The following is a 57,671-nucleotide window of genomic DNA, read 5'->3' as shown; positions in this document are numbered from 1 at the left end:
CGGGATTCGAACCCGTGTTACCGCCGTGAAAGGGCGGTGTCTTAACCGCTTGACCAACGGGCCGGCTGGCGGAGAAGGAGGGATTTGAACCCTCGCGCCGCGTAAACGACCTACACCCTTAGCAGGGGCGCCTCTTCAGCCACTTGAGTACTTCTCCGAGTCTTATAAAAACTCCACAGGCAGGACTCGAACCTGCGACCGATCGGTTAACAGCCGATTGCTCTACCAACTGAGCTACTGTGGAATAAAAGTGGGCCTAAATGGACTCGAACCATCGACCTCACGCTTATCAGGCGTGCGCTCTAACCAGCTGAGCTATAGGCCCTTAGTATGCAAAAAAGCGGGTGATGGGAATCGAACCCACGACAACAGCTTGGAAGGCTGTAGTTTTACCACTAAACTACACCCGCATGAAATAAAAATGAGAACCAATCCTGCCCTACAAACAGGCACATTAATCGCTTCATCATGTCGTCTCATAGAGCAAAGAAAAGTGGCTTGGGACAGAATCGAACTGCCGACACCTTGAGCTTCAATCAAGTGCTCTACCAACTGAGCTACCAAGCCTTAAAGACGGTTCCGACGGGATTTGAACCCGCGATCTCCTGCGTGACAGGCAGGCATGTTAACCCCTACACCACGGAACCAAATTGCGGGGACAGGATTTGAACCTGCGACCTTCGGGTTATGAGCCCGACGAGCTACCAGACTGCTCCACCCCGCGATAATAAATAATATAGGTTTCCACTGCTTTAATCACTAATACAAAACGGAGGAAGAGGGATTCGAACCCCCGCGCGGTTTTACCCGCCTGTCGGTTTTCAAGACCGATCCCTTCAGCCAGACTTGGGTATTCCTCCACGATATTATTAAATAAGTGACAAGAAGAAGTGGACCTTGCAGGACTCGAACCTGCGACCGGACGGTTATGAGCCGTCTGCTCTAACCAACTGAGCTAAAGGTCCAAGAATAGATAGCGGCGGAGGGAATCGAACCCACGACCTCTCGGGTATGAACCGAACGCTCTAGCCAGCTGAGCTACGCCGCCAAATCAACAAACTTTTATAATACAAAATCCACATTATAAGTGGAGCCTAGCGGGATCGAACCGCTGACCTCCTGCGTGCAAAGCAGGCGCTCTCCCAGCTGAGCTAAGGCCCCATAAAGAAAAATGAAAGGTAGTTCAATGGTCGGGAAGACAGGATTCGAACCTGCGACCCCTTGGTCCCAAACCAAGTGCTCTACCAAGCTGAGCTACTTCCCGTAACTATACCACAAACGCGCCCGAGAGGAGTCGAACCTCTAACCGCTTGATTCGTAGTCAAGTACTCTATCCAATTGAGCTACGGGCGCATATTTAATTTGCAATGCCGAGGACCGGAATCGAACCGGTACGGATATCACTATCCGCAGGATTTTAAGTCCTGTGCGTCTGCCAGTTCCGCCACCCCGGCTTAACTTAACATATTTGGAGCGGAAGACGGGGTTCGAACCCGCGACCCCCACCTTGGCAAGGTGATGTTCTACCACTGAACTACTTCCGCAAAAACAAGTGCGGGTGAAGGGACTTGAACCCCCACGCCTCGCGGCGCCAGATCCTAAATCTGGTGCGTCTGCCAATTCCGCCACACCCGCAAAAAGTGAGCCGTGCAGGGTTCGAACCTGCGACCCTCTGATTAAAAGTCAGATGCTCTACCAACTGAGCTAACGGCTCGTTACATTATGTAACAACAAAATAAAATTAATAAAAAATGGTGCCGGCTGCAAGAGTCGAACTCGCGACCTACTGATTACAAATCAGTTGCTCTACCAACTGAGCTAAGCCGGCATAAAATGGAGGTTAACGGGATCGAACCGCTGACCCTCTGCTTGTAAGGCAGATGCTCTCCCAGCTGAGCTAAACCTCCATAACAGCCCGGCAGCGACCTACTCTCACAGGGGGAAGCCCCCCACTACCATCGGCGCAGAGAAGCTTAACTACCGTGTTCGGGATGGGAACGGGTGTGACCTTCTCGCCATTGCTACCAGACTTATTCATTGAAAGATGATTCTTTCAAAACTAGATAAAAAGGGTGATTAAACCTGACTCCAAGAGTCTTTTTTAAGGATAAGTCCTCGATCGATTAGTATTTGTCCGCTCCATATGTCGCCATACTTCCACTCCAAACCTATCTACCTGATCTTCTTTCAGGGATCTTACTTTCTTTCGAAATGGGAAATCTCATCTCGAGGGGGGCTTCACGCTTAGATGCTTTCAGCGTTTATCCCGTCCGCACATAGCTACCCAGCGATGCTCCTGGCGGAACAACTGGTACACCAGCGGTGCGTCCATCCCGGTCCTCTCGTACTAAGGACAGCTCCTCTCAAATTTCCTGCGCCCGCGACGGATAGGGACCGAACTGTCTCACGACGTTCTGAACCCAGCTCGCGTGCCGCTTTAATGGGCGAACAGCCCAACCCTTGGGACCGACTACAGCCCCAGGATGCGACGAGCCGACATCGAGGTGCCAAACCTCCCCGTCGATGTGGACTCTTGGGGGAGATAAGCCTGTTATCCCCGGGGTAGCTTTTATCCGTTGAGCGATGGCCCTTCCATGCGGTACCACCGGATCACTAAGCCCGACTTTCGTCCCTGCTCGACTTGTCAGTCTCGCAGTCAAGCTCCCTTGTGCCTTTACACTCTGCGAATGATTTCCATCCATTCTGAGGGAACCTTTGGGCGCCTCCGTTACTCTTTAGGAGGCGACCGCCCCAGTCAAACTGCCCACCTGACACTGTCTCCCCACACGCTAAGTGTGGCGGGTTAGAATGGTCATACAGCAGGGGTAGTATCCCACCATTGCCTCCTCGCACGCTGGCGCGCGCGGCTCTTTGGCTCCTACCTATCCTGTACAAGCTGTACAAACATTCCATATCAGGTTGCAGTAAAGCTCCACGGGGTCTTTCCGTCCTGTCGCGGGTAACCTGCATCTTCACAGGTACTATAATTTCACCGAGTCTCTCGTTGAGACAGTGCCCAGATCGTTGCGCCTTTCGTGCGGGTCGGAACTTACCCGACAAGGAATTTCGCTACCTTAGGACCGTTATAGTTACGGCCGCCGTTTACTGGGGCTTCAATTCGCACCTTCGCTTACGCTAAGCGCTCCTCTTAACCTTCCAGCACCGGGCAGGCGTCAGCCCCTATACGTCACCTTACGGTTTTGCAGAGACCTGTGTTTTTGCTAAACAGTCGCCTGGGCCTATTCACTGCGGCTCTCTCGGGCTTTCACCCTATCAGAGCACCCCTTCTCCCGAAGTTACGGGGTCATTTTGCCGAGTTCCTTAACGAGAGTTCTCTCGCTCACCTTAGGATTCTCTCCTCATCTACCTGTGTCGGTTTGCGGTACGGGCCGCTCTACTCTTCCTAGAGGCTTTTCTTGACAGCGTGAAATCAGGAACTTCCGTACTTTAATTTCCTTCCCCATCACAGCTCATGCTTCGTAAGAAGCGGATTTGCCTACTTCTTACACTCACTGCTTGGACGCACCTTTCCATCTGTGCGCTTCCTTATCCTTCTGTGTCACCCCTTCGGTCAAACAAATAGCGCGGGTACAGGAATCTCCACCTGTTGTCCATCGCCTACGCCTATCGGCCTCGGCTTAGGTCCCGACTAACCCTGAGCGGACGAGCCTTCCTCAGGAAACCTTAGATATTCGGTGGAAGGGATTCTCACCCTTCTTTCGCTACTCATACCGGCATTCTCACTTCTAAGCGCTCCACCAGTCCTTTCGGTCTGGCTTCTCTGCCCTTAGAACGCTCTCCTACCACGAACATCTTACGATGTTCATCCACAGTTTCGGTAATACGTTTAGCCCCGGTACATTTTCGGCGCGGGGTCACTCGACCAGTGAGCTATTACGCACTCTTTCAATGGTGGCTGCTTCTAAGCCAACATCCTGGTTGTCTAAGCAACCCCACATCCTTTTCCACTTAACGTATATTTGGGGACCTTAACTGGTGGTCTGGGCTGTTTCCCTTTCGACTACGGATCTTATCACTCGCAGTCTGACTCCCGAAGATAAGTCAATGGCATTCGGAGTTTATCTGAATTCGGTAACCCGAGAGGGGCCCCTAGTCCAAACAGTGCTCTACCTCCATGACTCTCTACTTCGAGGCTAGCCCTAAAGCTATTTCGGAGAGAACCAGCTATCTCCAAGTTCGATTGGAATTTCTCCGCTACCCACACCTCATCCCCGCACTTTTCAACGTGCGTGGGTTCGGACCTCCAGTAAGTATTACCTTACCTTCATCCTGGACATGGGTAGATCACCTGGTTTCGGGTCTACGACCTGTTACTCTTTCGCCCTATTCAGACTCGCTTTCGCTACGGCTCCGCTTTTTCCACTTAACCTTGCAACAAATCGTAACTCGCCGGTTCATTCTACAAAAGGCACGCTATCACCCATTAACGGGCTCTAACTACTTGTAGGCACACGGTTTCAGGTACTCTTTCACTCCCCTTCCGGGGTGCTTTTCACCTTTCCCTCACGGTACTGGTTCACTATCGGTCACTAGGGAGTATTTAGCCTTGGGAGATGGTCCTCCCAGATTCCGACGGAATTTCACGTGTTCCGCCGTACTCAGGATCCACTCTAGAGAGAAGCACATTTCAACTACCGGGCTGTTACCGTCTCTGGCGGGCCTTTCCAGACCGCTTCGTCTATCTCCTTCTTTTCTTACTCCGTATTTGAGTGTCCTACAACCCCAAGAAGCAAGCTTCTTGGTTTGGGCTCTTTCCGTTTCGCTCGCCGCTACTCAGGAAATCGATTTTTCTTTCTCTTCCTCCAGGTACTTAGATGTTTCAGTTCCCTGGGTCTGCCTTTCTTTTGCTATGTATTCACAAAAGAATCCTATCTGACAAAAGATAGGGGGTTCCCCCATTCGGAAATCTCTGGATCAATGCTTACGTACAGCTCCCCAAAGCATATCGGCGTTAGTCCCGTCCTTCTTCGGCTCCTAGTGCCAAGGCATCCACCGTGCGCCCTTTCTAACTTAACCTTATTTCTTTCCTTATAAATAAGGAAAGGCATGTTCTTTGATCTGCGATGATCAAAGAAGGTTCATGCTTTATTTTGACTCGGTGTCTTGGTTTACACAAACCATTGGTTTGTGTGGTTTTCACTTTACTTTTTATCTAGTTTTCAAAGAACAATCTTTTTGAGAAGTTGCCCTCTCAAAACTGAACAAAAGAAGAAGAAAGCATCCTAGGCTTCCTATTCCTTAGAAAGGAGGTGATCCAGCCGCACCTTCCGATACGGCTACCTTGTTACGACTTCACCCCAATTATCTGTCCCACCTTCGGCGGCGGGCTCCAAAAAGGTTACCCTACCGACTTCGGGTGTTACAAACTCTCGTGGTGTGACGGGCGGTGTGTACAAGGCCCGGGAACGTATTCACCGCGGCATGCTGATCCGCGATTACTAGCGATTCCGGCTTCATGCAGGCGAGTTGCAGCCTGCAATCCGAACTGAGAATGGTTTTATGGGATTGGCTTCACCTCGCGGCTTCGCTGCCCTTTGTACCATCCATTGTAGCACGTGTGTAGCCCAGGTCATAAGGGGCATGATGATTTGACGTCATCCCCACCTTCCTCCGGCTTGCACCGGCAGTCACTTTAGAGTGCCCAACTAAATGCTGGCAACTAAAATCAAGGGTTGCGCTCGTTGCGGGACTTAACCCAACATCTCACGACACGAGCTGACGACAACCATGCACCACCTGTCACTTTGTCCCCGAAGGGTAAGCTCTGTCTCCAGAGTGGTCAAAGGATGTCAAGACCTGGTAAGGTTCTTCGCGTTGCTTCGAATTAAACCACATGCTCCACCGCTTGTGCGGGCCCCCGTCAATTCCTTTGAGTTTCAACCTTGCGGTCGTACTCCCCAGGCGGAGTGCTTAATGCGTTTGCTGCAGCACTAAGGGGCGGAAACCCCCTAACACTTAGCACTCATCGTTTACGGCGTGGACTACCAGGGTATCTAATCCTGTTTGCTCCCCACGCTTTCGCGCCTCAGCGTCAGTTACAGACCAGAGAGCCGCCTTCGCCACTGGTGTTCCTCCATATATCTACGCATTTCACCGCTACACATGGAATTCCACTCTCCTCTTCTGCACTCCAGTCTCCCAGTTTTGAGTGACCCTCCTCGGTTGAGCCGAGGGCTTTCACACCCAACTTAAGAAACCGCCTGCGCGCGCTTTACGCCCAATAATTCCGGACAACGCTTGCCACCTACGTATTACCGCGGCTGCTGGCACGTAGTTAGCCGTGGCTTTCTGGTTAGATACCGTCAAGGGATAAGCAGTAACTCTTATCCTGTTTCTTCTCTAACAACAGTGCTTTACGATCCGAAAACCTTCTTCACACACGCGGCGTTGCTCCGTCAGACTTTCGTCCATTGCGGAAGATTCCCTACTGCTGCCTCCCGTAGGAGTCTGGGCCGTGTCTCAGTCCCAGTGTGGCCGATCACCCTCTCAGGTCGGCTATACATCGTCGCCTTGGTAGGCCTTGACCCCACCAACTAGCTAATGTACCGCGGGCCCATCTATCAGTGACACCGAAGCGTCTTTCTTCATCGGTTCATGCGAACCGAAGATCTATGCGGTATTAGCACCTGTTTCCAAGTGTTATCCCCCGCTGATAGGCAGGTTGCCCACGTGTTACTCACCCGTCCGCCACTCACGAACACATATGAGCAAGCTCATGCGTGTTGTTCGTTCGACTTGCATGTATTAGGCACGCCGCCAGCGTTCGTCCTGAGCCAGGATCAAACTCTCATTAAAATGATGTTGAATACTTATTCATAAGTATGAATAAGCTTCCTTACTCGTTAAACGGTGTTAGCAAATTTTTACTAACGTTTTTGATGGAAACGACTTTTCGTTTCCTATCCTAGGAATTTTGGGTGAAACATTTCGTTTCATCGCTTTTTCTTCTTTTTTGTTCAGTTTTCAAAGGGCAATATTATCGCTTTTTCCAGTGTTGGATAACCTACTAATAGGTTGTTTTTGCGACTTTTAAATCATATCATTTAAGCACTTCACTGTCAACAATTTTATTGTTTCATTTTAAAAAAATAATTGAACTAACAGCGCCAGAAATTAATATACCAAGTTTTTGAAAAGAAGTCAACAAAATTATGCATAAAAAAAGGAAAAAGAATTTAGCGATAATTCCAGCATTTCATCTTATTTTTTCTCTTCTAAAATGAATACACTATGCATAAAAAAACCGCTTGACATTTAACAAGCGGTTTTAACGTTAAACTATTTATTTTTCACTTCACAGTCTGGACATATACCATATACTTCCAAGCGATGTTTATTAATTTTAAAGCCAGTTACATGTGCTGCAAAATGTTCTACTTCATCTAATCCTGGATAATGAAAATCTACTATCTTACCACAATCAGAGCAAATCGCATGATAATGATTAGAAGTTGAAAAATCAAAACGACTAGAGGCATCACCATAAGTTAATTCTCTTATTAATCCTACATCACGAAATACACGTAAATTATTATAAACTGTTGCCACGCTCATGTTAGGAAAGTCGCTTTCAAGTGCGCGATAGATCTCATCAGCAGTGGGATGCGTGTCCGAATTAATGAGGAATTCAAGTATCGCATGACGCTGAGGAGTTATTCTAACCCCAGTTTTTTTAAGGACATCTATTGACTCTTTTAATTGAGCACTAGACACCGTCATGCACTCCTTTCTTAAAATAAAATCTTACTTCTACTATATTACCGGAAAATCTCATATTATGTCAACTATCTTAATAACCTTTATTTAAATCAATGCTATTTAAAAGAGCTTTTCCTTCTTTTTGATTATTCAAGTTCGTAAACCAAATCGTAAAGCAACGCACAAGATATTGGCTAGAATGCGCAGAAATATGTGGTGTAATTGTAACATTATTTAAATTCCACAACATTTCATCAGCTGGGAGCGGCTCTTTTTCTAGCACATCCAAATAAAAATGCGCAATCTCTTGGTTCACAGCTGCTTCTTTTATTACGTCCAAACTAACGGCTTTTCCCCGGCCAATATTGATAAAAACAGCGTGTTGGCTCATTTCTTGGAAAAATGCTTTATCGTAAACATAAGCTGTTGTTGTTGTATTTGGTAAAATTGAAACAAAGAAATCGGCTTGTTTTACTTGTTTTCTTACGTCTTTTAAAGCATACGTTTCATCAAAATTGTTAGCCTCGTGACCACTAGTATTAAAGCCTATTGTTTTCATTTCGAATGCCTTTCCTAATGCTGCAATTTTTTCTCCGATGGCACCTGTCCCTGCAATGAAAAGCTTACTTCCTTTTAATTCAAAAATCGGTACATCATCTGCCCATTCTCTCGCTTCTGCTTTATTTTTTAACTGTGTCAAATTTTTTACTTCATTTAGCAAGTAGGCAAAAACAAATTCAGCCATAGGGACAGCATGAATTCCACGCGCATTTGTTACTGTGATGCCTTTTTCCTTAATTTTTTCAGTTGGGAGCAATTCAACACCTGCGGAAAATACCATGATCCACTTCAATCGTTTTGCTTGTTCAATGATTTTTTCTGTCAAGTCAATTCCAAAAGTAACAATCACATCTACTTCAGCTAAGTTAGGAAATTGCGCGATCTTTGATGTATAATAATTCTTTATTTCTGGAAACTGCTTTTTTTGTTTTTCTTTTAATTCAGTTGGTATTTCCATAGTAAATAAAACATTCATCGTAAATTCCTCCTGTAACCCTCTATTTTAGTTTAAACTCTTTTAAAAAAATCAGCAAATATCTTGTTTATTACTTACTTCTTCGTTGCTAGAAATAGCTTTTTCGCATAAAATGAAAATAGGTTGATTTAACGAAGGAGATGTAAGTTAAATATGGATCATTCAAAATCTGAGCAATTCTATGAAGAAGCTTTTTTACATATTGTCGGAGGAGTTAATAGCCCTAGTCGTTCTTATAAAGGTGTTGGTGGTGGTACGCCAATTACAATGGAACGCGCTAGTGGAGCTTACTTCTATGATGTCGATGGTAATAAGTATATTGATTATCTTGCAGCATTTGGACCGATTATTACAGGGCACGCTCATCCTCACATTACAAAAGCTATTACACGTGCAGCTGAAAATGGTCTGCTTTACGGGACGCCAACGACACATGAGATTACTTTTGCTAAAATGTTAAAAGGAGCTATTCCTTCGCTTGAAAAAGTCCGTTTTACAAATTCAGGTACAGAAGCTGTCATGACAACTGTCCGCGTAGCACGTGCATATACTGGACGCGACAAAATTATTAAATTTGGCGGTTCTTATCATGGGCATTTTGACCTTGTATTGGTTGAAGCTGGTTCAGGTCCATCAACCCTTGGTACACCCGATTCCGCCGGGGTCACTAAAAGTACTGCAGAAGAAGTCATTACCGTACCTTTTAATGATTTGGCTGCATTTCAAGAGGCGCTTACTGTCTGGGGCGACCAGGTTGCAGCAGTTTTAGTAGAGCCTATCGTAGGCAATTTTGGCATTGTCGCACCTTTACCTAATTTTCTTGAAAAAGTGAATAAGTTAACCCACCAGGCAGGAGCCCTTGTTATTTATGATGAAGTGATTACAGCCTTTCGTTTCATGTACGGCGGGGCACAGAACTACCTTGGTGTAACCCCTGATTTAACTGCACTTGGAAAAATTATTGGTGGTGGTTTACCCATTGGTGCTTACGGAGGACGTGTTGATATTATGGAGAAAGTCGCACCTCTTGGCCCAGCATATCAAGCTGGTACACATGCGGGTAATCCTGCTTCTGTTCAGGCCGGTATCGCTTGCCTAGAAATCCTGCAAGAAAAAGGACTTTATGAGCGTTTCGAAAACTACGGCAAACAACTTAAAGAAGGGATCTTAGCTGCTGCTAAAAAATACGGTATCTCCATCACAATTAACCAAATTGTAGGCGCTCTTACCATTTTCTTCACAGATAAAGAAGTAAAAAATTATCAAGACGCGGATCAAACAGACGGGAAACAATTTGCTACTTTCTTTAAATTAATGCGTGAAGAAGGAATTAACTTAGCAGCATCTAAATTTGAAGCCTGGTTTATTACAACGGCTCACACGCAAAGCGATATTGATGAAACTATCGCTGCTACAAATCGTGTTTTCAAAAAAATGACAGAATAATCATGTTAAAAACCTAAAATAAAGGTTATAATGAAAATGTGAACGAATCGATCGTTAATTATAGAAAGGAACTACCCTATTATGAAATTCGGAGCAAGAATTTTAAAAACAGGGATTGCAATCAGTCTCGCGCTTTTTATTGCTCAACTTTGTCATTCTCCTTCCCCGTCTCTTGCGGGTATTTCTGCCGTCTTTGCAATACAGCCATCTATTTATCGTTCTTATTTAACCATTTTAGAACGAGCACAAGGAAATGTTATTGGAGCAATTATTGCGATTATATTTGGACTTTATATTGGTCATGGATTCGTTTTGGTTGGTGTTGCAGCCATTATTTGCGTGGCACTTTTAATTCATCTTAAATTAGAAAATACAATAGCGCTAGCAGTTGTTACTTTAGTTATTATTATGGAATCCCCTGGTACTAACTTTTTAGAAATTGCACTCATTCGTTTTGGCACAATTATTCTTGGACTTTTAGCTGCTTTCATTGTTAATTTAATTTTTATTCCGCCAAAATATGAAGTCACTTTATTCCAATTAATTTATAGTACAAATACAGAAATTATGAAATGGATCAAATTAAATTTGCGTCACGCAGCAGATTTTCCTTTACTTAAAAAGGATATGGAGTGGATGCAAAGAGAGATCAATCAGACGAGAAACTTATATCAGCTTTACCAAGAGGAACGTACCTTCTTAAAGCGCAATGCTGTTTCAAAAGGTAGAAAAATTGCAGTTTATAGGCAAATGATTCTTTGCTCGCAAAAAGCTTATGAACTATTAAAAATCTTACATCGCTATGAAAATGATTATCTACAACTCCCTCTTGAAAAGCAAGAAATTATTAGACAACAAGTGGATTACTTAACCGATAAACACGAGCAACTTCTGCTTGCTTATATTGATAAAGTGGCCATTAATGTTGATTATGTGGAAGATCATATTGCTCAAGATCCAAAAGAACTGATGGACTTGTTTTTACACGAAATGAAACAACTTGATGATGAAGGAATTGATGAATATCATTTAATGCGTATCATTGCTTCTACATTCGCTTATCAAGAAACTGTTGATTATCTTGAAAAATTGATTCATAGTTTTAAAATTCGCCATAAAGATGAAAACCAAATTGATATTAGCGTCACCGATGTAAATTAAAACCAATAGCCACTGCGGCTATTGGTTTTAATTTTAACGGTATTCTTTATACTTCTCGTACCAAATATCAATATAATCTTTGGAAAAGGGGCCTTTTTTATCCAAGATCCAATGACTTAATATATCGACTTGACGACGTAAGATTCGATCAATTGCATCTGGATACTTCATTTGACGTCTATGTTGTTCGTATTCTCCTTCATCAAGTAAGTGAAAGCGCCCATCTGGGAAAACTTTAACATCAAGGTCATAATCGATGTATTTTAAAGCTTCTTCATCTACTGCAAAAGGCGTCCCAAGATTACAATAATGATACAAACCATCGTCGCGAATCATAGATATGACATTAAACCAATACTCACTATGAAAATAACAGATTGCAGGCTCCCGCGTCACCCACTTTCTTCCATCCGATTCAATAACGAGTGTATGATCATTTCCGCCAATAACGATATTTTCTGTTGCTTTTAATATGACTGTTTTTTTCCAAGTACGATGAAGTTTACCGTTATGCTTATAACTCTTGATTTGTATTGATTCCTTTTCTTTAGGCAGGTACATCCTTTACCCTACTTTCTTCATGTACTAAAAAAAATTATACTTTTATATTATAGCACAAGAAAAGAATGAGGGAAAAATAATAAACCTAATTCCTAAACCAAAAGCGTACGACCTCCATCTACAACAATTGTTTGACCGCAAATCATCTTAGCAGAATCGCTCACTAAAAATAAAACTGCATCAGCTAAATCACTACTTTTTACCATTTGTCCTGCTGGTGTTTTACTTAAAGCGTCTTGTAAAAGTTCCTCTTTATTTGGGAAATGATTTAACGCATCTGTTTCAATTAATCCTCCTGAAACTGCATTGACATTAATTCCCATTGGTGCAAGTTCTACAGCTAAATAACGTGTTAAGTTTTCAACAGCTGCTTTTGAAACACCCACTGTTGTATAGTTATCCAAATAACGAATCGCACCAATCGAGCTTAATGCCACAATTTTACCGCCGCCAGATTTTTCCATTCGCTTAGCAGCTTCTTGTGAGGCAAATAAATAAGCTTTAGCATTTACATCCATCGTCCAATCCCAGTGTGCTTCTTGAAGCTCCATAAGTGGCTTTAAAACACCACTTGCAGCATTATTTACAAAAACATCTAGCCGTTCAAATTTAGTATCAAAAGCGCTGAATAGTTCATGCAATTTTTGATAGTCTCCTACGTTTGCTTTAAAAATCTCGCAGTTTCTACCGATTCCTTTTATTTCTGCTTGGACTTCTTCTGCTTTTTTTCGGTTCCGTACAAAACTAAGCGCAATATCATAGCCTTCTTTTGCCAAACGAATAGCGATTTCCTTTCCCAATCCTCTACTACCACCTGTAATCATTGCTACTTTCGCCATTCTTTATTCCTCCTTTTTGTTCAAATAAGCTTGCCACATTTTTTGATAAGGAACGGGAAAAGCATGACTGGCCATCTCCGCTTGACTCATCCATCTTGCTGGTTCAAGCGGCTCACCAGCTACTAACTCTGCTTGAAAAACTTCAACTTCCCAAACTAAATGTGAAAAAATATGTTTAACAGAAGTAATTGGATCGCTTAGCGTAAGTTCCAAGCCATATCCTTGCAAAAATCGTAATTTCAAAACTTCTCGGTTTTCATCACTTTGCCACGATACAGTTGGAAATTGCCATAAATTAGCGAGTAAACCACCGCTCGCTCTTTTTTCAACGACAACTTGTTCAGCTTGATTAAGGATAACAGCAGCAAGATGAAGCCTTTTGCTCTTCACTTTTTTTATTTTTACAGGATAATTTATTTCTTTCCCTTCCCGATGAGCAGCACAAAATGCTTGTACTGGGCAAAGCAAACACATCGGTTTTTTGGGAGTGCAAACCAGTGCGCCAATTTCCATCAGGCCTTGATTAAACGCCCCAGGATTTTCTGAATCAATGAGCTGGTAAATCATTGTTTCAAACTTTTTGCGTGTTTTTACCTTCATAATGTCATCATCAATTTCAAAAACACGTGAAATAACACGCATCACATTCCCATCAACGGCTGGTTCAGGAAGTTCATAACAAATACTTAATAGTGCACCAGCAGTATATGGACCGACACCCTTTAATTTTAAAACTTCTTGGAGCGTATTTGGAAGCGTACCATGATATTCTTCAATCACTTGTCGCATCGCTATCTGTAAATTACGCACACGGGAATAGTAACCTAAACCTTCCCAAGCTTTCAAAATCGCAGCTTCATCTGCATAAGCAAAGTCTTTCATTGTCGGAAAAGAAGCCATAAAACGCTCATAATAAGGGATAACTGTATCAACGCGCGTTTGCTGAAGCATCACTTCTGAAACCCAAACACGATATGCTTCTGTATTTTCGCGCCATGGTAAGAGCCGTTTATTCGCTTCATACCAAAAAACAAGCGCCATCTGGAAATCACTAATTTTTGAATGATCCCAGTTCATTACTTGATTTTCTTCCATTGCATCACCATAATTCTCATAATTTTTTAATGTGTAACTGTTTATAATGTGTAGTATAATAAAATAGAGGGAAATAAAGATAGATAAGCATTACTCTTTTTCTATTGTACTGAAAATTGATCGACTTGAGCAATTTTTTGCTTAAAATGATCTTGAAAGAGGAGGAAGACCTTTTGGATACTGGCACACACGTCGTCATGGGAATTGCACTCGGAGCCCTTGCTACTATTGACCCTATCACTGCTCATAGCTCCCATGCCGCAATGGGAATCATGACGGCAACGATTATCGGTTCACAAATTCCAGATATTGATACTGTCTTAAAGCTTAAAAATAACGCTGACTATATTCGTAATCATCGTGGATTGACTCATTCTCTTCCTATGCTCGTGATTTGGCCATTACTCATTTCACTTGTTTTATATCCATTGTTCATGCAAGCTACATTTTTACACTTACTGCTCTGGAGCTTTATTGCTGTTGGACTCCATATTTTTGTTGACATCTTTAATGCTTACGGGACCCAAGCTATCCGGCCTTTCCGAGATACGTGGGTCGCCTTTGGTTTTATTAATACATTTGATTGGTTTATTTTTGGTACGCATGTTGTTGCCATTCTCATCTGGCTTCTGGGTGCGCCTGCTGGACCAACGTTCTTTACGCTATATGGAATACTAATATTCTATTATTTACTGCGTTTCATTACCCAGCGAGTTATTCACCATGCTGTGCAAAACTTAATTCCTGATGCTGAAGAAATTATCATTGCCTCAACGATCCGCTTCTTTCAGTGGCGCGTCGCAGTTACAACAAAAGATCATTATTACGTGGGACGCGCTTTTAAACGCACGATTTCGATTTATGAGCGTTTTGACCGTATCCCTGTCCCTAACAATGAAATTATTCGCGCTGCAAAATGCGATAAAAACCTTGCTGCTTTCGTATCATTTTCCAAAGTATATAATTGGCGCATTGAAGAAAAATATGACGCCACTTACGTCACGTTCACCGATCTGCGTTATCGTAGTAACGGGCATTATCCTTTCGTCGCAGTGGTTAGACTAGATGACGATCTTCATGTTTTATCCTCTTATACTGGTTGGATTTTCTCAAATGAAAAGTTACAGAAAAAGTTAGTTTCAGCAAACATGTAAAAATAAAGAACTGGGGTATAAAACCGTGTATTTCATTTATGCTCCCAGTGCTTTATTTTTTTACAAGCCTGAACTTCCAACCCCGCCAAGCCTTCCTTCACTTTGAACATCATCTTGATCAGCAACAAGATATTTTGTAAAAATCCCTTGTGCAATGCGTTCGCCTTTTTTGATCATAACGGGTTGTTCTGTTGTATTTTTCAAAGCAATGCCAATATTTCCGTCATTACTAGGGTTCTCGTAATAAGAAGAATCAATGATCCCTGTACTGTTTGAAAGCATCAAGCCACGCTTAATTCCAATTGATGAACGTACAAAAATACTAAGCATTTCATCTTCCTGCATATAACTTTTCACATCTGTCCAAAAAACATGCTGTCCAAGTGGTGCGATAACCTCTTCCTCATTCGCAAAAAAATCATAGCCAGCTGACCCTTTATCACTGCGAACCGGCAAAATTACTTCATGATTTTGAAACTTTCGTGCTGATTCTTTCACGATTTCAAATCCTCTTACCTTCATATGTAAAACCTCACTTTATTTATTATTTTAAGATGAAAGGTCTCATCTTCTAGCTACCTATTTATTCTTGCTTGAATGTTATTTCATTTTTGCTTAAATAAGACTCGATTGTATCATAAGAAAAGCCTTTTTGCATAAGCGATGTGATTATTTTCTGTTTTTGTTTTTTGGGTTCATAGCGCTGATTTTTACGGAGCAATTTTTCGATTTGTTGGGCTAAAATTTCTTCTTCATCGTCATGGCTTACATTCTCATTTAATTTTTCAACAACCGCCTTAGCTAAGTCCGTTGGAAAACCTTTTTGTATTAAATCAGTTGTTACTTTCATTTGCAGCATTTTTTTAGCTTTATTTTTGTTACGTCTCATCACTTTTAATGCCTGTTTCTCAGCATTTTCATATTGCTTATCGACTGAATAAAGCGCTAACCCTTGATTGATGAGTTCGCGGGTAATCCCTTTCTCGATTAATTCACGTTCCACCATTCTTGGCCCTTTTAATGTCGTGCGCATTTGTGTTCTAACATAGGCTATCGTAAATTCTTTGTCGTCGATATAAGCCATTTCTGTTAATTTGACTAGAACTGATTGAATCATATCATCTGTAAAAGATTGTTTCCGCAAATATTGACGAATTTCCTTTTCAGATCGAATCCGATTCGATAAGAAATAGATGGCTTTGTTTAAGGCTTTTCTTGTTTTATCTGCGGCGCTAATTTGCTCAATCTCCGCTTCAGTAAGTTCCTTATCTTTAAGAAGTACAAATCGAGCCAAAACTTCTTCATCAACGCTAAACGAATAACAACCATCAATGAAAATGTTGTAGCGCTCCTTGTTTTTTTGCCCACGTGTAATTGCTGTAATTTTCAACTTCATTCCCTCCCTATTTATATCATATCGCAAAAAACGTTTTTAATGCTAGTTAAAAGGGAATAAGCTAAAAGAATTGAGGTGAATAATCAATGAATATTCTTTTAGCGGGTGGAACTGGTTTTATTGGCAGTGAGATGGTTCATGAATTTGAAAAATGGGCAGACGAAATTTATATTTTAACAAGAAGCCCTAAAAAAGATTACGCAAATGTTCATTATCTTGAATGGTTAACAGAAGACGTCCCTCTCGCTGATTTACGTCATTTAGCGATTGATGTTGTAATCAACTTAGCTGGTGCTGGGTTGATGGAGGGAAGATGGGGACGGGCGCGTAAACAACTTATCGTCAGTAGCCGCATCGAAGCTACTTCGGCACTTATTTCTATGATTCGCCGTTTAGATAAAAAACCTGAATTATTTATAAACGCAAGCGCTATCGGTATTTATCCTGCTTCAAAAAGCGCTGTTTACTTAGATACAGAAATGAGTAATAAAGATTATCACTTCCTTGGACGCACAGCGATTGAATGGGAAAAAACGGCGCAAGAACTCGAAAAATATGATATACGTGTTGTTTATGCAAGATTTGGTTTAATTCTTGGAACAACTGGAGGTGCCTTTCCGTTATTTGAAAAAACTTTTCAAAGCTTCCTTGGTGGACGATTTGGTAGTGGAAATCAATGGTATTCTTGGATCCACATTGCAGATATCGTCCGAGCCACTGAATTTGTCATTCATCATAAAGAACTTTCAGGAGGAATTAACTTTACGGCTCCGCATCCAGTTCAACAAAAGAAATTTGCTGAACAGCTTGGGAAAAAATTACATCGTCCTTATAAAGTGATTATTCCAAAGCAATTGATTAAAATAGCCCTTGGTGAAAAAGCGGTTTTAATTACAAAAGGGCAACGCGTTTATCCTGCTAAATTGATTAGTAACCACTTTGACTTCCAATTTGATACATTGGATAAAGCACTTGAAGACTTAAAATGAGGGACATAAATGGAATAAATCGGCGAAGAGCGCTCGTTTTATTCCATTTATGTCCCAATTTAGTTTAATTACTCTACCTTTTCTTTTTCAGAAAGCGGTATTTCAAATAGCAATTGTTGTTTAGGTAAAGGGCGTTTCTTACCAACTAAAAGCATCAATTGGATCATTGTAAAAGCAATCGAACTCCGTTTACGATAAGCAACAAATTTTTGTACCCATTTAGTGGTATATTTATCTTTGTATTTTCTTAAGCCTTGAAAACCATAAAATCCTTGGCTATAGCGGTATACAAGTCCAGCAAGACGTTCGCCTAAGAAAGCATACTTAGATTCGCCAACATTTGCTAGTGGGGCCATCCCGATATTAAATTCTTGATAGCCTTGTTCTTTAGCTTGCTCAAATAATTTAATGAATAAGAAGTCCATGATCCCAGAAGGAGCGTCTTGACCATATCTCATCAAATCAATCGATGTTTCTTTCTCATTATATGCTGGCATAATCGAAGCAAAAGCAACAATTTTTCCATTGCTGTCTTTAACAATAGCCATTTCTGCTTGTTCTAAATAGTAACGATCGAAAAAACCTAGTGAAAAACCCTTCTCTGTTCTTCCGTCAAGCCACTCATCTGAGATTTGGTGAAGTCGTTTCCACTCTTCTACGCTAAAAGGCGGTTTAACAATTTCAAAAGAATATTCTTCTCGTTCTAAGCGATTCATTAAGGCTCGTTCGCCCTTTTTCTTTTTGCCTGAGAGTGTAAAGTTTGTTATATCCACATAACCTTCTTCTCCAAGCTTGATAAAGTCAAAACCAAGTTCATGTAAATAAGGCAACATCCCACCTTTAACCTCATAAAAAACAGGACGATAACCAAACTTATCAGCCGTTTCTAAAACTTCATAGATAGCTTCTTCTTGTCTTGATAAATCTCCTATCGGCTCACCCATAATCACCATTTTATCGGCAATTAGACGAAAGGCAAATAAAACATTGCCATCTTGCCCCCAAAATAATAATTTATCGCGTAAAAAGATGGTATGGCTCACTTCATTGCCACCCCATTTGGCAAGATGCTCCCTGACACGAACTTCATCGAATGGTGAGCCAAGTTTTTTATTCGATGAGGAAAGGTAAAGATAAATAGCCACTAAACAAATAACAGCAATAATAATCCCAATAAAACCAGTAATCCAAATATGCTCAGACACAATCGCTAAATATTCAGGAATTCTTTTTTTATGCGGGATACTAGGCGAATTATAAATTCCAATAATAACGTAACCTACTGTACAAACTAGAAAAATAAGTGCATCAATAATAATTTTACTCCATGTATAAACCAATTTTTCACGATAAAATTCTTTTCGTGCTAAAACAACACATAATAACACAATCCCTAAAAAGATAGCTTGCTTGATTGAAAACACACGAGTTAATGTATTAAAAATGGCACATCCTAAAACAATAACTGTCGTAACATAAGCTTTTTTCGTCTTGCTCTCAATTCCCCGCCCAAGACCAAGCAATAAGAAACCAAACGCAACATTTGTCACTTGCGAAATAAATAAAAAGGTAAAAGGCATTAATTTATATAAAAATGGAACATGATAAATAACAAACGGAAGCACAGAGGTTAAAATCAACATCAAGCCACTAAAATAAACAAATAACACCAAAAATTGATGGGCTAGTTTTTGTAAAAATAAAAGCGGCAATCCTTCTAAATAATCATTGAATCGCTTTCCTGCTTTTTGAACAAAGAAAAGAAGACCTGCTAAGAAAGGAAGAATATAGTAAAAAATGCGATAAAACAATAGCCACGCAATGGCTAATTCACTAGATACCCCTAAATAACTAAGCCCATTAATCATAAATAAATCAAAAGCACCGACGCCCCCTGGGACAAGTGTTGCAATCCCGGCAATCGAAGCAGCTACAAAGAGTGGAAATATTTTTAATGGATCAACTGGCTCATTTAATAGCATCCCAATAATCACAAAACAGCCAAAAGCAAAACCCCATTCAAGAAGTGAAGTCCCAACCAATGTCGCTTCACGTTTTAAAGGGAGATCTTCAAATAGCGCCTTACTTTTCCATTTTGTAACAAAAAATAAAATTGGAAAATAAAGCCCTCCACCAAGTAGCCACGGCCAGTAAACTTTAAAATGACCAGCAAAACCAGGAATCGGCAAAGTCGCTAATGCGATTAAGCAATAAATCGATAACCCAGAAATTAAAAATAAAGCAATTTTCGAGATTGCAAGCAAAATTTCCTTGTTTGAAGCCCCTTTTCCATAAAAACTAGCGCGAAATGAGGCCCCAAGAACACCGCCAAAACCACCAATATTCGTAAATGTATTTGTAATCCATCCAGATGAAACCACGTGCAGTTTTGAAAACTTTCCTGGTAAAAGCCTTACAATTACAAAATCATAGATCAACATAGGCGTTACAGCAATAAACCCAACTACGATCATAAGTAGGATCGATTCCGGGCTTTGATTTGTCATATTTTCTTGTAATTTTTTATAATCAATATCCGTTGCAATTTTAATAAATTGATATACAACAAAAATCGCAACAAGGGAAACAAAACTAATTTTTACGAGTTTGCCATTTTTTTGGAACCAACTATAAGCTTGTAGTAACTTTTCTTTCATCTCTTCTGCTCCTTTGTACACAAATATAGCTTTCCCCAAAGCCTATCTATTGATCACTTCTTGATTCGTTTTCTAAACGATGGAAATAAATAAAAAAATATAACCCCTAAACCACCACTAAGTGTATTTAAAATAACATCATCAATATCTGTCGAACGCTCTTGTGGCAGGGCCATTCCACTAAAGCCAGTAATTAATGTTGTTTGACCAAACTGAATAAGTTCAATGACACAAGAAACAAAAAACACAACAATAAAGGCACGCCAAGCGCTTTTTATTATTTTAAAATACAATAAGAAAAACGCTAATGGCGCAAGCATCACTGCATTTCCAATAATTTGAACAATGGTTGGCATGGTTGGTAATGTTTGGTGAAATGTACGTTCAATTGTTGTAAATGGCGTTAAGTTAATCAGCGCTTTTTGCAGATGAAAAGCTCCTGTATACGTGCTATTTACAAAATTTCCAACAGCGAGATACGTCACTAAATGATGTAAAATGAAAATATACAAAATAAAGACAGAGAACCAAATAAAATCTAACCCGTTTTTTAATTTGGCAAATTTAATCAATAAAAATGTAATCACAAATAAAAAAAGTCCATTTGAAAATGAATTTATCAGCTCAGATTTACTGCTAAATTGCAGAGCAAGCATTAATCCATAACCGAGGTATAAAACCGGAAGACAAATGGCTAAATATTTTAGCTTTTTCAGTTTCAAAATGCTGTTCCCTCGCCTTCCAATATACGTTTCTATAGTTATTTCTAGTTTAGCAGATCAGTAAGCGAAATGAAAGTACATATATGGGGTTTTAACTTACATTTTTGAAAGGATTCTTAAATCTAAACTCTGATTTTGTTCAGTAAAAGAGCCACCCATTTGTTACATAACGCCATCCAGCTTTAAAAACGATTTGACCAAGATAACAAACAAATCGACAACTTGCTGCTTTTATTGTAAGATAAAAGCAGTTTTTCTTTGAAACGGGGGATTTTTTATGTGGAAATTACTGCTTATTCTACCCTTTTTATTTATTCTTCTTGGGATTCCATTTGCTAATCGTATTCATCCATTTCTTCTTGGGATTCCATTTGGGCTGTTTTGGGTAAGTTTTGGCATTCTGTTTTCTTTTTTAGTGATCTGGATCCTCTATCATCTTGATCCCAAAAACAAGGAGGAGGATGATTTATGATCGCACTTATTATTCTTACATTCTTTTTTATTCTAACCGTAATAACTGGTATTCGCGCTCGTAAAAAACAGCAAATGACGTTAGAAAACTGGGCAGTTGGTGGTCGTAATTTTAATACTGTCTTTGTTTTTTTATTAACTGCTGGTGAAGTTTACACAACATTTTCTTTCTTAGGTGGTAGTGGTTGGACTTATTCAAATGGGGTTTCAGCCGTTTACGTGATGGTGTATATTGCTTTAAGTTATGTAACTTCATATTTTTTATTACCACTTATTTGGCAATATGCAAATGAACATAAACTTGTCTCCCAATCTGATTTTTTCGAAGCTAAATATCAAAGTAAAGCTCTTGGTGTTTTAGTTGCGCTTACTGGTGTGATTGCCATCATTCCTATCATTGTGATCCAATTAAAAGGGCTTGCTATCATTGTTTCGCTTACTTCTTACGGGAAAATCCCTGATCAAGCTTCTGTCATCATCGGTGTGCTCGCCATTATTATTTATTCGATTGTTTCCGGAATCCGCGGGGTTGCTTGGGTTTCTGTTTTGAAAGATTTTATGATTTTAATAGTGATTGTTTTTATGGGCGTTTATTTACCCATTCATTATTTTGGAAGTTATAATGAGCTTTTTAAGCAAGTTGAATACTTAAAACCAGAATTGCTTACTTTTCCTAAAACAGGTTACACGGTGACTTGGTTTATTTCGACCGTTTTGTTTTATGTTCTTGGCTTTTATATGTGGCCGCAAGTTTTTGCTTCTACATTCACAGCAAAAAGCGCACGTACTTTCCGTAAAAATGCCATTATTAGCCCGATTTATACATTGATGCTGTTATTTGTCATTTTTATTGGATTTACGGCTGTGATCAAAGTTCCTAATTTAGCTGAAGGAAAAAGCGATTTAGCACTCTTACAACTTGCAATCCAGTCTTTTGATCCTTGGTTTGTTGGGATCATCGGTGCCGCTGGAATGCTAACGGCACTCGTCCCGGGATCGATGCTTTTAATGACAGCAAGTACTCTCCTTTCAAAAAATATCATTTATGGGATAAAAAGCAATACATCTGACCAGAATGTAACACGTCTATCTAAATTATTCATTCCGGTTATTGGAATCATTTCTTGTTTGCTCGTTTTTCATGGATCAAGTGCACTTGCTGCGATTTTGCAAGTTGGATACAGCTTAATTGTTCAGCTTTGTCCAGCGCTTTTCTTTAGTTTGAGTAAGAAAAACTTTCTCACTAAGGAAGGGGCAATAGCCGGGATGCTGTCAGGAATTTTTGTTGCACTGATGATTAGTAATTATAATTTGACGACAAGCGTGATTTTTCCCTATTTGCCACATTATTTAAGCGATATTAATGTTGGGTTTATCCCTTTAATTATAAATTTAGTCGTGGGTATTTTGATTAGTTTGTTTGTAAGGAAAAAAGTAGCTTGAAATAGAATTTCTATTTTAAAAAAGAATAAAATGCCAAAGTTTTTCAATTATGATCGAAAAACTTTAGCATTTTTGCTATCGTAGGTTCTCATATATCGTTTTAACCCCTGTCGTTCTTGCTGTTGATTGATTACTTGATTTTGATGAATCGATTTTAAAAAAGCATCTCAATTGGCGTTAGCCCTTTAGGAAGATGCCTTTTGCCAATCAAAATGCATTTAATAATTCCGTCTCTGCATTCTCACGACACATTCTACATGACTGGTCATTGGAAACATATCAACTGGCTGAATGTAACGGATTCGAAAGCGTTTAGCAAGCACAGCTAAGTCTTTTGCCAAAGTAGCCGGGTTACACGATACATAAACCAGTTGTTTTGGACGCACACGAAGAAGCGTTCGCAAAAGTTCATCATCAAGGCCCGTTCGAGGAGGATCTACAACAACTGCATCCGGTTCGTATCCCTCTTTTATCCACTTTGGAAAAAGTTCTTCGGCTTGTCCCACTTCATAATGAACATGATCAACGCCATTTTTACGCGCATTTTCTTTTGCATCAGAAATAGCTTCTGGAATAACATCCATTCCGCGAACCTCCGCTACTTCATTCGAAAGCGCAAGGCCAATCGTCCCAACTCCACAATAAGCATCGACTAATTTTTCGTTCCCAGAAAAAGAGAAAGCATGACGAACTTCTTGATAAAGCTTTTCAGTTTGTACAGGATTAAGCTGAAAGAAAGCACGCGCAGACAAGTCAAAAACAAGCTGATTTAGCTTTTCTGTTAAATGTGATTTTCCGTATAGTAGTCTTGTTTCTTCACCAAAAATGAGTGAAGTTTTGCTAGTATTAATATTTTGCACAATCGAAACTAGTTCTGGATGGAAAGAACAAACTTCTTTAATCAATTCACTGATGTTTGGAAAATCTCTTCCATTTGTTACCAAGACAAGCTGCATTTCGTTCGTTTTAACACCAACTCTTGTAACGATTGTTCGAACAATACCTGTTCCTTTTCGCTCATTATAAATAGAAACCTTAAACTTTTTAAGCAAGTCACGCACGGTATTATTTAGCTTCATTGTCCGCTCGTCTTGAACTAGGCAATCTTCAATTGGCACTAAATCATGACTTTCAGCGCCGAAAAGTCCGGTATTTATTTGATTAAAATGATCTTTTCGTACTTGAAATTGACTTTTATTGCGATAACGAAATGGTTCGTCCATTCCAATCGTATCTCTTATTTTCATTTTACTTAAATCAAATGAAGTATATCTTTCAAGCGCTTGCTTCACAAGATCTTTCTTAAACACTAACTGTGCTTCATAAGTTAAATGCTGCAACTGACAACCCCCACACGCCTCATAAACCGGGCAAGGAGGTACCATTCTATCTACTGCTTTACGCTTGATTTTTTTTAACTTAGCAACAATATAATTGGAGGCTACCTTGATGACTTCAACGACTACCTCTTCGCCTGTCAATGCCCCTTTTACAAATACAATCGTCTTTTTAAAATAGCCAATCCCCTCACCATTAATTCCAATTCGCTTAATCGTTACTGGCAATTCTTGACCAAGCTTTACTTTTGCTTCATTCAAAATTCTTTCTCCTCCATTTCAATTCCTTCTTATACTAACAAATAGACAGGCAGTTATCAATTTTTTAAAAAAGGGTATAGGGTAGCTAATATATAAGAAAGGTGCCGATTTCATTGATAAGAGGAGTTGATAATAACGTGATTGTCCTTGCAGGAATGATTGGTTCTGGTAAAAGCAGCTATACAGAAATGATTGCCAAAAATTTAAATTCTACTGCTTTTTATGAAAAAATCCAAGAAAATCAAATTTTAGAGTTGTTTTATCAGGCACCAAAAAGATGGGCTTTTGCTTTGCAGATTTATTTTTTAAACACACGGTTTAATAGTATTAAACAAGCATTAGCTCATTCCAATAATGTGCTAGATCGCAGTATTTATGAAGATGCATTATTTACGCAGATTAACTATGAAGAAGGTAATATTTCCAAGCCAGAAATGGATATTTACCTCGACTTATTGGAAAATATGATGGAAGAGCTTGATTTTATGCCTAAAAAAGCACCTGATTTATTAATTTATTTACGAGGTGATTTAGAAACGGTTTTACATCGTATTAAACTTCGCGGTCGGTCTTATGAGCAAATTGAGCTTAACCCTGGGCTATACCGTTATTATAAACGTCTGCATTCGCACTATGATGATTGGTTTAATTCCTATAACAAAAGTGAAACGCTTGTCATTGATATTGATAAAATTGATATTAACAAAAAAAGCGATCGTGAATTTGTTCTGCAATTAGTACATGAAAAACTTAGAACTATTCATAAAAAATAGAGACTGGGCCACATGTTCGAAACACACATCTGTCCCTGTCTCTTCCCTAATTGATATCCCCCGCTTGCTTTTTCACTTTCAAAAGTGCCAACGTGGCATTTAATTCGCCACCAATCATCAAGATAATCCCTGTTAAATAAAACCACAACATTAAAATGATAATGACGCCAATACTACCATAAGTTGCTGAATAGTTACTAAAATGATTAACATAAAAAGAAAAGCCTAACGAAACAAGTGACCAGCCAATCGTTGAAAAAATGGCTCCAGGAAAAATGCTGATTAAATGGCTCTTTCTTGCCGGTGCTACCCAATATAAAAATGTAAAAACAACAAAGATAACAACTAATGTAATGATCCAACGCACATTATTCCAAAAATCTAACAGCTCTTTTGAACCGTGCAAATGGTTGAACACAAAGGAACCAATCTGCTGTCCAAAAACAAGTAGCAGTAATGTCGCACCGATCGTTGCAATCATTGCAACAGTAAACGCAATGGAAAGCAAACGTTTTAAAAAATAATTTCTCCGATCCGTCACACCATAAGCGCTATTTAAAGCTCTCATCACAGCATTCATCCCATTTGAAGCGGACCAAAGTGTAGCAATAATTCCGATAGAAAGCAATCCCCCATTTCGTTTTGATAGCAACGAATCCAAATTGTTTTCTAAAAAAGAAAGAATCTGTTTGGGTGCAAATTCTTGAATCAGATTAAAAACAGAGTCACGATCAATACTAACGTACGCAAGCAATGTCGCAGCAATTAATAACATTGGAAAAATAGAAAATAGCATATAATACGCTAGCTGAGCTGCATTGCCAGATACGTCATTTTTACCAATTTGATTAATTAAAACGGAAATAAAACGATAAAATCGATTATTGGTTAATTTTTTCAACATACTGGTTTTTCTCCCTTCTTTTTTATTCAGTTTTTAAAATGAAATGCTATTTTTGCGGTAGCAGAAGTAGGTAATTTGTGATAAAATTCGTGTTATCAGCTTAAAAAGGAGAAAAGCAAATGAACATTGAACAACCTACTCAGGAAAATGCTAATTTTTTACTTAAAGAAATTACGACAAAGCTTAAGATGGTAAATAGTGGTGTGTTCGAACACTTACAAATCACTGAAATCGACTATCAAGCCTTACTTGAAATTTACCAACTCATTTCTCGAAAATCAACTTTTAGCCCTCGTGAAATGCAAATGTATGCAGAGGAATTACGAAATATCCGTAAATGATGGCTGATTCAAATAATGCGTGCCAAAATCAACTAAATCCTTTAATGGATAAATTTTGGCTCCGGCACCTGCCAAATTTGTTGTGCAGTTGCCTTTTTGTTGTTCATAGGCTTTTCCAATGGCAATAAAGCGTTCGCTATCGTAATGCGCTTCTTCAAATTGTTTTAATACGCGCTTACCGTTTTCAATAAAATAAGCTTGATTTTTTCGATTAGGGATCGTGCTTGCTCGTTCTTCTGCTAAGTGTAAAGATGTATTGGCATCATTATCAACACCAAAAAGAACCACCTTGCTATCTTTCATTTGATACAATTTACCAATAGGCGATTTTTCACCGAGGCCATGGTCAAGTGGATGGTTTTCTGTGATGTATTCCGCATCTTTTCCCCAAGCAGTAACGGATAAATAAGGATGATTACTACGCATAACATCAGGTAAAGAGCGAAATGTTTCTGCAATAACCCCCATATGATGGCAAGGGGTTCGTTCTTTATCAAAAACTGGCATTTCTAAGCGAATTTCTTCCCACCAGCTTTTTGGCACCGGTGGATTTTCCCAAGAACTTGGATCGCTTAATCCCCCTGTTTGTGCAGCCATAACAATATTTCCACAGGGTGTGATCACTTCTTCCAAAGCAGCAATAACAGCAATCGCACCCCCGCAAATCCACTTTGCTTGGCCCATTGCTGAATGAAAAATAATGGTATCTCCCTTTTTTAATCCAGCCTTGATGAATTCTGCTTTTAACCTTGTTATAGTAAAAGGCTTGCTTGTTCGCAAAACGGCTAATTTTTCCCCCATAGCTATCAACTCCTAAAAAAAGAGCAGGTCACTTAGTGGCAAATCCGCCAAATGCCCGCCATTTTTATTATTCATTTTCACCTTGATAAGTTAAAATTTCTGGACCATTTTTAGTAATCGCAATCGTATGTTCATATTGAGCTGAGATTGAGCCATCGACAGTCCGAGCAGTCCATCCATTATCATCCATTTTTGCATGCCAGTCACCAATATTTACCATTGGCTCAATGGTAATGACCATGCCCTCTTTCAACCTTGGCCCCTTACCACTTTGCCCATAATGAGGGACTTCTGGCTTTTCATGTAGTGTTGGACCGATTCCATGACCAATAAAATCGCGTACAACAGATAGCTTTTCACCTTCAACATAGCTTTGAATGGCATGACCAATATCGCCAATTCGCTTGCCAACTTGAGCTTGTTCAATTCCTAAATAAAGTGATTTTCGTGTCACTTCCATTAAATGTTTGATCTCGCTTGTCACTTCTCCAACAGCATATGTCCAAGCAGAGTCAGCGAGCGCACCATGATAGTTTACAACCATATCCACAGTAATTAAATCACCTTCATTTAAAACTTGCTTCCGCGGAAAGCCATGGCAAATCTCGTCATTGATGCTTGCACAAATAGCATATTTATAGCCTTCAAAACCCTTTTGCTCAGGCGTTGCACCATTTTTTCGTAAAAATTCATCCGTAAACACTTCAAGGTCCCAGCTTGTAATACCAGGTTTAATCAACTTGCTAATTTCTTTATGTGTTGCTACTAAAATATCGCCAGCTTTTTTCATCTCATCAATTTCGCGGCGTGATTTAAGAGTAATCATTATTTTTGTTCATCCTTTCCAAAAATCCACTGATTATCATTATACCTTTCAAATTGCTATTTTTCTAGTAAAAAAGCCAGTTTAATGTTTTTTCAAGTGAAAAAAGGTTGCAGAATTTAGGAAGATATTTATAATAAAGATATTGATAAAACTTCAGAGCGTCTAGCTCAAAGTAAAAATTTTTCAGAAAATGGTGATAAAAAAATGGCAAAAGTGATGATCGTTTATGCTAGTATGACTGGCAATACAGAAGAAATTGCAAATTTTTTAGGCGACGAGCTCGAAAAATTTGATATCGAAGTAGAAATTGAAGAATGCACAAATGTTAGCCCTGAAGACTTGTTAGCGTATGATGGTGCTTTAATTGGTGGCTATACATATGATGATGGAGCACTTCCTGATGAGTTCGTTGACTTTTACGAAGATATGGCTGACGTTGATTTTAATGGCAAAGTTTGTGCTGCTTTTGGTTCCGGAGACACATTTTACGACGAATTCTGTGCCACCGTCGACTTTATCGAAAATCGTTTGAAAGAAAAAGGCACTACCGTTCCAGTCGCTGGGCTTAAAATTGATCTTGATTTAGATGACGATGATATTCCAAATGCAGAAGCCTTCGCTAAAACATTTGCTGAAGCACTGCTTAGTTAAGCAATCGCACTTGTAGCTAATCCAACGCTACAAGTGCTTTTTTATGTTACAATAATTTGTAAGAATCAATTTCTAAGGGGGAATTTTAAATGAAAAAAACGAGTAGTGAACAAAAACCAAAAGTACCAATAAAAATGATCATTAGTGCTGTTTTAGTGGTACTTATTGTTATTTTTGCAGCCATTAATTCTAGCATGGTTACCGTGAACTTCCTATTTGCTAAAGTGAGCTCACCTCTAGTACTCATTATTTTAGGCTCTACCTTAATTGGAGCACTAATCATGTTTGGTTTTAGTTATTTTAATAGAAGAAAGTAAAAATTGCTTTCCATTAGGTTTTAAGATACAATTTTCATATTGACGAGAGATGGGTGTGGTAAAATGACAACGTTTGATAAAAAATTAGAAAAATATGCTGAATTAATTGTAAAAGTAGGCGTAAATGTTCAAAAGGAGCAAAAAGTTTTTGTGCTATCTAGCTTAGATGCGGCTCCATTAACACGACTTATTACAAAATATGCTTTTAAAGCCGGTGCAAAGGACGTTATCATTGATTGGCGTGATGAAACAGTTTCTTTGGAACGCTATAAACACGCACCATTGAGTGTATTTGAGGAAGCCCCAAAACATCAAGTCGCTGAAAAAACCGAACTTGCTAAAGAAGGCGCTTGCTTTATTTCGATCGTTTCTGATGATCCTGATTTGTTTAAAGATGTCGATAATAAAAAAATTGCAGCTAGCCAAAAAGCTATGGGAGAAGCACTAACTGAATATCGCGAGTTAGCCATGTCAAATACAATGAGCTGGACGGTTGTCGCCGCTTCTTCTCCTGGTTGGGCTGATAAAGTATTCCCTAATTTGAAACCTGAAGAGCGTGTCCGAGCTTTATGGGAAGCTATTTTTGAAACAACACGAATTAACACAAACGACCCTATCACAGCTTGGAAAGAACACGATAAAACACTTAATGCTAAGGCGAAAAGCTTAAATGAAAAACAATTTAAAACGCTTCATTATAAAGCCCCCGGTACAGACCTTTATATCGGTTTACCTGAAGACCATATTTGGGTAGGAGCAGGCAGTTATAATAAAAAAGGACATGAATTTATGGCGAATATGCCAACAGAAGAAGTTTTTTGTTGTGCTGAACGCAATAATGTCAATGGTTATGTATCCAGTACTAAGCCCCTTAGCTATGCTGGAAACATCATTGATCAATTCAAGTTAACATTTGAAAACGGGCGTATTATCAAAGTGGAAGCTGATGTCGGACAAGCTATTTTAGAAGAACTAATCGCAACAGATGAAGGTTCTCATTACCTTGGTGAAGTTGCTTTAGTGCCTGATCCTTCTCCTATTTCACAAAGTCATATTTTATTTTTCAGCACATTATTTGATGAGAATGCCTCCAATCACCTAGCAATCGGTAGCGCCTATGCTTTTAATGTAAAAGGCGGCGAAAACATGACTCGTTCTGAACTAGATGAAAAAGGGGTAAACACCAGTTTAACTCATGTTGACTTTATGATCGGTTCTGACCAAATGGATATTGATGGGGTCACCCATTCAGGAGAAAAAATTCCTGTGTTCCGTAATGGTGATTGGGCCTTTTAAGTTCTTTCTTATGATAACTACTGATAAGCGAATAGCGCGCTGAACCTCCAAAATACTCTTTTTTTGGAGGTTTTAGTTTTTAACAGAAAGAAGGGATTTCATGAAATTCAAAGATTGGGATATTAATTTAAAAGTCCGCCTTTTTGGTGAAGCATTGCTGGATATTTCTTTTTGGACCGTTTTTCCTTTTTTAACACTGTATTTTTCTGAAGCAATTGGACGTTCTTTGACAAGTGGATTATTAATTATTTCGCAGGTTCTGTCAGTGATTACTGCACTATTCGGTGGATATTTTGCAGATAATTACGGTCGAAAAAGGATGATGAGCATTTCTATTATTGGCGAAGGAATAGGGTTTTTAATTTTTGCATTAGGAGCTACATCATGGCTTCAGTCTCCTTTTCTTAGCTTTTTCGGCTTTTCAGTAGCTAGTATATTTATGGCATTTTACCAGCCAGCAAGCCAAGCGATGATTGCTGATGTGGTTAAACCAGAACACAGAAGCTATGTTTATTCCATTTTTTACATGATGATTAATGTTGCTGTCGTTATTGGACCGATCATTGGCTCCTTTGTTTTCCATGCTTTCACCGTGCAGACACTCGTCATTATTAGTTGTGCTGATTTATTGCTGCTTTTTTTGCTACAAAAATTTGGTCACGAAACAGCGCCACTTGTAATTTCACCTGAACTTAAAGCAACTCAATCTAAAAAGAGCCTTTTACAAGTTTTAGCCGAGCAACTAAGAAGTTATCAGTTGATTTTTAAAGATAAAATTTTTTTCCTGTTTGTTTTAGCAGGTATCATTATTTCTCAATCGTTTATGCAGCTTGATCTGCTTTTCCCTCTTTATATTAAAGAAGTGATTGGCGATTCGAAACTTTTTGAAGTCTCACTTACTGGGGAGCAATTATTTGGACTTGTTGTTGCAATAAATGGTTTTTTTGTTGCCACATTCACAGTCTTAATGACAAAATTAATGAGTCGGTATCGCGAAAAATTCATTTTTACTAATTCTTCATTTCTTTATGCCATTTCGATTTTCTTATTCGGGATGTTTACAAGTGCTTGGGGCACCATTTTTGCGATCATTCTTTTCAGTATTGCCGAATTAATGACAGTCGGTATCCAACAAAATTTTGTCTCTAAACTGGCACCAGAAAATAAACGAGCCATGTATTTTTCAGCAGCCGGCTTGCGTTATACATTGGGCAAAGTCGTTGCTCCACTTGCGATTACACTTGCTGCTTTTACAAATTATTTTATAACATTCACGATCATCGCGGTTTTGGCTTTTATAAGCGGGTTTATTTATGACTACATGTATCGCCAATTTGAAAAAGATTCACGCTTCTCTTAACAAAATTTGTTTCATTCCTTCAATATATGGGAAAAATAGTATACTGTACTATTACAGCGCACCACGATCTATAAAAATCTTACTAGAGAGAGTTAGGTGTAAAAATGTTCAAATCAACAACTATCGGAATCGACTTAGGAACAGATAATATACGTGTTTACGAAAGTGGTAACGGCATCGTTTTAAATGAGCCTACCGTTGTTGCTTTAGATACAAAGACAAAAGAAATTTTAGCCATTGGGCATGAAGCAAAAGAAATGATTGGAAAAACACCAGCTTCTATTGTAGCTCTCCGTCCAATGCGTGATAGTGTGATTGCTGATTTTGATTTAACGAGTGGCTTGTTAAGAGAAATCATGCGACAGATCAAAAAAAAATCTGGTCGCCGTATGAAAAAGCCAAATGTCGTTGTTTGTTCGTCAACGGGTGCCACTTCTGTCGAAAATAGAGCGATTCAAGATGCTGTCTCTACAATTGGTGCACGCTCTGTCACTTTAATTGAAGAGCCTGTAGCTGCCGCAATTGGGGCTGGCCTTCCTGTTGACGAGCCAATCGCGAATGTGATTGTTGATATCGGCGGTGGAACAACTGAAATTGCCATTATTTCTTACGGAGGCGTTGTTACAAGTACGGCCATTCGGGTTGATGGGAATCATTTAGATGAGGAAATCATACAATATATCCGGAAAAATTATAATGTTTTAATCGGTGAAGCCACTGCTGAACAGATTAAAATCGAACTAGGCCATGCTCCTACTAAACACCTCACCGAAAAAACAGCTGAGTTCCGCGGTAGAGATCTATTGACAGGTTTACCTAACACCATAACCGTTTCTTCCGCTGAAATTCAAACCGCTATCACAGAACCACTCAACCGGATTTTAGAAGCGATTCGCTCAACACTTGAAGAATGTCCCGCCGAGCTAAGCGGTGATATTGTTGATCGCGGAATTGTTTTATGTGGAGGTACTTCACTTATCCACGGTTTTAAGGAGTGGCTAACTGAACGTATTGATGTTCCGGTACATATGGCAAAAAATCCAATGGAAGCTGTAGCTATTGGTACAGGGAAATCATTAGAACACATTAATAAATTGAATAAAACGCTTTCAAAATAAGCGGATAAAACAAGCACACTAAGGCCTAGCCATGCGATTTAGGGGGGCTTAGTGTGTTTGTTTGTGTTTAGAAAAAGTATGGACCCGCCACTTCTTATCGCGTTGCTTCTTTCTTACTGTTTATGGTAAAATAGCTTTATGTCCTGATAGCTCAGTAGGATAGAGCGACAGCCTCCTAAGCTGTAGGCCGTGGGTTCGATTCCCTCTCAGGACGTTGATTTTAAGAGCGCACTACTACCGAATGGAAACAGAGAAGTTGATTAAACTCGTTTATCAGTTTCCTTTAAGAAGTGACGATAGATCTTCGAGGTAGTAGTGTTTTTTGTCTACGTTCATGAAAATAAATACGCCTTAATTTATTGCCTTTTTATAAATCGATTCCACCATGCTATCTGGGCAAGTAAGCTTTTTATTCTTTCTTAGAATAATATTTCCACTTAATTCTTCAACTTAAATCATAAGTCAAAGTGGATTCTTCCAAGTTGAATTGAACGATAAAATTAGCTGAATGATTTCACAACAAAATAGCCATTCGATGCTTACAAAGTTAAAGATAAAGCGAGAAAAAACAGACTTGAATTCAAAAATAGCTTATCATCTTAAATAGAATGATGTTATTATGTCAAAATTAGAAAAAAACCAATTAAAAACGGTATATGATATGATTTGATTAGAATTACTATTATGACATATATGACATAGCAGTTTTAAATGCAGGTCTACAATAACCGTTGGGAGGAAGTTGTTCATGAAAAAAAGTATTGATGATGCATTTATTGTTTTTGGAATGCTGTTTTTAGTGCTAATTATTTTGTCAACGTTCATGTCGATAAATCCATTGTTGAATTCATCCAACAAAATTTATTTGCTTATTTTTTTTGTTGCAATAATTCTGGGAGATTATTATCGATTTCGCAAAAAAAGATCAAAATAAGGAGTGACAATTACTTCAAGGAAAACAATATTTGTCTTTTTCTTCTCTGATAATGTGAAGCATCAAAAACAATCGCGTGAGAAATGATTGGTTTTGGCGCTAATATCAAATAGCCATACAAGAGAAATGCTTATGAATATAAGTACTCACTCTATGGAAAGGAACGGCTTTTATGTCAATTGTTGTTGTATTGATTAAGCTAAGGAAAATTCCCATCTGATTTATGGGCGCCGCCTTTTTAACGATATTACTATGGTTCAGAGAGTCATGTTCTCGCAAGGCTCTCTTTTTATATTTATTATATGATAAGTATTTATTTCTAATCCATCGCACATCCCCACTTAAATCAGCCAATCTCTAAACCTTGTTTTTTAATTTCAGCATCCAAATGGTTGTTGTATTGATCTACAAATTTCAGTATCTTATCCAGCTGTTCATCGGTAATTTGCGCAAACATTTCTTTATCGCGCTCTTGAAATTCTTTATGCAAATCCTCATGAATTTGATAAACACTTTTTCCTTTGTCTGTTAATTTGAAATAAACTTCTTTTTTATTAGCTGGTTTTTGGTAGCTTTCGATTAGCTTTTTTTCGATTAACTTTTTTGTTAATTTGCTGATGGCGCCTTTTGTCATATAAAGAGATTCTGCAAGCCTTGTCACGTTAGGGTCACTATTTTTCATAATCGCTTCTACACAGTGAACTTCAGAAGGCTTATATCCTCTTAGTTGATCTTCCATTTTAAATTTATTAAGCCAGACTAATTTATCCACTAAGCCTCTAAACGCTAACGTGACTTGCTCTTCTTTTTCCATCGATATCCTCCTATCTCGTTTCTATTCTTCTTAATTATAGCTAATTTTTGTTTCCACTTCAACAATATAAAATAGACCAAGTTTAGTGGAAAGATTCTTTAACAAAAGAAACCATCCACCAATCTTAATCTATGTAGGTTACTCATTCTTTTTCAACGAAGCGAAAATGTTGCCATGGCTTAACCATCTCTAAAAGGTAGCGCTCTTTAGGAATCACACGTGCGACAATATTTGTGTTCCCAGAGTTCTCCATCGCTTTAAGCGCAACTTGTAGCTCGCCTTTGTACCGCTCATAACCATTATTATCAATGGTGACATCACCGCATTCAATTTGCTTTGTATCATGAGCGGTAAAGTGATGATCTTTATAATTCACACGTGTCATGGTTGACCGTAACATATATTCTGAAACATCGCCACGATTAAAATGTTTTTGCGTTAAAACAACTTCTTTCTCAATTGCTGTTGTATCAGAGAGGAATTCAACACACAGCTCTAGTTCATTCCGGTTTAGTTGACTTAACGCTTTCAATTCCTCTTCGCTTGCAAACATATTCCCAACCAGAATATCATCAATGAGCCCTGTATTAAAGAGATCTTTTGCTTGAATAGCAATATCTTTGCCGCGATGCTCTTCAAGCGTCGGTAGGCCTCCATCAACAACAAACCACGGACCATATTTACCATAATTAGAAGAAACAAATGCAGCTGTTCGTAGATTTTTCTTTTTAAATTGCCTGCTTGTACGTAAAAGATGTTCGCGTGATAGTCCTGTATATTTGCGCGGATAAAAATTATGACATCCAATGATATTTTGCACATTCGCTTGATAAGATAAAATATTTTCAACATATTTAGTGCCGTTGCTAATATTCAGTTCGATTTTCAAGTCATGCTCATCAAAACTCATCGCGGCTTCTTCTGCTCCGGAAAAACCTAGATCAAGTCGTAAACCACTTAGGCCAATTTTTTTAAAGTAGCCTAACTCTTGATATGTGATGTTTAATGATGCAAAAACGGTTGGGTCTACATCAGCAATTATTTCATATCCTAGCTCTTTTGCTCTTTTACAAATGATTTTTAGTTTTGTAAATTCTTCCTGATCATTGGCAGAAATCAAGCACGTAAATATTCTTGAAAAACCATATTTCGCCGCCATTTCAATATAAGAAATAGATTCCTCTAATGGAACATGTTGTGGAAAAACAGAAATACCTAATTTCTTCATCGATGTGATCCTCTCTATTTTTTATTTTACACGGTATAGTTCAACAATTTCTTTCGCCAAATCTTTAAAAGTGATAGCATTCATTAAATGATCTTGCGCGTGTATTAATAATAGTGAAACTTCCGTACGTTCTCCGCGAGCTTCACCTTGGATCAGTGCAGTTTGTGAACGGTGTGCTTCGAGCAAAGCACTTTCTGCTAATTGCACTTGCTTATCTGCTTTTTCAAAATCTCCCATTTTTGCTGCTTCAATAGCGAGCATTGCGTCACTTTTTGCGTTTCCACCAAATACAATTAAGCTCATGATGGTTTGTTCTATTTCTACCATTTTATTACACTTCCTTTATTTTTAAGTTAACTCCATAGATTATAAAGCAAGAATCATGCCAAAAAGTTTCCTATAATTCCCTTATTTGGTCATTACACATATGAAAAAAAGTGTGTAATTTGATACACACTTTAGTTTCCCATTTTAACTTTATTTGTTATTAACATTTGCGTTAAGTAAGCAATTTCAGCTTCTGGAATATTGATTTCATACTCACGTTCAATAGATTCCAACATTTGAGCTGTGATTTGCATTTGTTCAGCATATTTCTTCTTAAAATCATTTAAGTCAGGAAACTCACGGTTGATTGCCCCAAGTCTCATCCGTTCAATTAGAAAAGCAAGATGCAAGATAATCCCCGTATCAACACCAGATTCTAGAACAATACAAAGACGTGCCTGGAGTTCAGAAATGGTTGTTCTTAAAAGGTAAATCAGTTCTTCAATGGATCCAGCAAGCTTTAAATGACCTTTCAAAGAATCAATTAACCTTTCATAAGGTGCATTATCACTTAAAACACGTTGAACGATATCTAAACCGCCTTCTGAAAATATCTCCATTGCACTAAAAAACGGGATATCGCGGTATTTGAACTCAACAGGGCCCATAATAGCCAAAATATCATATTCCTCCATTAACTGGTCAACTTGTTCGCGAAAAGCTTCTTTATATAAAAATTGCAAAGTGATCACTTCAACGTGGCTTTGATCAATGATTGGATTAATCCGAAGCCGCAATTGCTCTGTTACACCTGCTTCTGTGAAACAAGTAATGATAATCGCTTTTTTCATTTTCTTTTCACAAAGTTCTAGTGTTTTATATCTGTTTTCAAAAAGAAGTTCACAGCTTTGATAAATATCTTCTAACCCCCGACCAAGAGACGCCTTACGCAGTGCTTCTAAGACGATAGGCGTACTTGTCATCGCAATTGTTTTTGTCCGAATCCCTAATTCTTCAGCTAGCATATCACCAAAAGAGTTTAGCGAACCCATATCTGATAAAATAAGGATTCCTCTGACATCAAAAAGCGCTTGAACTTGCTGCTTCACCTTTTCATACATTGTCTTAACATCCATTGAAAGCGGCATATCAATAGCCGTTCCATTTTCAATATCTAATAATTCTTGAACAGTTTCAACCATGCTTGTTGCTGTTGATCTGCCGTGCATCATGACGATGACTTCGACTTGTACTTCACTTTCAAGTAAAGCTTCACCAATTTCTGCGGTTAAAAACATCGTTAAAAAGCCGATTTCATCAAAAGAAATTTCGATGGTAAACGTTTGTTCAATCATCATGGATAAATCGATGGCTACTTGGAATTCTTTCGGATATTTTTTACGGATATTATTCAGATCTGGATGAACAATATGCTTTTGTTCACGAATTCGTTCAATAGTACTTTGAAGATGAAGGGCAAAAGCAAATTTCATTTTTTCATTATAGTTGCGCTCTAAGCGTTGACTTGCATGCTGATAAGCTTTTTCGGTTAATTGCCAAATGGTTGAATCGATAATTTCCTTTGCTGTTTGTTTGGTTGGAAGCTCGATCATATATTTATGAAAATACTGGTCAATATCAATGTATAATTCTGTTTGGTCCTTACCTGCTTTGATTAACTGATCAGCTTTTTGTTGAATAACATCATAAACATCAGCCGTTGCAGCAGAATTTTTTTCAGCGATTTCGTTTTTGTAAGTAAAGGTGAAGACCGTTCGATTAATATCGATTAAACGATTTAATTTTTCTGGCTCATCTTTTAGGTGAAGTAAGCCTTTTTGGACATGAATAGGTAAGTCATCTTGTTCAATCAATATGTAGTTTGTCATTTTTGTTTTATAATGTAAGAAAGCTTTGGCACAAGCAAGTTTCAAATCACGCTGTAATTGGCCAACATTCGCACTGGCATGATAAAGCAAAAAAGCAATCAATGCTTGACGGTGTACACGAATGGATTGGTTTAAGCGGCTTGCCTCTTGGTTTAAGAAAAATTCAATCAATTGATACCGCTCTTCTAAATTTCTTTCCGTAAGCGTAGGTAACGTGATCGTCATTGGAATTCTTCTGGCAAACGTTTCAAGTAAAAAATTATCTGGTGCCTCCGTTGTTGCCCCAATAATTTGCACATTAGCATGTCGTATAACAGCACTTTCACCAAGTGGCCTGTACTCACCTTTATCAATGAATGTAAATAACATTTCTTGACCTTCTGGTGGTAATCTGTGGATTTCATCTAAAAAAAGAATTCCTCCATCTGCTTTAGCAAGTAAACCAGCACGATTTTCATCAGCACCTGTATAAGCACCTTTTATCACGCCAAAAATATGCCCAAATAAAAGCTGCGGGTTCTGTGCATAGTCTGCGCAATTAAAAGAGACAAAGGGCGCTTTTTTTGGAATCATCTCTGTCTCTTTTGAAAATTCGTACATGCATTCGGCAAAAAGTGACTTCCCGGTCCCTGTTTTACCGAGTATTAAAGTATGTAATCCTCTTGGTGGATAAAAAATCGCGGCTTTTGCTTGTTGAATGCTTACTTTTAGGCTTTTGCTAGAGCCAATAAGACGATCAAAAGCTGACTGATGGTTTAATTCTCGGTCTTGTTTCTTTTTTAATGCCTGATATAGTACTGGTTTTCCTGAGATTTTTTGAATTTTTTCTTCTTTAAATAAATCATTTAGATAACGACTAACATTTGCTCGATCCATTTGCAATCGCTCGGCCACGTCACTTGCAGAGATTCCTTGATTGATTTGGTTTAAAAGCTTGAGAACTTCTTCTTTTCTCCCGGTCATTCTCTCAACTCCTTTAAATCAGATATCCTTTTCTACAAGCAACACGGCCCTAAGCAAAAGTGCGGCTTGTAAATGTTTTTGCACAATTTAGTTGACTAGCGTTCATCTGTTTTTACTAATTCCCCTTGATAAAATCTTATTTGCTGCACCTTTTTCCCAGATGATTTAACGTATTGTTTCAGTGTTCGCATTTCGCGCTTATTAACAAAGCTAATGACAATCCCATCTTCACCCATACGGCCAGTCCGACCAGAACGATGAATATATTCTTTTTCACTACCAGCCATGTCATAATGAATGACATAAGGTAAATGGGGGATATCAAGTCCTCTTGCTGCTAGATCGGTAACAATTAAAAAGTGTAGATCTCCCTTTTTAAATGCTTGTAGTGTTTTTTTGCGCGTTTCTTTGCGGATTTCTCCATGAATACCTGCTGCTTTTACACCATCATAAGCTAACTTTTCAAGTAAAATATCCATTCGTGGCTTATCTCTTACAAAAACCAGTGCACGTATACCATTTACGTGTTCAAGTCTTCTTAATAACGTTGCTTTATCACGATTTTCAACTTCCATAAAAAGATGCTCTACTTTGCCATGTTCATTCTCTTCTTCGCCCATTTCGATCGTTATCTGGGATTTTCCTGTTTGTGCAAAAATTCGTTCTGGCTCTTCAAGCTTTGTAGCGGAAACTAAAATTAATTGCCGATCACGCATAGCGCCTTGAACGATTGCCATCACTTCTGCCATGTTTTCCTGCTTTAATAATTGATCACATTCATCAAGTGTTATTGTCTTCACTTCATGCAGTTTGATTTTCTTTTGCTTAATTAGTTCACTCGCTCGTCCAGAAGACGCAACGATAATCTGCGGCTTTTTTTTCAGTTTTTCAATCTGGCGTTTAACATTTGCACCACCGATAATGGCAAGAACACTTAATCCTGTTGGTAAAAATGAACGAATGACTTCTGTAATCTGCATAACAAGCTCATGACTTGGTGCAAGAACAAGCCATTGTAGCTTTGGAATCGCTTCGATACCTTCTAAAATAGGCAATGTATAAGCAACTGTTTTTCCTGTTCCTGTTGGTGAGATGGCTATGACATCTTCACCTGCTAGGATTGGCTGATATAAAGCTTTTTGAATAGCAGTTGGTTCCTTAAAGCCGTGTTCTTGCCATTTTTTTTGCCACTGGCTTGGTACTGATCCGTTTTCGTTCATGATTAACTCCTTCTTAATTTTTCTATTCTCTCTTTATCATAGCAAAAAACACGAGCACTAGCTATTCGTTTCACCTTTAAACCAAATATTATTTTGATGGCGCAATTCGTTTGAGACATGTAGGACTTGTAAACTCAAATCAGCTAAATCTTGATAGCTTGTTTGGTCATTTTCTTTGATAATACGAGCAAATTCTTCTGCTTCAAATTGCATATCATTTGAAATAACTGGGCCAGCAAGTTCTTTTGCTTCGTCTTGATGGTAATCATAAAACTTTAATTCTTTAATGGATGTAAGTGGGTTAATGACTAGTGTCCCTTTCTCACCATAAATTTCACTTGGCAGATAAGAAGTCTGGTTTTTTCCTTGAATAATTGTAATATTGAACGCTGGATATTCCAAAATGATCGTTCCATGACCGTCGACGCCTGTATGGATTTTTTCGGCAAAATAAGTTGCTTTTTTAGGAGCTCCAAATAAAGCGATCGCAGTATAAAGCGCATAGACACCTAAATCAACAATGGCTCCTCCAGAAAAATCCAATGAAAAGATATTGGGTATAGAGTCGCCACTTAACACTTTATCGTAACGTGAAGAATACTTCATGTAAACTAGTGTAGCACCACTAACTTTGCCAAGGCGTGCGAGTTCTTTTTTCAAAATTTTAAAATTGGGTTCGTGGATATGTCTAGCTGCTTCAAATAAAAAAACACCATTTGCTTTGGCAAGTTCATGAGCCTGCTTGAGTTCAGCAACGGTTGAAAAGATTGGTTTTTCAACAATCACATGCTTTTTAGCAGCTAAGCATTTTAGAGCATATTTGAAATGTAGGCTATTGGGTGACGCAATATAAATAGCATCAACTTTATCTGAAGCGATCATTTCATCAATTTGATCGAATGGTGTGATTTCACCTTGATATTTGCTTGCAAAGTCACTTGCTTTTTCAAGTGTCCGTGAATATACGGCAGCTAGCGTCCACATTTTAGAATTTTGTGCACCTTGAATAAATGAATCTGTAATCCATCCTGTTCCGATAATTCCTAGTTTTAACATGAAGAGGACCTCCTTAATTTTAATTCCTTTTCAGTATAGCTCAAATGAATAGATTTTGCTTTATTGTTGCTTAAGCAAAAAAGAATTGGCAGACTTCTAGTTTCTGCCAATCCTCTTATTCACTCGCTTTATCCCAGCACTTTTTTACGGTAAGAAGGTTTCACCCATTAAGTAAAAGTCTACTTCACGGGCTGCTTCTCTTCCTTCAGCAATTGCTGTAACAACAAGGCTTTGACCATGCCTAGCATCGCCACAAGCAAAAATTCCCGCTTCACTTGTACGATAAAAACCTTTTGCTGCTTCAATTGTGTGCCGTTTTGTTTTGTTCACATTAAAATTCTCAAATATATCTTCTGTTGCTCCCATAAAGCCGACTGCGATAAGGACCATATCCGCTTCGTAAAACTGCTCCGTTCCAGGTACTTCTTGATATTGTTGTTTGGCTAAATCCTCTTTGACTTGCACCGTTTCAATGCCAATTAGCCTTCCGTCTTCATTTTTAACAAAAGCTGTTGTACTCAAGAGATATTCACGTGGATCTTTACCATAGATTGCTTTGGCTTCTTCATGAGCGTAATCGTTTTTTAATACACGTGGATATTCAGGCCAAGGATTTTTAGTTGTTCGCTCTTTTTGTGGTTCACTTGAAATGGATAGTTGGCGAATTGATTTTGCACCTTGGCGAAGGGCTGTTGCTACACAATCAGCACCTGTATCTCCACCACCAATGATAATGACATTTTTATCTTTTGCAGAGAGCACGGAACCCCCATTCTCTTCTAACTGGCTAATCGTCGCCTCAGTTAGATAAGGAACTGCAAAATAGATTCCTTTTGCATCTCGACCAGGTAAGCCCACATCACGCGGTTTGCTCGCTCCTGTTGCAAGGACAAGCGCATCGAAATCCCGCTTTAGTTCTGTTAATGAAATATCATTTCCAACATCACAATTCGTTTTAAATTCGATTCCCTCTTGTTTCATTAGATGAACGCGTCTATTCACTTGTGCCTTTTCAAGTTTCATCGTTGGTATCCCATACATCAACAAACCACCAATCCGGTCACTTTTTTCAAAAACAGTGACGGAGTGTCCAGCTTGATTTAGCTGATCGGCACACGCCAGTCCAGCAGGTCCTGAACCAATAACCGCAACACGCTTTCCTGTTCTTTTTTCAGGGGGATTTGGCTTTATCCAACCTTCTTTAAAAGCATGTTCAATGATAGCATATTCAATCGATTTAATGCCTACTGCTGGCTCTGAAATCGAAACCGTACAACTCCCTTCACAAGGAGCAGGACAAATCCGTCCTGTAAATTCAGGAAAATTATTTGTTTTAAGAAGTAACTGTAATGCTTCAAAAAAATCGCCTCGATAAACCGCATCATTCCACTCCGGAATTAAATTATGAAGTGGACAACCAGAAACACCATTTTTAATTTCCATGCCAACGCTACAGAAAGGAACGCCACAATCCATACAGCGTGCAGCTTGGGTTGTTAAATCCTTTTCAGGCATTGGCAAGCGATACTCCAACCAGTCTTCTGTCCGTTTTTTTGCATCTCGCTCTGGCTCTTTTATTCGCTTATAATCGATAAAACCCGTTGCTTTCCCCATGACAGCTCATCCTTTCTCCTCACTTAAGGTTGTTTTTTCGTTTTTATGTTGATAAAAAGCTTGTAACTCCGCTTCTTCTTTTGAAAGACCTTGTGCCTCAAACATCGCCATTTGCTTCAACATCATTTCGTATTCTTTTGGAATAACTAGGACAAAGTGTTGCTTAAGATTTTCCCAATCAGCAAGTAATTCTTTAGCAAATGAGCTATTCGTATAGTAGGCATGGTTTTTAACTAATCGTTCTAATGCTTCTTCTTCCTGTTCAGAAGATACAGCTCGACAACAGACTAATTCTTTATTTATTTTTGCGAAAAGAGCTGCTTTATTTTCTGCATAAACATAAGCAGTACCACCTGACATACCGGCTGCAAAATTATTCCCGAGGGTTCCAAGAATGACAACGATGCCTCCAGTCATGTATTCACAGCCATTATCGCCAATTCCCTCAACAACAACGTTTGCACCGCTATTTCGGACAGCAAATCTTGCACCTGCTTGGCCATTTATATAGGCTTCACCATTTGTTGCTCCATAAAGTGATACATTACCAGCAATTGCTGAATCATGTGCTGAAATAATTGCTTCAGCGCTTGGTTTTACAATCAATTTTCCACCAGAAAGTCCTTTGCCAAAATAATCATTGACATCACCAAAAACGGTTAATGTCATTCCCTTTGGTACATAAGCACCAAAACTTTGACCTGCAGAACCGATAAAGGTTAGATCAATCGTATCTTCTGGAAGCCCTTTTGCTCCGTATTTACGGCTAACATAAGAGCCACTGATGGTCCCAATTGCTCGATCAACATTGCGTACAGGGAAACTGGCCGTTACCTTTTTACCGCCTTCTAGAGCTGGTTCAATCGTTTTTAATAGCTTTCTCTCATCTAGTGTTTCCTCAAGCTTATGGTCTTGTTTTTTCGAGCAATATTGCGTTTTTTGTTTGTAAAAGTCATCCGTGTAAAGCATATTGGTAAAATCAAGATACTTTGCTTTCCAGTGTGTTGCTTTACGCACGTGTGTTATCAAATACTCTTTGCGTCCAATTAGTTCGGTAAGCGACCTAACGCCAAGTGATGCCATCAGTTCACGCATTTCTTCAGCAATAAAATGGAAAAAGCGAACGACCATCTCAGGTGAACCAACGAATTTTTTCCGAAGTTCAGGATTTTGTGTTGCAACGCCGACTGGACATGTATCCATGTGGCATACGCGCATCATAACGCAGCCGAGTGCAACAAGCGGTGCAGTTGCAAAACCAAACTCCTCCGCGCCAAGCATAGCAGCAACAAGTACATCTTTTCCAGTCATTAATTTACCATCTGTCTCAAGAACGACTTGACTGCGCAAATCATTTAGCAGAAGTGTTTGCTGAGTTTCTGCTAAACCAATTTCCCAAGGGAGACCTGTATGCCGAATACTACTCCTTGCAGCCGCCCCTGTTCCACCTTCATACCCGCTAACAAGAATAACATCAGCCTTACCCTTAGCTACACCAGAAGCAATGGTCCCTATTCCAGTTTTTGACACAAGTTTAACATTAACCCGCGCTTTTGGATTGGCGTTCTTTAAATCAAAAACAAGTTGTGCTAAATCTTCAATCGAATAAATATCATGGTGTGGCGGTGGTGAGATTAAACCAACACCTGTTGTAGATCCACGCGTTTTTGAAATCCATGGATAGACTTTATTACCAGGTAAATGTCCTCCTTCACCTGGCTTTGCGCCTTGCGCCATTTTAATTTGTAATTCGTCGGCATTCACTAAATAATGACTTGTGACGCCAAAACGTCCAGAAGCAATTTGTTTAATGGCACTTCGCTTAAGGTCACCATTACTATCTTGAATAAAACGATCTGGATTTTCGCCACCTTCACCACTATTACTTTTTCCACCCATTCGATTCATTGCTATAGCAAGCGCCTCGTGTGCTTCTTGACTAATTGAACCATAGCTCATTGCGCCCGTTTTAAAGCGTTTAAAAAGAGATTCAACCGGTTCTACTTCTTCCAAGGGAATCGGCTTTTTATCGCTCTTAAATGTTAATAAGCCACGTAGAAAAGCCTGATTATGATTTTCTATTAAGTCGCTATATAAATCGTAACGTTCTTGATCATTTTCTCGCACAGCTTGCTGTAAGGAGTGAATAGCAAGTGGATTGTAGACATGGTATTCTCCATCTGAGCGCCATTGATATTCCCCACCAGAATCAAGCGTCTCAACTTGGTAGCCAATATCATGGAAAGCTTTTCTATGACGCAACCAAGCTTCTTTTGCAATCATTTCCAGTGGAATGCCAGATAGCCTATTCGCTGTTTTAGAAAAGTACTTTGCAATGACTTCATCACTAATCCCAATAGCTTCAAAAATCTGTGCTCCACGATAACTTTGAACCGTTGAAATTCCCATCTTAGACATCACTTTTAAAATACCATCTGTCAGTGCTTCAATATAGCGTGTTTCTGCTTCACTAAGAGAAAATCCTTTTAAGCGTCCCTCTTTGATCAAATTAGCAAATACATCAATCGCTAAATAAGGAAAAATAGCATCCGCCCCGTAGCCAATAAGAAGCGCACATTGATGAACATCTCGTGCCTCACCCGTTTTAATGATTAAACTAACTTTTGTACGTGTACCTTGTTTAATCAAATGTTGGTGTACAGCACTTGTTATTAGCAATGATGGTATTCCGATTTGCGTATCGTTTATTTTTTCATCCGTTAGAATAATTAATTCGACTCCACTTGCAACTTCCTGATCAATTCGCTCGCAAATCATTTTTATTTTCTGCTCAAGTTGATCAGACTCCTCAGCTTGAAATAAAATATCAATTTCTTTTGTCGATTTAGTGAAAATATTTTGCTGAAGCAGTGCAATAAAGTCTAAACGCGATAAAATGGGGGTCTTTAATCTAATCCGATGCGCATTTTTAGCAGAGGGTTCAAGGATATTTCCTTCATCCCCAAGTAATGTCATCGTCGAAATAACCGCCTGCTCACGCAAACCATCAATCGGTGGATTTGTGACTTGGGCAAATAGTTGTTTAAAGTAATTGAACAGTAGCTGTGGCCGCTTTGATAAAACAGCAAGTGGTGCATCATAACCCATTGCACCCATTGGATCTTTTTTCTCTTCCACCATCGGGATTAGGATTTTATTTAATTCGTCCTGCGTGTACCCAAATGCGCGTTGTTTTTTTAAGCAAATGGTCTTATTTTGAGACGACTCAGTGAAAGTTGTTTTGTTTGTTAATAAGCTCAAGTCGCTTAATTCCTCGTTTAGCCATTTCCGATAAGGTTTTTCATTGGTTAATGTGTGTTTCACTTCCGCATCAGAAATGATTCGCCCAGCCTCTAAATCAATTAAAAGCATTTCACCTGCGCCAACGGTTTCTTTTTTTATGACATCTTTTTCAGCAACTGGAACAACACCGGTTTCTGAGGAATAAATAATCGTATCGTCTTTTGTTAAATAGTAGCGAGCTGGCCGTAAACCGTTACGATCAAGAATGGTTCCAATTACTCGCCCATCAGTGAAAGAAATTGAAGTTGGCCCATCCCAAGGCTCCATCAGTGTTGAATGGTATTCATAAAAAGCGCGTTTTGGATCTAAAAGCATTTCATTTTTATCCCATGGTTCTGGAATTAACATCATGGCAGCATGAGGTAAACTACGTCCTGTTTGAACTAGAAATTCAAGCACATTATCCAATGTTCCTGAATCGCTGCCATCTTCATCGATAATTGGCATCAATTTTTCTAAGTCAGCGCCAAAAAAATGGGAAGCTGCTCGTTTTTCGCGCGCTTTCATCCAGCTTACGTTTCCACGCTGTGTATTAATTTCACCATTATGAACTAAATAGCGATAAGGATGTGCTCGTTCCCAACTTGGAAATGTATTCGTTGAAAACCGTGAATGCACAAGCGCAAATGATGAGGTATAACTCGTTAAATCAAGGTAGTATTGCTCAATTTGCTCTGGTGTTAACATTCCTTTGAAAATAATCGTACGTGTAGATAAGCTTTGAATATAAAAAGGCTCAGTGATTGTTTTTTCTTTTGCAGCAAAATTTTCAACTTGCTTGCGAATCAAGTATAGTTTACGTTCAAATTCATTTTCAGTTAACGTCTTTTCTTTTGCAATAAATAATTGGAACATCGCTGGTTCCGTTTTACGGGCACCTTGACCAATTTTTGTTCGGTCAGTTGGTACTTTCCGCCAACCTAGAAAAAATTGTTTTTCCTTTGCAACGTATTTTTCTGTTTCTTTCATAAGAAGAAATCGTTCTGCTTCATCTTGTGGAAAATTAAACATTCCTACTGCATATTCATATCGATCAGGCAATTCAATATTGCTTTCTTGCGCTGCTTTTCTAAAAAAAGAATCTGAAAGCTCAAGTAATATCCCCGCACCATCACCTGTATCTCCGCCAATTTCTCCTCCACGATGCTTTAACTGACAAAGCATATGGATCCCTTGTTCGACAATTTTTTTCGATGCTTGATTCTTAATATTCGCGACAAAACCAATTCCACACGCATCGTGTTCATGAATTGGATGATATAAACCGTGTTTTTGAGGTAAACCAGTGTTTTTCATTTAAAATACCTCCTATTTTTTAATGACTGTTCTTATTTAACAGAATTGAAAGAAAATTATATTGTTCTAGTTTATATTTATAGTAAGTTTTATTTTATGCCTTTTCATTTATCGAAACAATATATATAATAGAACAAAACCATCTCAAATCGAGAATGATTGGAGCCAATAAAAATGGAATTTAGACAACTCAAATATTTTATGGAAGTCGCGCGTATGGAGCATATGACACAAGCAGCTGAACACTTACATGTTGCTCAATCCGCAGTTAGCAGACAAATTACTAAGCTTGAAGAAGAACTTGGCATTGAATTATTTGACCGTGCTGGCCGTAATATGCAGTTAACGACAGTCGGATATCAATTTCTAAATCAAATCAAAATCACTCTGAATGAACTCCAAAAAGCAGAAGCCATTGTTAATGAATACATGGATCCTAAAAAAGGGAATGTCCGCATTGGTTTACCAAATTCATTGGCTACAAAAGTATTACCAACCGTAATTTCCGTTTTTCGAAAAAAGTATCCAGAAATTACGTATTCTTTTTTAGAAGGCTCAAATGCAGAACTTAAACAAATGATTCGATCAGGTGAACTTGATATGACCTTTATTTCACCTGTGCCAAAAGAAAATGACTGGTTCAATATAACACGCTTTTTTAATGAAAAATTAAAAGTGATCGTTCCTAAAAATCATCCATTAGCGAACGAAAAAAAAATTCGCTTAGAACAACTAAAACAAGAAAAATTCGTCCTTTATCCACCTGAATTTGATCTCTCTAAAATCATCATTTCAAGCGCATCAAAATCCGGTTTCACACCAGAGATTGCTTTTCAAAGTAAAGATTTCTATACCATTCAAGGGCTTGTGGGTGCAGGGCTTGGCATCAGTATTTTGCCTGAAATGATTTTAGATGGTACGATTTTTAAAGAAACGAAAAGCATCTCACTACAAAACGCTGAATTATCAAGATCAGTTGGAATGATCACTACAAAAAAAAGAGCGCTCTCACCTTCTGAGGCTCTCTTTAGAGATTTTACCTTATCCTTTTTTAAACACATCTAATCTTTAGCTACTAACAAATAATCATCTTTTTGTTCAAAGATAATCGTAACTGTCGTGCCCATCCCTTCTTTGGAATCAATTTTGATCATGTGACCAAGCTTGCCTGCCATTTGTTTAGCTAAATAAAGCCCCATCCCTGTAGCTTTCTTTTCTTTTCGGCCAGTCATACCTGTAAAGCCTTGATTAAACACACGCGGCAAATCCTCTGCTGCAATTCCACGCCCATTGTCAGAAACATGCAACATCTGATCACCATTTTCAGCTTTATCTATCCAGATGCGAATTTCACCATCTGTATCCGTATATTTCAAAGCATTGGAAAGGAGTTGATCAATAATAAAACCAAGCCACTTAGAATCCGTGCGTAAATCAATATCAATCTCACCAAGAGAAATCTTTTTTCTACCCGCAATAAAAAGCTTTGAATGTCGTTTAATTGAATCACGAACGATTGTCCCTAGATTCTGTTCTTGAATAAAATAATCTTTAGCAAACGTATCAAGCCTAGAGAAATAGAGCGCCTGCATCACAAGTTTATCAACTTCATCTAGTTCTTCATCGATTTTTTTAAAGATCGTTTCTGTATCGTTTAAATCCGGATTATTGATAAGCATTTTACTTGCTACAATCGGTGTTTTTACTTCATGCACCCAATATAAAATAAAATCATGATACTCTTGCTGCTTATCTTGAAGTGCATCGATTATTTTTTGTTCTTCAAGATGTTTTTTACGCATCAATTCATTAAAAAAAGCTTGTTCATTCGTCCTTGGCTTCGGTAAAAGCTCAATGATGTTCTCTTCAATCTCGCCACTTACTAATTCACGCATTTCTTTCCAGTACTGATATTTGAATGAAAAACCGGCGATCAAGTAAACGACTAGAAAAACAAGCATAAAAACAAATAGATAAATAAAATTATCGAATGAAAGCCTACTATTCATATCCACTGTAATGAGTAAGCCAACAAAAAACATCACACTGAAAAAAAATAATAGAAAAAAACGTTTATCTTTCAAGTAACGCCATAAATCCATTTTTTTAGCTCCTTTTATTTGCTCTTAAAAAACCCTTCATCAGTTAAATAGCTGAGCGCTGCTTCGCGTGTTTTAAAAACCGCTTCAACATTCCTAAAAGCATAGATAAGCCACATCTTATTTTCATAAGAGAGCTCTAGCTTTTCACCATGATCGTCTACATACCACTCCGTATAGCCTTCAGCAAATTCGTCTCCATCACTTGACATGTATTCAAGCGCTTTTTTCAATAGATCGATGAGTTCCGTTTTTTCCATTTCATGAATATTAACGTAACCATCTTTTCCACTTTCACTAACAAATGGCGCATAAATAAAGCCATTACCGTTTGGATGTAGATATTTAACAATAATCGTTTTGGGGCGCTTGCTTGCTCTAAAATGATAGTTCAGTCGTCCAAGCGAAACAGGTTGCTCCTCAAGTTCATCAAATTGCTGAAACAAGGCTCTTTTTTCTGCAAAACTTAACATTATTTTTCTTCCTTTACGTTAAAAGTTGTTTTTTCAAAAAGCGTTTGCGCAAGCTTTGGAAACCAATCAGCTAAACGATCAAATTGAAATCCTGCTTGTTGTGCTTTTTTGGTATTTAGATAGTAATCTCCTTCAAGATCAAAAGGTGACTCATCATTATCTTCTGTTACTTCTTCAATAACAGCTGTTTTTTTAGTGATCGTCTCTAGTAAATCGATGAGTTCAGAAAGCGTATATATTCCATTTGATGCTGCATTAAACGCACCAGACAACTCACTTTTTGTTCCAATCCATTCCAAGAAACGTGCTGCTTCATTCGCCTGAATAAAACCGATATGAGCATCTTTATTTTTGATACCAATTTCTTCACCAGCTAACATATGATTTAAATGAAATTCCAAGCGTTTTGTATAATCAGCTTCGTCTAGTACAATCGGAAAACGCACGGCTACAACAGGGAAACTCGCTTTTTGAAAATAAACCGCTTCCGCTAATCTTTTTCCTTCACCATAATAAAAATCTTCTCGATCCCCTGTCACGATTTCATATTGCGCAGGATCAAAATCGTCCTCGAATAATTCCTTATCTTTCGGACAATAAACCGCTAACGTTGACGTAAAAATATATCGAATCGATTGATCTTTAAAAGCTTGAACAGCATAAAGCGCTTCTTGCGGAGAATAACAAATATTATCATAGACAACATCAAATTTAGTTTGTGCTAACTCAAATAAATCATCGCGTTCTCTCCGGTCAAATTTCTTATGCGCAACCGCTTCTCCAAAAGGATTCTCATGTGTGCCACGTGTAGCTATCGTTACATCATGGTGAGCTTCAATTAAGCGTTCTACGAGCTTTTTACCGAAAAAACGCGTTCCACCTAAAACTAAAATTTTCATTTCTATCCCTCACATTCAACAAATGGTAGGAATTTTAAGCGAAGCAAAAACAAAAAGCGCTTGCATTAAAATGATCCATGTTTTTATTCAATCATATATCCCTGGCCTTTTTTCGTTTTAATGAAATGGCCTAAACCAATCTCATCTAATTTTTTTCTGATGCGAACAACATTCACAGTCAGTGTATTATCATCAACAAAGCTCTCATCTTCCCAAAGCGAGCGCATAATCTCGTCTCGGCTAACAATACTTCCTTTTTGCTTCATTAGTTCATATAAAATTAAAAATTCATTTTTGGTTAACTCAATTTTATTATCTAAATAAGTCAGCGTATTCGTGTCAATATGAAGGAAAATATTATTATGTTCCATCACATTGGGCTCTTCTAGCTCTGCATATGAATAAGTTCTTCTAATTAAAGCATTAATACGTGCCATAAGCACATCTAGATCAACCGGCTTTTCAATATAAGAATCTGCGCCCATGTTCATCCCCATAATCTGATCCATTTGCGAATTTCGTGATGATAAAAAGATAATCGGTACATTGGATACTTCACGGATCTTATTACACCAAAAAAAACCATCAAAATAAGGCAAATTGACATCAAGGATGATGAGCTGTGGTTCAAACTCTAAAAACTCATTCAAGATGTTGCTAAAGTTATCAACAATACCGACATCAAACCCCCATTTACTGAGATGCTTCCCAATTGTGTCGCGAATGACGATATCATCTTCTACAATATATACTTTAATCATTTTTTGCCTCCAATCCTGTCATTACCTTTATTTTAGCGAAAAATATGCAACTTGGCTAGTTAAGTGTGGTTCCGCATCACAATTTTTATATAGTTATTTACACATAGCCAATAGTAACAGCCATAAAATAGACAATAGAATGTAAAAATAATTCCAATGGGTATATGAACTTGAACGTCCATTAATTTCCCATAACTTAAAGCCGCAACAAAGCTATGCACAATCCCAACAAATATTGGTAAAACAAACATTGGTATCAGCTGAACGATGATAATCTTTTTTAACTCTTGATAAGTCAAACCAAGCTTAAAGAGCACGTGAAATTTACCTTGTTCATCATAAGCCTCGATAATTTGTTTAAAATAAATAATACTTCCAATAGCCAAGAAAAATATATTAACAAAAAAGATACTAATATACAACATGATACCCGAAGAAATTAAATGCAAATGATAGTCAGTAAAGAAACTACTAACTCGTTCAGACCAAAGATCTTCTCGCCCATCAATGAGTATTTGAATGTTACGTGTCAGCGCTTCCGAATTTTGTTGATCTTTTACTTGATAAAGTGAAAGTTGTCTAGTCTTGTCTATCTGTTTTAAAGAGCGATAAGTTTTTTCATTGACGACAAACATCGTCTCACTTGCTCCCCAAACATTAAGAATTGGACGATTTCTATAATCAATCGTTTTAAAAGAAGATCCATTTTTTAAATTTAAATTCGTTAAAACTTTATCTTCCCTAACATCTTCATATCTTTTTACTCCATAAGAGACGATAACGGTTTCTTTATCTGCTAAACCTGTTATTGGCTTATTTTTATTTCCTTCTAGTTCATTTAGACGATTAAACTCATTTTCAGAAATAAAACATAGTCCAACAGGATCCATAAGAATCGGGCTAACACCTTCTTTATCACGATTGAACTTTTTTAATTCCGATAACACATACTCAGTTTCTGTTGTATAAACCAGTGGATGTGCTTTTTGTTTTTTTAGAATCTTTGTTATTTCTTGTTTTTCTTTTTTTGAAGCATTTAAAATTTGAAAACTTACAGGTGTCGTTATTTTTGCCTCATCAATGGCAGGCTGATACATACAACTTGTCACACCAATAATCGTAAGGGCAATTGCGCTAAAGGTCGCTGTTAAAGCAAGGGTATTGACGCTTTTTTTAATCCGATCGCCTAACACATTTAAAACAAGCATGTTAACGCCATGATAATAAGCCATGCGCCTTTGCAAAATGATTCTAAAAATAAAAGGCAGTCCAAAGCGAATGACAAACCAAGTTCCAAGTACAACACAAGTTAAAATGCTTAAACTAATGAGCATGATTTCGTTACTGCTGATCTTCTCTACTATATTGACTAATTGCAAAGCCCAGTAATAACCGAAAGCGATCAGAAAAATCCCAATAATCATTACCCAAAATGAGCCTTTTAAAATCTTTTTTTCTAGCTTTTTCTTTTGAAGTAAAATCACTAGTTTATAACGAAAGACAAAAAAGATACCATACAATGAAACTAAGCACATAATCGCTAAAAAGGTCATTGTTGTTATTAAAATAGCTTTAGCAGAAACCATGAAATAGGTTTTTTTATGTAAATCAACCACCCAAAATAACAACATCATGAAAAACTTTGAAAAGAAAATCCCACCTAGTATTCCAACAATTAGTGCGCTAATATGTAGGAATAGGTTTTCATAAAATAAAACTAAACAAATTTGTCCTCTTCTTAAACCAAGCAGTGAGTACAGCCCAATCTCACGTTTTCTTCGTGTCATAAAGTAAGCACTGGAATAAAAAACAAAAAAAGCAATAAAGACAATTAAGAAAAACGAAGACACAAGAAACAGTGAATCTGTTGACTCAATCCAACTATAAAAAATTTTCTTAATGAGTTGGTTATAAGCAATGGCCATAAAGATAAAAATAACTAACACACAAATGGCTACGGAAACAAAATAAAGCAAATACTGCGTAAAGTTTTTGCGTAAATTTCGCATAGCAATTTTAAAAAGTGTCATTTACGTCACCACCAAGCATTGCAAGCACTTCTAAAATTTTATTAAAAAATTGTTTTCTGCTCGCATTCCCGCGATAAATTTCTGTATAAATTTCCCCATCTTTAATAAAAAGAACGCGTTCACAATAACTGGCGGCAAAAGCGTCATGCGTAACCATCAAGATTGTTGCATTTCTAATTTCTTTCGCTTTGGCTAGGCCTTCTAAAAGATTCGTTGCTGATTTTGAATCTAAAGCACCTGTTGGCTCATCAGCAAAAATAAGCGCTGGTTCTGTAATCATCGCACGGCAAACGGCTGTCCGCTGTTTTTGCCCACCAGAAATTTGACCTGGATATTTATCTTTAATGGATAAAACATCAAATTGACGGGCAATTAGCTCAAACCGATCTTCAATTTCCTTTACTTTCATTTTATTTAATGCTAACGGTAAAACAATGTTGTCTTTTACCGTCATGGTATCAAGTAAATTATAATCTTGAAAAATAAAGCCGAGCATATCACGACGATACAAAGCAAGCTCTTTTTGACTCATTTCTTTTAGTAATTTTCCACCAATTTCGATTTCACCAGATGTTGGTTGATCAATAGATGAAAGAACATTTAAAAGCGTTGACTTCCCTGCACCAGATGGGCCCATCACACCAACAAATTCTCCGCGAAGAACTTCCATCGAGATGCCACTAAGCGCAGGATAAAGGCTTCCTTTTGAACCATATACTTTACGAATCTTACTTGCTTTAAGGATTGTTTCCATCGTTTCCCCCCTCTTCAGATTAATCTTAATTCAATTGTACATGATATTCCATCTGTTGACTATAGGCTAGAGTTGTATATAAGGATTTTTATTGCTTGTTTTAGGTTGCACTTTAGCTAATTTATGCTATACTTTCTTTAGTACTTTCAAGCGTTAAAAAAGGAGAGGTTTATCATCAAACAAGTGATTTTAATCGGGTTTATGGGTGCCGGAAAAACAACCATTGGCAACCGTTTAGCCACTAAAATGAAAATTCCTTATCTTGATATCGATAATGAAATTGCTTACACAGAAAAAATGAGTATTACTGATCTTTTTAAAATGTATGGCGAACAAAAATTTAGACAACTTGAACAAAAAAAATTATTAGAATTAATAGAGACAAATGCAGTCATTGCAACTGGAGGTGGTATCGTTTTAGATCCCATCAACCGTGTGAAACTAATCGAACATCCTGCACCTGTCATTTATTTGGAAACTTCACCTGAAATCTTTCTTGCTCGTCTAAGAAATGATATATCAAGGCCCCTTATTAAAGGAAAAACAGATACTGAAATCAAGTCAGTTTTTACACCACGGAAAGCGCATTATGAAGCTTGTGCAGATTTTATTGTAAAGACAGATGATAAAACACAAGAAGAAATTGTGAAAGAGATTCTTACATTGTTAAAGATATGGGATTAAAAAACACTAAGATTAGTGAGTATCAAAGAGCCCTTTCACTAATCTTAGTTTTAGATAAAATCTAATTTTCATTATTTATCTCTAGCACCGTCACACATTCCACATGCGTTGTCATTGGAAACATATCGACAGGCTGCACTTCCCCTGCTTGATACCCCCCATTTACTAAAATGCGCATATCCCGAGCAAGCGTTGCCGGATCACATGAAACATAGACAACACGTTTTGGTTTCATTGTTAAAATCGTCTCCAGCAGTTTTTCATCGCAGCCTTTACGTGGTGGATCAACAACGAGTACATCTGCTTTAATTCTCTTTTTATACCAATTAGGGATCACATTCTCTGCTTTTCCTGTTTCAAAGGTTACATTTGTAAAGTGATTTTCGTGTGCATTAAGTAAAGCATCTGCAATAGCCTCTGAAATGACCTCAACGCCGTATACATGCTTTGCTTGCTTCGCTAAACATAACGAGATAGAACCTATGCCACAATAGGCGTCAAATACAATTTCTTCACCTGTTAATTCGGCTTTATCCAGTACTAATTGATACAATTTCTCTGTTTGTACAGGATTAACTTGATAAAATGAACGTGCCGAAATGACAAAGCGAATGCCATGGATGGTATCAACAAGATATTCGTCACCAGCTAAAACCTGTGTTTTTTCGCCAAAAATAACATTTGTTTTATGCGGATTGACGTTTTGTACAATGGAAACAAGATTTGGAATCGTTTGCTCTAGCTCTTTTATAATCTGCTCTTTAAATGGAAATGATGCTTTACGTGTAATGATGACAAGCATCAACTCTCCTGTTGCAAAACTAACACGTGTCATAATATGCCTTAAATCACCTTGATGTTGCTCTTCATCATAAGGAACGACACCATATTTTTCAAAAATACTTCGAGCAATTTGAACACCATCATCATTTGCTTTCGATTGAATCAAGCATGTGTCCATATCAATAATTTGATGGCTACGTTTTTGATAAAAACCTGCTACAAGCTTATGATGAACGTATCCCACAGGAACTTGTGCTTTATTACGATAACGGAAAGGCTCTTCCATACCGACTGTTTGGAGAACCGGAACATCTAGTTTCGCAATTCTTTTCATTACTTGAGCCACTTGGTTTTGCTTATAAACAAGCTGTGCATCATACGCCAAATGTTGCAACTGACAACCACCACATTTATCATAAACGACACAAGGCGGTTCTGTTCGATGATTACTTGTTTTTTCTAAATAAATCAACCGTCCAAAGCCAAATTTTTTACCGACTTTAATTAGTTTAATCCGTGCAATTTCCCCTTGAAGGACCCCGGGAATGAATACTGAATAGCCTTCAATTTTGGCAACTCCACTTCCCTCATGATTTAAGTCAATAATTTCAACGGTATGCTCTTGATTTTTCGCTAAAAGTTGTGCAGTCAAAAGAGCACAACCTCCCCTCGTCATTCTGTTTACACCTTAACTTATTATAACGTAAGCAAATGAGAAAAAACAGGGGGAGTTCTTAATTTTTCGTTTATTTCTGGTTGATTGGGTGGCGGGCCAAAAATATTATAATCTCTCTAATATCTCATTTTCTTTTCCTTCCATATATTTTTCCATAAACGGATAGTCAGGTTGTTTAGTTACATCTATAGGTAACATAATATTGAGTGCTATTGTATCATTTAGCCGTATTTGATTACCATAATCAAATTTGTCACTTTGCATTCTTATTTGGTTACATATAAATAAAGCTGAAAACTTATTTAAAGTGTAATTTTTAGGCTGGATGACATTAACATCTGAAGAGCAGACGAATTTATATGGTTGATAAAATGCTTTTGCATCTACTTTACCAATTGTTATTCCATTTCTAAAATAAGCTTCGTTTTTGATATTTAACCAATTTGCGATCCCATTTCCATTTAAAGCATGGTTTAGCAAACGCGAGAAAAATGACCTCAATAAGAGCTATAATGCCAATGCAATTTTTAGAAAAAAGCACCATTTCGGTTAAGGCACTTTTTTTCTATATTTTATCTTCACCGTTAATAGTTACTTGAACAAGCTGCATAGAACCTGTCATACCAACAACGTTATCCACTTTAAATTTAGAAGCTTCATATCCATCACCAGTTAACGTGCCCCAAACTTTCACTTTATCGCTAACCTTACCCTCACTATATACACTGCCAGTAATGATAGGCATAACATAGCCATTTATATTTTTTACTAGCCAAGCTTTATAACCATCTATTTTTGTTAGCCCAACAATATCACCACTAAAATAATATTTCTTACCAGTTACATTAACATTGCCTTTTGTGTAAAGCATAGTCCCCGGAGTAGCTTCGTATTTCTTAGCGCCAGCTTCGGCTTCTTCTTTGAAACTCTGTTTATTTCCTATTTTCCCTATCGTAAATGTCTCTTTGTACTTTATAACGCCTTCTTTATTAACATATTCCCCTTTAATATTACTGCCCTTTTTACCAATTACTTTACGTACTTTTCTAGGCTGTTTTTTAGGCTTGTAGGATTGATATTTGATTGTATAGGTACCATCTTCTAAATTTTTAACTTTCTTTTTCAGATTGCCATATTTGTTCGCTTTCAATTTTATTTCTTTTTTATACTCATCTGAGCCGGTAATAATTGCAAAGAATTTTGTTTTCTTTGGTAAGTTGGTATTAATTTTTAATGCAATATCTTTACCTTTAA

General features: G+C 38.1%; 45 protein-coding genes, 21 tRNA genes and 3 rRNA genes (2 of these 69 cut by a window edge). 16 read left to right on the top strand and 53 right to left on the bottom strand.

The window, feature by feature from the left end; all coding sequences use genetic code 11:
* The 25 genes from G6Q10_RS02905 to G6Q10_RS02785 all read right to left on the bottom strand — a co-directional run.
* Positions 1–63: transfer RNA gene (locus G6Q10_RS02905), tRNA-Glu, on the bottom strand; it reaches 9 nt to the left of the window's first position.
* A 3-nt stretch (positions 64–66) separates the two neighbouring features.
* Positions 67–157, bottom strand: a tRNA-Ser gene (locus G6Q10_RS02900).
* Positions 158–171: 14 nt separating this feature from the next.
* Positions 172–244, bottom strand: a tRNA-Asn gene (locus tag G6Q10_RS02895).
* A gap of 7 nt (positions 245–251) precedes the next feature.
* A tRNA-Ile gene (locus tag G6Q10_RS02890) sits at positions 252–325 on the bottom strand.
* 14 nt (positions 326–339) lie between these two features.
* Positions 340–410, bottom strand: a tRNA-Gly gene (locus G6Q10_RS02885).
* 84 nt (positions 411–494) lie between these two features.
* Positions 495–567, bottom strand: a tRNA-Phe gene (locus G6Q10_RS02880).
* Positions 568–574: 7 nt separating this feature from the next.
* Positions 575–647: transfer RNA gene (locus G6Q10_RS02875), tRNA-Asp, on the bottom strand.
* A gap of 3 nt (positions 648–650) precedes the next feature.
* A tRNA-Met gene (locus G6Q10_RS02870) sits at positions 651–724 on the bottom strand.
* A 46-nt stretch (positions 725–770) separates the two neighbouring features.
* Positions 771–860: transfer RNA gene (locus G6Q10_RS02865), tRNA-Ser, on the bottom strand.
* 31 nt (positions 861–891) lie between these two features.
* A tRNA-Ile gene (locus tag G6Q10_RS02860) sits at positions 892–965 on the bottom strand.
* Between the two features lie 9 nt (positions 966–974).
* A tRNA-Met gene (locus G6Q10_RS02855) sits at positions 975–1,048 on the bottom strand.
* 40 nt (positions 1,049–1,088) lie between these two features.
* Positions 1,089–1,161, bottom strand: a tRNA-Ala gene (locus G6Q10_RS02850).
* Between the two features lie 26 nt (positions 1,162–1,187).
* Positions 1,188–1,264, bottom strand: a tRNA-Pro gene (locus G6Q10_RS02845).
* 15 nt (positions 1,265–1,279) lie between these two features.
* A tRNA-Arg gene (locus G6Q10_RS02840) sits at positions 1,280–1,353 on the bottom strand.
* Between the two features lie 15 nt (positions 1,354–1,368).
* A tRNA-Leu gene (locus G6Q10_RS02835) sits at positions 1,369–1,454 on the bottom strand.
* A 15-nt stretch (positions 1,455–1,469) separates the two neighbouring features.
* Positions 1,470–1,544: transfer RNA gene (locus G6Q10_RS02830), tRNA-Gly, on the bottom strand.
* A gap of 9 nt (positions 1,545–1,553) precedes the next feature.
* A tRNA-Leu gene (locus G6Q10_RS02825) sits at positions 1,554–1,635 on the bottom strand.
* Between the two features lie 6 nt (positions 1,636–1,641).
* Positions 1,642–1,714 (bottom strand) — tRNA-Lys (locus G6Q10_RS02820).
* 38 nt (positions 1,715–1,752) lie between these two features.
* Positions 1,753–1,828, bottom strand: a tRNA-Thr gene (locus tag G6Q10_RS02815).
* A 6-nt stretch (positions 1,829–1,834) separates the two neighbouring features.
* Positions 1,835–1,907, bottom strand: a tRNA-Val gene (locus G6Q10_RS02810).
* Positions 1,908–1,913: 6 nt separating this feature from the next.
* Positions 1,914–2,029 (bottom strand): 5S ribosomal RNA (rrf, locus tag G6Q10_RS02805).
* A 74-nt stretch (positions 2,030–2,103) separates the two neighbouring features.
* A 23S ribosomal RNA gene (locus G6Q10_RS02800) occupies positions 2,104–5,037 on the bottom strand.
* A 226-nt stretch (positions 5,038–5,263) separates the two neighbouring features.
* Positions 5,264–6,816, bottom strand: a 16S ribosomal RNA gene (locus tag G6Q10_RS02795).
* The 16S, 23S and 5S rRNA genes sit together here with 20 tRNA genes alongside, the layout of an rRNA operon.
* A 483-nt stretch (positions 6,817–7,299) precedes the next feature.
* Positions 7,300–7,740: a peroxide-responsive transcriptional repressor PerR gene (gene perR / locus G6Q10_RS02790; protein ID WP_163652588.1), complete on the bottom strand. Its 441-nt coding sequence runs from the start codon at positions 7,738–7,740 to the stop codon at positions 7,300–7,302.
* Between the two features lie 70 nt (positions 7,741–7,810).
* Positions 7,811–8,755 (bottom strand): NAD(P)-dependent oxidoreductase, encoded by a 945-nt coding sequence (locus G6Q10_RS02785; RefSeq protein ID WP_163652586.1) that lies wholly within the window; start codon positions 8,753–8,755, stop codon positions 7,811–7,813.
* Between the two features lie 153 nt (positions 8,756–8,908).
* On the opposite strand from G6Q10_RS02785, the gene G6Q10_RS02780 reads away from it, so the two are divergent.
* Positions 8,909–10,201, top strand: a complete 1,293-nt coding sequence (locus G6Q10_RS02780) for a glutamate-1-semialdehyde 2,1-aminomutase (protein ID WP_163652585.1) — start codon at positions 8,909–8,911, stop codon at positions 10,199–10,201.
* Positions 10,202–10,282: 81 nt separating this feature from the next.
* Positions 10,283–11,362, top strand: coding sequence for an aromatic acid exporter family protein (locus G6Q10_RS02775; RefSeq protein WP_163652584.1), 1,080 nt, complete (start codon positions 10,283–10,285; stop codon positions 11,360–11,362).
* Between the two features lie 33 nt (positions 11,363–11,395).
* Here G6Q10_RS02775 and G6Q10_RS02770 read toward each other — a convergent pair whose 3' ends face one another.
* The 3 genes from G6Q10_RS02770 to mutY all read right to left on the bottom strand — a co-directional run bounded on the left by G6Q10_RS02770 (position 11,396) and on the right by mutY (position 13,857).
* Positions 11,396–11,923 carry a nucleoside tri-diphosphate phosphatase gene (locus G6Q10_RS02770; protein ID WP_163652583.1) on the bottom strand — a complete coding sequence of 176 codons (528 nt, stop codon included), beginning with the start codon at positions 11,921–11,923 and terminating at the stop codon, positions 11,396–11,398.
* A 92-nt stretch (positions 11,924–12,015) separates the two neighbouring features.
* Entirely contained in the window at positions 12,016–12,762 is a 747-nt protein-coding gene (gene fabL / locus G6Q10_RS02765) for an enoyl-[acyl-carrier-protein] reductase FabL (protein ID WP_163652582.1), read from the bottom strand.
* Positions 12,763–12,765: 3 nt separating this feature from the next.
* Positions 12,766–13,857: an A/G-specific adenine glycosylase gene (mutY, locus tag G6Q10_RS02760; protein WP_163652581.1), complete on the bottom strand. Its 1,092-nt coding sequence runs from the start codon at positions 13,855–13,857 to the stop codon at positions 12,766–12,768.
* Positions 13,858–14,030: 173 nt separating this feature from the next.
* On the opposite strand from mutY, the gene G6Q10_RS02755 reads away from it, so the two are divergent.
* Complete coding sequence (locus G6Q10_RS02755) at positions 14,031–15,011, top strand: metal-dependent hydrolase (protein WP_163652580.1); 981 nt, start codon at positions 14,031–14,033, stop codon at positions 15,009–15,011.
* Between the two features lie 60 nt (positions 15,012–15,071).
* Here G6Q10_RS02755 and G6Q10_RS02750 read toward each other — a convergent pair whose 3' ends face one another.
* Positions 15,072–15,533, bottom strand: coding sequence for a dCTP deaminase/dUTPase family protein (locus G6Q10_RS02750; protein ID WP_163652578.1), 462 nt, complete (start codon positions 15,531–15,533; stop codon positions 15,072–15,074).
* Between the two features lie 61 nt (positions 15,534–15,594).
* The gene (gene recX / locus G6Q10_RS02745) at positions 15,595–16,401 is read right to left on the bottom strand and encodes a recombination regulator RecX (RefSeq protein WP_163652576.1); all 807 of its coding nucleotides are present in this window, start codon (positions 16,399–16,401) and stop codon (positions 15,595–15,597) included.
* Positions 16,402–16,493: 92 nt separating this feature from the next.
* Here recX and G6Q10_RS02740 point away from each other — a divergent pair, with 92 nt between their 5' ends.
* The gene (locus G6Q10_RS02740) at positions 16,494–17,396 is read left to right on the top strand and encodes a TIGR01777 family oxidoreductase (RefSeq protein WP_163652575.1); all 903 of its coding nucleotides are present in this window, start codon (positions 16,494–16,496) and stop codon (positions 17,394–17,396) included.
* Between the two features lie 68 nt (positions 17,397–17,464).
* Here G6Q10_RS02740 and mprF read toward each other — a convergent pair whose 3' ends face one another.
* A complete protein-coding gene (gene mprF, locus G6Q10_RS02735; protein ID WP_163652573.1) occupies positions 17,465–20,053 on the bottom strand; it encodes a bifunctional lysylphosphatidylglycerol flippase/synthetase MprF in 2,589 nt (862 codons plus the stop codon).
* A gap of 53 nt (positions 20,054–20,106) precedes the next feature.
* Positions 20,107–20,775 (bottom strand): VanZ family protein, encoded by a 669-nt coding sequence (locus tag G6Q10_RS02730; RefSeq protein WP_163652571.1) that lies wholly within the window; start codon positions 20,773–20,775, stop codon positions 20,107–20,109.
* 277 nt (positions 20,776–21,052) lie between these two features.
* Between G6Q10_RS02730 and G6Q10_RS02725 the strand changes: the two genes are divergently transcribed.
* Both G6Q10_RS02725 and G6Q10_RS02720 read left to right on the top strand, forming a co-directional pair.
* On the top strand, positions 21,053–21,247 hold the full coding sequence (locus G6Q10_RS02725) for a DUF3311 domain-containing protein (protein WP_163652570.1): 195 nt from the start codon (positions 21,053–21,055) through the stop codon (positions 21,245–21,247).
* A complete protein-coding gene (locus tag G6Q10_RS02720) occupies positions 21,244–22,689 on the top strand; it encodes a sodium:solute symporter family protein (protein WP_163652568.1) in 1,446 nt (481 codons plus the stop codon). The genes G6Q10_RS02725 and G6Q10_RS02720 overlap by 4 nt, the downstream gene beginning before the upstream one ends.
* 218 nt (positions 22,690–22,907) lie before the next feature.
* Here G6Q10_RS02720 and rlmD (G6Q10_RS02715) read toward each other — a convergent pair whose 3' ends face one another.
* The gene (gene rlmD / locus G6Q10_RS02715) at positions 22,908–24,287 is read right to left on the bottom strand and encodes a 23S rRNA (uracil(1939)-C(5))-methyltransferase RlmD (RefSeq protein ID WP_163652566.1); all 1,380 of its coding nucleotides are present in this window, start codon (positions 24,285–24,287) and stop codon (positions 22,908–22,910) included.
* Positions 24,288–24,403: 116 nt separating this feature from the next.
* Between rlmD (G6Q10_RS02715) and G6Q10_RS02710 the strand changes: the two genes are divergently transcribed.
* Positions 24,404–25,060 (top strand): deoxynucleoside kinase, encoded by a 657-nt coding sequence (locus G6Q10_RS02710; RefSeq protein WP_163655678.1) that lies wholly within the window; start codon positions 24,404–24,406, stop codon positions 25,058–25,060.
* Positions 25,061–25,106: 46 nt separating this feature from the next.
* Here G6Q10_RS02710 and G6Q10_RS02705 read toward each other — a convergent pair whose 3' ends face one another.
* Positions 25,107–25,964: a YihY/virulence factor BrkB family protein gene (locus tag G6Q10_RS02705; protein ID WP_163652564.1), complete on the bottom strand. Its 858-nt coding sequence runs from the start codon at positions 25,962–25,964 to the stop codon at positions 25,107–25,109.
* A 119-nt stretch (positions 25,965–26,083) separates the two neighbouring features.
* Here G6Q10_RS02705 and G6Q10_RS02700 point away from each other — a divergent pair, with 119 nt between their 5' ends.
* Positions 26,084–26,305, top strand: coding sequence for a DUF1128 family protein (locus G6Q10_RS02700; protein ID WP_163652562.1), 222 nt, complete (start codon positions 26,084–26,086; stop codon positions 26,303–26,305).
* Here the strand turns inward: G6Q10_RS02700 and G6Q10_RS02695 are convergent.
* Complete coding sequence (locus G6Q10_RS02695; protein ID WP_163652561.1) at positions 26,285–27,106, bottom strand: AAC(3) family N-acetyltransferase; 822 nt, start codon at positions 27,104–27,106, stop codon at positions 26,285–26,287. The genes G6Q10_RS02700 and G6Q10_RS02695 overlap by 21 nt on opposite strands.
* A 67-nt stretch (positions 27,107–27,173) precedes the next feature.
* Complete coding sequence (gene map / locus G6Q10_RS02690) at positions 27,174–27,932, bottom strand: type I methionyl aminopeptidase (RefSeq protein WP_163652560.1); 759 nt, start codon at positions 27,930–27,932, stop codon at positions 27,174–27,176.
* A gap of 204 nt (positions 27,933–28,136) precedes the next feature.
* On the opposite strand from map, the gene G6Q10_RS02685 reads away from it, so the two are divergent.
* The 6 genes from G6Q10_RS02685 to G6Q10_RS02660 all read left to right on the top strand — a co-directional run bounded on the left by G6Q10_RS02685 (position 28,137) and on the right by G6Q10_RS02660 (position 32,888).
* Positions 28,137–28,583, top strand: a complete 447-nt coding sequence (locus tag G6Q10_RS02685; protein ID WP_163652559.1) for a flavodoxin — start codon at positions 28,137–28,139, stop codon at positions 28,581–28,583.
* An 89-nt stretch (positions 28,584–28,672) separates the two neighbouring features.
* Entirely contained in the window at positions 28,673–28,900 is a 228-nt protein-coding gene (locus G6Q10_RS02680) for a LapA family protein (protein WP_163652558.1), read from the top strand.
* Between the two features lie 63 nt (positions 28,901–28,963).
* A complete protein-coding gene (locus G6Q10_RS02675) occupies positions 28,964–30,196 on the top strand; it encodes an aminopeptidase (protein WP_163652557.1) in 1,233 nt (410 codons plus the stop codon).
* Between the two features lie 100 nt (positions 30,197–30,296).
* Positions 30,297–31,556, top strand: a complete 1,260-nt coding sequence (locus G6Q10_RS02670) for an MDR family MFS transporter (protein ID WP_163652556.1) — start codon at positions 30,297–30,299, stop codon at positions 31,554–31,556.
* Positions 31,557–31,660: 104 nt separating this feature from the next.
* Positions 31,661–32,674, top strand: coding sequence for a rod-share determining protein MreBH (mreBH, locus tag G6Q10_RS02665; RefSeq protein ID WP_163652555.1), 1,014 nt, complete (start codon positions 31,661–31,663; stop codon positions 32,672–32,674).
* Between the two features lie 140 nt (positions 32,675–32,814).
* Positions 32,815–32,888: transfer RNA gene (locus tag G6Q10_RS02660), tRNA-Arg, on the top strand.
* Positions 32,889–33,954: 1,066 nt separating this feature from the next.
* Here the strand turns inward: G6Q10_RS02660 and G6Q10_RS02655 are convergent.
* The 8 genes from G6Q10_RS02655 to gltB all read right to left on the bottom strand — a co-directional run bounded on the left by G6Q10_RS02655 (position 33,955) and on the right by gltB (position 47,258).
* Positions 33,955–34,422 carry a winged helix DNA-binding protein gene (locus tag G6Q10_RS02655; RefSeq protein ID WP_163652553.1) on the bottom strand — a complete coding sequence of 156 codons (468 nt, stop codon included), beginning with the start codon at positions 34,420–34,422 and terminating at the stop codon, positions 33,955–33,957.
* Between the two features lie 142 nt (positions 34,423–34,564).
* Positions 34,565–35,650, bottom strand: coding sequence for a DUF871 domain-containing protein (locus G6Q10_RS02650; protein WP_163652551.1), 1,086 nt, complete (start codon positions 35,648–35,650; stop codon positions 34,565–34,567).
* A 21-nt stretch (positions 35,651–35,671) separates the two neighbouring features.
* Entirely contained in the window at positions 35,672–35,977 is a 306-nt protein-coding gene (locus G6Q10_RS02645; protein ID WP_163652549.1) for a PTS sugar transporter subunit IIA, read from the bottom strand.
* A gap of 131 nt (positions 35,978–36,108) precedes the next feature.
* Positions 36,109–38,769 carry a sigma-54-dependent transcriptional regulator gene (locus G6Q10_RS02640; RefSeq protein ID WP_163652548.1) on the bottom strand — a complete coding sequence of 887 codons (2,661 nt, stop codon included), beginning with the start codon at positions 38,767–38,769 and terminating at the stop codon, positions 36,109–36,111.
* A gap of 95 nt (positions 38,770–38,864) precedes the next feature.
* The gene (locus tag G6Q10_RS02635; protein ID WP_163652547.1) at positions 38,865–39,989 is read right to left on the bottom strand and encodes a DEAD/DEAH box helicase; all 1,125 of its coding nucleotides are present in this window, start codon (positions 39,987–39,989) and stop codon (positions 38,865–38,867) included.
* A gap of 57 nt (positions 39,990–40,046) precedes the next feature.
* Positions 40,047–41,045 carry a Gfo/Idh/MocA family protein gene (locus G6Q10_RS02630; protein ID WP_163652546.1) on the bottom strand — a complete coding sequence of 333 codons (999 nt, stop codon included), beginning with the start codon at positions 41,043–41,045 and terminating at the stop codon, positions 40,047–40,049.
* A gap of 144 nt (positions 41,046–41,189) precedes the next feature.
* On the bottom strand, positions 41,190–42,659 hold the full coding sequence (locus G6Q10_RS02625) for a glutamate synthase subunit beta (protein ID WP_163652545.1): 1,470 nt from the start codon (positions 42,657–42,659) through the stop codon (positions 41,190–41,192).
* Between the two features lie 6 nt (positions 42,660–42,665).
* Positions 42,666–47,258: a glutamate synthase large subunit gene (gene gltB, locus G6Q10_RS02620; RefSeq protein WP_163652544.1), complete on the bottom strand. Its 4,593-nt coding sequence runs from the start codon at positions 47,256–47,258 to the stop codon at positions 42,666–42,668.
* Between the two features lie 174 nt (positions 47,259–47,432).
* Here gltB and G6Q10_RS02615 point away from each other — a divergent pair, with 174 nt between their 5' ends.
* Positions 47,433–48,323: a glutamate biosynthesis transcriptional regulator GltC gene (locus G6Q10_RS02615; RefSeq protein ID WP_163652543.1), complete on the top strand. Its 891-nt coding sequence runs from the start codon at positions 47,433–47,435 to the stop codon at positions 48,321–48,323.
* Here the strand turns inward: G6Q10_RS02615 and G6Q10_RS02610 are convergent.
* The 6 genes from G6Q10_RS02610 to G6Q10_RS02585 all read right to left on the bottom strand — a co-directional run bounded on the left by G6Q10_RS02610 (position 48,320) and on the right by G6Q10_RS02585 (position 54,274).
* Positions 48,320–49,360 (bottom strand): sensor histidine kinase, encoded by a 1,041-nt coding sequence (locus tag G6Q10_RS02610; RefSeq protein WP_163652542.1) that lies wholly within the window; start codon positions 49,358–49,360, stop codon positions 48,320–48,322. The genes G6Q10_RS02615 and G6Q10_RS02610 overlap by 4 nt on opposite strands.
* A 14-nt stretch (positions 49,361–49,374) precedes the next feature.
* Positions 49,375–49,830, bottom strand: coding sequence for a hypothetical protein (locus tag G6Q10_RS02605; protein ID WP_163652540.1), 456 nt, complete (start codon positions 49,828–49,830; stop codon positions 49,375–49,377).
* On the bottom strand, positions 49,830–50,729 hold the full coding sequence (locus G6Q10_RS02600; RefSeq protein ID WP_163652538.1) for an NAD-dependent epimerase/dehydratase family protein: 900 nt from the start codon (positions 50,727–50,729) through the stop codon (positions 49,830–49,832). Before G6Q10_RS02600 ends, G6Q10_RS02605 begins: the two co-directional genes overlap by 1 nt.
* A gap of 83 nt (positions 50,730–50,812) precedes the next feature.
* Positions 50,813–51,490: a response regulator transcription factor gene (locus G6Q10_RS02595; protein WP_163652536.1), complete on the bottom strand. Its 678-nt coding sequence runs from the start codon at positions 51,488–51,490 to the stop codon at positions 50,813–50,815.
* A 59-nt stretch (positions 51,491–51,549) separates the two neighbouring features.
* Positions 51,550–53,520, bottom strand: a complete 1,971-nt coding sequence (locus G6Q10_RS02590) for an FtsX-like permease family protein (RefSeq protein WP_163652535.1) — start codon at positions 53,518–53,520, stop codon at positions 51,550–51,552.
* Positions 53,507–54,274 carry an ABC transporter ATP-binding protein gene (locus G6Q10_RS02585; protein WP_163652534.1) on the bottom strand — a complete coding sequence of 256 codons (768 nt, stop codon included), beginning with the start codon at positions 54,272–54,274 and terminating at the stop codon, positions 53,507–53,509. The genes G6Q10_RS02590 and G6Q10_RS02585 overlap by 14 nt, the downstream gene beginning before the upstream one ends.
* Before the next feature lie 183 nt (positions 54,275–54,457).
* Between G6Q10_RS02585 and G6Q10_RS02580 the strand changes: the two genes are divergently transcribed.
* A complete protein-coding gene (locus tag G6Q10_RS02580) occupies positions 54,458–54,958 on the top strand; it encodes a shikimate kinase (protein ID WP_255464891.1) in 501 nt (166 codons plus the stop codon).
* Between the two features lie 61 nt (positions 54,959–55,019).
* On the opposite strand, the gene rlmD (G6Q10_RS02575) is transcribed toward G6Q10_RS02580, so the two are convergent.
* The 3 genes from rlmD (G6Q10_RS02575) to G6Q10_RS02565 all read right to left on the bottom strand — a co-directional run.
* Positions 55,020–56,393: a 23S rRNA (uracil(1939)-C(5))-methyltransferase RlmD gene (gene rlmD / locus G6Q10_RS02575; protein ID WP_163652533.1), complete on the bottom strand. Its 1,374-nt coding sequence runs from the start codon at positions 56,391–56,393 to the stop codon at positions 55,020–55,022.
* Positions 56,394–56,522: 129 nt separating this feature from the next.
* Positions 56,523–56,897: a restriction endonuclease subunit S gene (locus tag G6Q10_RS02570; protein ID WP_232057779.1), complete on the bottom strand. Its 375-nt coding sequence runs from the start codon at positions 56,895–56,897 to the stop codon at positions 56,523–56,525.
* An 85-nt stretch (positions 56,898–56,982) separates the two neighbouring features.
* Positions 56,983–57,671 carry the 3' portion of a hypothetical protein gene (locus G6Q10_RS02565; protein ID WP_163652531.1) on the bottom strand. Its footprint extends 115 nt past the window's final position, so the window shows 689 of its 804 coding nt (coding positions 116–804); its start codon lies beyond the right edge, outside the window — the gene reads right to left on this strand; the stop codon is at positions 56,983–56,985.

Origin of the sequence: Listeria sp. PSOL-1 (assembly GCF_902806445.1) — a bacterium.
Taxonomy (GTDB): Bacteria; Bacillota; Bacilli; order Lactobacillales; family Listeriaceae; genus Listeria.
Note: the sequence above shows the minus strand (reverse complement) of the source record. Positions and strands in the feature narration are given on the sequence as shown.

Excerpts from the sequence above, each read along its gene's own strand:
- gltB (WP_163652544.1), bottom strand. The coding sequence starts at position 47,258 with ATGAAAAACACTGGTTTACCTCAAAAACACGGTTTATATCATCCAATT.
- G6Q10_RS02615 (WP_163652543.1), top strand. The coding sequence starts at position 47,433 with ATGGAATTTAGACAACTCAAATATTTTATGGAAGTCGCGCGTATGGAG.
- G6Q10_RS02725 (WP_163652570.1), top strand. The coding sequence starts at position 21,053 with ATGTGGAAATTACTGCTTATTCTACCCTTTTTATTTATTCTTCTTGGG.
- G6Q10_RS02770 (WP_163652583.1), bottom strand. The coding sequence starts at position 11,923 with ATGTACCTGCCTAAAGAAAAGGAATCAATACAAATCAAGAGTTATAAG.
- perR (WP_163652588.1), bottom strand. The coding sequence starts at position 7,740 with ATGACGGTGTCTAGTGCTCAATTAAAAGAGTCAATAGATGTCCTTAAA.
- G6Q10_RS02590 (WP_163652535.1), bottom strand. The coding sequence starts at position 53,520 with ATGACACTTTTTAAAATTGCTATGCGAAATTTACGCAAAAACTTTACG.
- G6Q10_RS02775 (WP_163652584.1), top strand. The coding sequence starts at position 10,283 with ATGAAATTCGGAGCAAGAATTTTAAAAACAGGGATTGCAATCAGTCTC.
- mreBH (WP_163652555.1), top strand. The coding sequence starts at position 31,661 with ATGTTCAAATCAACAACTATCGGAATCGACTTAGGAACAGATAATATA.
- G6Q10_RS02605 (WP_163652540.1), bottom strand. The coding sequence starts at position 49,830 with ATGTTAAGTTTTGCAGAAAAAAGAGCCTTGTTTCAGCAATTTGATGAA.
- G6Q10_RS02600 (WP_163652538.1), bottom strand. The coding sequence starts at position 50,729 with ATGAAAATTTTAGTTTTAGGTGGAACGCGTTTTTTCGGTAAAAAGCTC.
- G6Q10_RS02595 (WP_163652536.1), bottom strand. The coding sequence starts at position 51,490 with ATGATTAAAGTATATATTGTAGAAGATGATATCGTCATTCGCGACACA.
- G6Q10_RS02720 (WP_163652568.1), top strand. The coding sequence starts at position 21,244 with ATGATCGCACTTATTATTCTTACATTCTTTTTTATTCTAACCGTAATA.
- G6Q10_RS02650 (WP_163652551.1), bottom strand. The coding sequence starts at position 35,650 with ATGAAGAAATTAGGTATTTCTGTTTTTCCACAACATGTTCCATTAGAG.
- G6Q10_RS02785 (WP_163652586.1), bottom strand. The coding sequence starts at position 8,755 with ATGAATGTTTTATTTACTATGGAAATACCAACTGAATTAAAAGAAAAA.
- G6Q10_RS02670 (WP_163652556.1), top strand. The coding sequence starts at position 30,297 with ATGAAATTCAAAGATTGGGATATTAATTTAAAAGTCCGCCTTTTTGGT.
- G6Q10_RS02635 (WP_163652547.1), bottom strand. The coding sequence starts at position 39,989 with ATGAACGAAAACGGATCAGTACCAAGCCAGTGGCAAAAAAAATGGCAA.
- mutY (WP_163652581.1), bottom strand. The coding sequence starts at position 13,857 with ATGGAAGAAAATCAAGTAATGAACTGGGATCATTCAAAAATTAGTGAT.
- G6Q10_RS02640 (WP_163652548.1), bottom strand. The coding sequence starts at position 38,769 with ATGACCGGGAGAAAAGAAGAAGTTCTCAAGCTTTTAAACCAAATCAAT.
- G6Q10_RS02610 (WP_163652542.1), bottom strand. The coding sequence starts at position 49,360 with ATGGATTTATGGCGTTACTTGAAAGATAAACGTTTTTTTCTATTATTT.
- mprF (WP_163652573.1), bottom strand. The coding sequence starts at position 20,053 with ATGAAAGAAAAGTTACTACAAGCTTATAGTTGGTTCCAAAAAAATGGC.
- G6Q10_RS02585 (WP_163652534.1), bottom strand. The coding sequence starts at position 54,274 with ATGGAAACAATCCTTAAAGCAAGTAAGATTCGTAAAGTATATGGTTCA.
- G6Q10_RS02740 (WP_163652575.1), top strand. The coding sequence starts at position 16,494 with ATGAATATTCTTTTAGCGGGTGGAACTGGTTTTATTGGCAGTGAGATG.
- G6Q10_RS02645 (WP_163652549.1), bottom strand. The coding sequence starts at position 35,977 with ATGGTAGAAATAGAACAAACCATCATGAGCTTAATTGTATTTGGTGGA.
- fabL (WP_163652582.1), bottom strand. The coding sequence starts at position 12,762 with ATGGCGAAAGTAGCAATGATTACAGGTGGTAGTAGAGGATTGGGAAAG.
- G6Q10_RS02750 (WP_163652578.1), bottom strand. The coding sequence starts at position 15,533 with ATGAAGGTAAGAGGATTTGAAATCGTGAAAGAATCAGCACGAAAGTTT.
- G6Q10_RS02705 (WP_163652564.1), bottom strand. The coding sequence starts at position 25,964 with ATGTTGAAAAAATTAACCAATAATCGATTTTATCGTTTTATTTCCGTT.
- G6Q10_RS02695 (WP_163652561.1), bottom strand. The coding sequence starts at position 27,106 with ATGGGGGAAAAATTAGCCGTTTTGCGAACAAGCAAGCCTTTTACTATA.
- G6Q10_RS02625 (WP_163652545.1), bottom strand. The coding sequence starts at position 42,659 with ATGGGGAAAGCAACGGGTTTTATCGATTATAAGCGAATAAAAGAGCCA.
- G6Q10_RS02655 (WP_163652553.1), bottom strand. The coding sequence starts at position 34,422 with ATGGAAAAAGAAGAGCAAGTCACGTTAGCGTTTAGAGGCTTAGTGGAT.
- G6Q10_RS02780 (WP_163652585.1), top strand. The coding sequence starts at position 8,909 with ATGGATCATTCAAAATCTGAGCAATTCTATGAAGAAGCTTTTTTACAT.
- G6Q10_RS02680 (WP_163652558.1), top strand. The coding sequence starts at position 28,673 with ATGAAAAAAACGAGTAGTGAACAAAAACCAAAAGTACCAATAAAAATG.
- G6Q10_RS02675 (WP_163652557.1), top strand. The coding sequence starts at position 28,964 with ATGACAACGTTTGATAAAAAATTAGAAAAATATGCTGAATTAATTGTA.
- G6Q10_RS02630 (WP_163652546.1), bottom strand. The coding sequence starts at position 41,045 with ATGTTAAAACTAGGAATTATCGGAACAGGATGGATTACAGATTCATTT.
- G6Q10_RS02700 (WP_163652562.1), top strand. The coding sequence starts at position 26,084 with ATGAACATTGAACAACCTACTCAGGAAAATGCTAATTTTTTACTTAAA.
- G6Q10_RS02685 (WP_163652559.1), top strand. The coding sequence starts at position 28,137 with ATGGCAAAAGTGATGATCGTTTATGCTAGTATGACTGGCAATACAGAA.
- map (WP_163652560.1), bottom strand. The coding sequence starts at position 27,932 with ATGATTACTCTTAAATCACGCCGCGAAATTGATGAGATGAAAAAAGCT.